Origin of the sequence: Streptosporangium vulgare (genome assembly GCF_042428775.1) — a bacterium.
Lineage (GTDB): Bacteria > Actinomycetota > Actinomycetes > Streptosporangiales > Streptosporangiaceae > Streptosporangium > Streptosporangium vulgare.
Genome location: NZ_JBHMBS010000026.1, coordinates 57,147 through 110,567, shown reverse-complemented (window position 1 = coordinate 110,567; position 53,421 = coordinate 57,147). Strand labels below are relative to the sequence as shown.

Below are 53,421 nucleotides of genomic sequence, written 5' to 3'. Positions count from 1 at the left end.
CACCGACGACGGAGCCGAAATCCTCACCCTGCCGAGGTAGGCGCGACCGTGAGGCGGAAGCCCCGCCCCCCGTGCTCCGGGCGCCTCATCGCGAATCGACGGCGTGCGCACCCTCCGGGGAATCCCGGGGCGGGAGGGGAGGGGGGTGAACGCGCGTCCGGGGTTTCCGCGCTGTCCTACACTTGCGCGAGCGGGTTCAGCGCGAAGGAGGTGGCGTGCAGCCGGAGCAACGCGGGGTCACGGGTGTCTCCATCTCCGCCGTCCTCGAACGCATCACCTACGCCAACGAGGAGACGGGCTACACCATCGCCCGGGTGGCCACCGACCGTTCCGGCGCCGACCTGCTCACCGTGGTCGGGCCGCTGCTGGGAGCCCAGCCCGGCGAGTCGCTGCGGCTGACCGGGCGCTGGGCCTCCCACCCCAAGTACGGCAAGCAGTTCGAGGTGTGGTCCTACGCCACCGTGCTGCCCGCCACCATCCAGGGCATCCGGCGCTATCTGGGCTCCGGGCTGATCAAGGGCATCGGGCCGAAGATGGCCGAGCGGATCGTCGACCACTTCGGCGTCGACACCCTGGAGGTCATCGAGAACACCCCCGAGCGGCTGGTCGAGGTCCCCGGGCTCGGCCCCAAGCGGACCAAGATGATCGGTGTCGCCTGGGAGGAGCAGAAGATCATCAAAGAGGTGATGATCTTCCTGCAGGGGGTCGGGGTGTCCACCTCGATCGCGGTCCGCATCTTCAAGCAGTACGGCGACAGGTCCATCACGGTCGTCAAAAGCGAGCCGTACCGGCTCGCCGACGACGTGTGGGGCATCGGCTTCAAGACCGCGGACACCATCGCCCAGGCCGTGGGCATCCCGCACGACAGCCCCGAGCGCGTCAAGGCGGGCCTGCGCTACACCCTGTCCCAGGCCGCCGACGACGGCCACTGCTACCTTCCGGCGCCCAACCTCGTCGGCGACGCGGTGAAGATCCTGGAGGTTCCCGCCGAGCTGACCGCGCGGTGCCTGGAGGAGCTGGTCGCCGAGGAGGGCGTGGTCCGCGAGGACGTCCCGGTCGGCGACGGCAGCGTTCCCGCCGTCTACCTGGTGCCCTTCCACCGGGCCGAGCTGTCCCTGGCGGGGGCGTTGCGCTCCCTGCTGGCCTGCGAGCACGACCGGCTGGGCGCCTTCGCCTCCGTCGACTGGGACACGGCGCTGGCATGGCTGCGCACCCGGACCGGCGCCGAGCTCGCCGAGGAGCAGGCCCACTCGGTACGGCTCGCGCTGACGGAGAAGGTCGCGGTGCTGACCGGTGGCCCCGGCTGCGGCAAGAGCTTCACCGTGCGCTCCATCGTCACGCTGGCCCGCGCCAAGAAGGCCAAGGTGATCCTGGCCGCGCCCACCGGCAGGGCGGCCAAGCGCCTGGCGGAGCTGACCGGCCACGAGGCCACCACCGTGCACCGGCTGCTGCAGCTGCGGCCCGGCGGCGACGCCACCTTCGACCGTGACAACCCGCTGGACGCCGACCTGGTCGTGGTCGACGAGGCCTCGATGCTGGACCTGCTGCTCGCCAACAAGCTGGTCAAGGCCGTCGCCCCGGGCACGCACCTGCTCTTCGTGGGAGACGTCGACCAGCTGCCCTCGGTCGGCGCGGGCGAGGTGCTGCGCGACCTGCTGGCCGCCGAGGAGGAGATCCCCCGGGTGCGGCTGACCCACATCTTCCGCCAGGCGCAGGAGTCGGGGGTGGTCGTCAACGCCCACCGGGTCAACACCGGCCTGCCCCCTGCGCTGGAGGGCATGACCGACTTCTTCCTGTTCCCCTGCGAGGAGCCCGAGGAGATCGCGGCGCTCACCGTGGACGTGGTCGCCAACCGCATCCCGCGCAAGTTCGGCCTCAACCCGCGCCGCGACGTACAGGTCCTCTCCCCGATGCACCGGGGCCCGGCCGGGGCCGGCAACCTCAACAACGCGCTGCAGGAGGCGCTGACCCCCTCCAGGGAGGGCATGCCCGAGCGCCGCTACGGCGGGCGGGTCTTCCGGGTCGGCGACAAGGTCACCCAGCTGCGCAACAACTACGAGAAGGGCGCGGCGGGGGTCTTCAACGGCACCGTGGGCATGGTGGTCGACATCAGGCCCGACGACCACAAGCTGACCGTGCTGACCGACGAGGACGAGAACGTCGAGTACGCCTTCGACGAGCTCGACGAGCTGGCCCACGCCTACGCGGTGTCGATCCACCGCTCCCAGGGCAGCGAGTACCCGGCGGTGGTCATCCCGCTGTCCACCAGCGCGTGGATGATGCTGCAGCGCAACCTGCTCTACACCGCGATCACCCGGGCCAAGAAGCTCGTCGTCATCGTCGGCTCGCGCCGCGCGCTGGCCCAGGCGGTGCGCACCCGGGGGGCCGGGCGCCGCCACACCAGTCTCACCCACCGCCTGCGTGGCCGCTGAGGGATCGCACGGACCGCGCCGCCGCCCGCTACCGCCGGCCGGCGGCGCTCACTCCTGCTCCTGGGGAAGCCGGAAGATCCGGTCGAGGGCGGTCACCCGCAGCAGGTGGCGCAGGTAGGGAGTGAGGGCGACGATCCGCATGGTGATGTCGTGCTCGCTCGCGGAGTTGTAGAGGCCGATCAGGGCCGCCACCCCCGAGGAGTCGATGAACTCCAGGCCCGACAGGTCCAGGTCGAGGTTGCGCACCTCCCCGGGCAACAGCTCCTTCGAGAAGCCGAAGAGCTCGGGGGCCGTGTCGTAGTCGAGGTCACCACTGAGGACGAGCAGGGTGGTGTCCGGAGCGGTGACGCGCGCCTCGGTACGGAACGGGGTCTTGTCGAACATCAAACGTCAGATCTCCTGGTCGGTGCCGGGACGGGTGCCGCCTCGATCCCCTGGACCAGCATGTGGCGGGCACGGGGGAAGTCTCGCAGCTCGTCGTGGAAAACGCGCAATCCCACGGTGAGGGCCTCGGCGGGGACGCCGCGTGCCGCGAGCACGGCGCCGGTCCAGCCGATGAAACCGGTGAACAGCGGCACGTCGTCGACGTACAGGGCCGCGGCCAGGAAGTCGACGAGGTGGCCCAGGTCGGCGGCGGTGGCGTCGACCTGGTGGAGGTCGTAGGCCGCCATCGGCGGGTAGGCGCGGGCCAGGGTCTCCATCGCCCGGGTGAGCAGTTCGGCGCGCCGGCGCGTCAGGTGGGTGTACTCCTCGTCGGCGAGGTGGGTCGGCGCGTCGGCCGGGCGGGGCGGGCCGGTCAGCTCGCCGCGCTCCAGCCGGTCGGCGGCGACGTCGGCGGTCGGCGCCCAGGCGTCGGCGCCCAGCAGGCGGGCGTAGCGGCCGTCGGCGCCGAAGCCGGACCCGCCGGCCATGACCGGCACGCCGACGGCCTGGCAGGCGGCGAGGGTGGCGTGCGCCCGGGGCAGGCGGGTGGGCAGCGCGCAGCCCAGCGCGACCGCGTCGGGCCCGGTCTGGTGCAGGTGGGTGATCAGGTGCGGGCCGGGCACGCTGGCGCCCAGGAAGTCGACCCGCCAGCCGCGCAGGCGCAGGACCTCGGCCAGCAGCCGGGTGGGCAGCGCGTGGTACTCGCCGTCGGCGCAGGCGACGGTGAGGCGCCCGCGGGTGGGCTCGGGCCGGACGCGGGCGGCGATCGCGGCGACGGCGCGCTCGCTGACGGCGGTGGCGCCGTGCTCGCGGGCGATGGACCACTCGTTGGCCGCCCACAGCTCGCCCACGCGCCGCTGGGCGGGGGCGATGAGTCCCAGCAGCAGCCGCTCGGCCTGCACCCCCTCCTCCAGCAGGCCGAGCACCAGGTCGATGGCGGCGAACTCGTCGGCCCGCCCGATGTGCTCCAGGTATCGCTCCACCGCCTCGCGCAGGCCCGCGTCCTGAGGCGCGGCCCTGCCTGCCGCGCCTGCCGCGCCCGCCGTGCCTTCGGCGTCTGCCGGGTCTCCCGTGCTCCCGGGGCTCAGCGAGGTGCTCAGCGTGCTCATCGGGCCGGCCTCGCCTGCACCGCCAGCAGTGCCCGGTCGTCCTGGACGTCGCCGCCCAGCCAGTCGGTGCTGATCTGCTCCAGCCGCTCGACCAGTGCCGCGACCGGCATGCCCGCGCAGTCGGCCAGGGCGGCCTTCAGCCGCTGGGCGCCGTACATCTCCCTGCCGGTGGGGCCGCCGAAGGCCTCGGTGATGCCGTCGCTGTAGAGCAGGCACACCTCGCCGGGGGCGAGGTCGACGCCGACGACGTCCAGGACGGTGTCGGCGAACGCGCCGAGCATGGAACCGTGGGCGGTGCTCTCCTGCACGGTGCCGTCCAGGCGCAGGATCAGCGGCGCCGGGTGCCCGGCGACCGCCAGGTCCACGCGTACGTGCCCGTCCGGGGCGGCGCTGAGCGTGCCGAGCACGAGGGTGGCGTAGGAGTTGGGCGCGGGCGAGCCGCGCAGGGAGCGGTTGAGCAGGGCCACCAGCCGCTCGGGGCGCTCTTCCAGCAGCAGCAGCGTGCGCAGGCAGTGGCGGATGTGCCCGGTCAGGACGGCGGCGCGGGCGCCCTTGCCGCAGACGTCGCCCAGCACCACCAGCGGCTCGCCGGGCCTGCCGGTCTCGGGCAGGTAGACGTCGTAGAAGTCGCCGCCGATGAGCCCGGTCTGGCGGGCGGCGCGCAGCGATCCGGCCAGCTCCAGGCCGGCCAGGGCGGGCAGCGGCGGGGGCAGCAGGTCGTTGCTGAGGATCGCGTTGGTGGCGCTCTGCTCCTGGTAGAGGGCGGCGGCCGAGATCGCCGCCCCGGCCCGGGCGGCGAAGATCCGCACCAGGGTCTCGGCGTCCTCGTCGAAGGGCGGGCCGTCCTCGTGGCGGGCGAGCACGAGCGCCCCGGCGGGCACCCCGTTGCCGGGCAGCGGGGTGACGAGGAGGTGGCCCGCGGCCCCGAACCTGTCGGGCAGCAGCCAGCCGGGCACCTGGCCCGGATCCAGCCAGCGGCTGGGCACGGGCGGGAAACCGGCCAGCGCCTCGGCCAGGCCGGGCACCTGCGCGGTGTCGGCGACGGCGACGTTGCCCTCCTGCAGGGAGCGGTCGGTGCTGGTCAGGCGCAGCCAGCCGGCGTGGCGGCGCCCCGAGGGCGGCAGCACGACCATGGCGGCGTCGGCCAGGAAAGGGGTGGCCAGCTCGATCGCGGTACGGGCGCAGCGGCGCATGTTGAGCGAGGCCGACAGCCTGCGGCCCGCCTCGATGAGGAAGTCGGTGCGCCGGCGCTCGGCCAGCAGCGCGTCGGTCCTGGCGGACTCGGCGGTGACGTCACGCAGGTACCAGGCCCGGTGGGTGAGGCCGAAGACCTCGCGGCGCACCCGGATCCGGCGCTGCCCGTGATCGCTCTCGCGGCTCTCGCCCTCGGGATGGTCGCCTTCGAACAGGGACGCGGCAGGGCCCGAGCACAGGGGGCGGCCGGGGACGATCTCCGGTGCCATCTCGGCCGCGGCGGCGTTCAGCATCACCACGACGCCGTCGGTGCCGCACAGCACGACCCCCTCGCCGCTGGCCTCCACGATGGCGCGCAGCAGCTCCTCACCCGGTGCCCGCGGGACGTCGCGCTCGTCACCCGCACCGCGGCCGATGTCGTGGCCGATGTCGTGGCCGATGTCGTGGCCGGCGTCCATGCCGGCGGTGAGCGTGTGGCCGGGGTCGCGCAGGGGGGGAGGTCTCGTCATCACCCAGGGCTTCCGTGTGGAGGGGGATCGATCAGATTATCTTCCGTCCGCCGCCGGGACGGACCGGGGGAATCCGGTACGCGACGCCAGGGTCTTCAACTGTCCCATGCCCCTCGGGGGGCCGTTGATGCGGCCGGGGCGCGACGGCTTGTGATCCGATGTCGCCCGAGCGGATCTCACCTCGCCGGCGCGGTCTTTTTGCGGCCGGCCCCGTGACGTGGGCACCTTGCCTTTTCCTGACTCTCGGTCGGCACTTTTTTGACTTTACGAAGAGACCGAAACGTTATCAAATCAGGCGCAACCATGCACAGTCATCATGCATCTCCTATTAGTGTTTTAAGAGCAATTTGCTGTAGTTGGGGAGAGAAATTGTGCTGATCGTGGAACGCCGACGCCTCAGGACGCCGCTGGCCGGTCTGGCCCTGGCGACCTCGGCGGTGCTGGTCACCGCCTGCTCCGGGGGGGCGGACCCGCAGGCTTCCGCCGGCCCGGGCGCCGGATCGGGCGCCGTCTCCGCCACCGCCCCGGCCGCGACGGAGATAAAGATCAGCCCGGCCAAGGGCAGCAAGACCGTGCGCCCGAACAAGAAGGTCGTCGTCGCGGCCTCCAACGGGGCGTTGGAGGAGGTCACCGTGGAGAGCGGCGGCCGGAAGCTGGAGGGTGACTTCGACGCCGAGCGCACGAAGTGGATCTCCTCCACGCCGATGATGCCGGACAGCGACTACACCGTGTCGGCCCGGGCGGTGGACGGCACGACCGCCACCGGTTCCTTCAGGACGCTCAAGCCCGAGCACGAACTCGAGGTGGCCGACGTCACCCCGGCGATCAAAGGGGAGAAGGTCGGCGTGGGGGCGCCGATCATCGTCACCTTCAACCAGCAGATCGCCAACAAGGCCGGGGTGGAGAAGGCCCTGGAGGTCAAGGCGCAAAAGCCCGTCCAGGGCGCGTGGCGGTGGATCAACGACACAACCGTGATCTACCGGACCGCGAAGTTCTGGCAGCCGCACCAGAAGGTGACCTTCACCGCCCGCCTCAAGGGCGTGCAGGGCGGCAAGGACATGTACGGCGTGAAGGACATGACCAAGGTCATCCAGATCGGCGCGGCCCAGATCTCCACGATCGACACCCGCAAGCACAAGATGATCGTCAAGCGGGACGGCAAGGTCGTGCAGACCATGCTGATCAGCGCGGGCAACGCCAGCACGCGCGAGTACACCACCACCAGCGGCGTCCACCTGGCGATGGGCAAGGCCAACCCCGAGCGCATGATCTCCCCGGGCCGCAAGAAGGGCGACCCCGGCTACTACGACCTGATGATCAACCACGCGGTCCGCTTCTCCAACAGCGGCGAGTACGTGCACGCGCTGAACAACGTGTGGGCCCAGGGACGCCAGAACGTCAGCCACGGGTGCATCAACTCCCGCCCCGACCAGGCCAGGTGGTTCTACAACCAGGTCCAGCGCGGCGACGTGATCACCATCAGGGGGACCGACCGCGAGATGGAGTGGAACAACGGCTGGGGCTTCTGGCAGATGTCGTTCAAGGAATGGCGCAAGGGCAGCGCCCTGACCAAGGCCTGACCCCAGCCCTGACCCCGCCCCCTCCCGACGCGGCGAGCCCGCCGTCGCCTTCTCCCGCGCACCGGCGCGGGCCGGTGACCCTGGTGACCCCGGGGCGGCGCGGAGGACGGCGGAAAACGGGCCGCGCCCGGCGGGGCGGGCGCGGTAGCGTGTGCGGCGAACACGACGACGGGCGCGACGGGCGCGGCCGGAGAGGACGTTCTCGGGGGAGGACCGTGTGAGGCTCCAGGAGCAGGTGCTCATCTTCGACGCCGACGACACGCTGTGGGAGAACAACGTGCTGTTCGAGCGGGTCGTCGAGGACTTCCTCGACTGGCTGGCGCATCCGACCCTGGAGCGGGCCCAGATCCGCGCCGTCCTCGACGACATCCAGGCGGCCAACGCCGTCACCCACGGCTACGGCAGCACGATGTTCCTGCGCAGCCTCGGCGAGTGCTTCGAGCGGCTGAGCGAGCGCCCCGCGACCGCGGCCGAGCGCCGCCGCATCGACGAGCTCGCCCTCGCCCTCGTCGAGCGCCGGGTGGAGCTGGTCGAGGGCGTCGCCGAGACGCTCACGGCCCTGGGCGAGCGCCACGAGCTGCTCCTGCTCACCAAGGGCGACCTGGACGAGCAGCGGCGCAAGCTGGAGGCCTCGCGACTGGCCCACCACTTCCGCGACGTGCACATCGTGGCGGAGAAGGACGTCGGCACCTACCGGTGGCTGGCCCGCGAGCACGCGCTGGCGCCCGCGACGACCTGGATGATCGGAAACTCCCCGAAGTCGGACATCCTGCCCGCCCGGCAGGCGGGAATGAACGCCGTGTTCATCCCCAACGACCACACCTGGGCGCTGGAGCAGAGCGACCTCGACCCCGGTGACGAGCGGGTGCTGCGGCTGGCCAGGTTCCCCGAGTTGCTGGAGCACTTCTGAGGGGCGGCCTCAGGTCCCGTTCCCGTCAGGTCCCGCCGTCCGGGGCGGGGAGGCCGGGGCGGGGGAGGCCACCCCGGGCCGGGTGAGGCGTTCGGGGTCGACGACCCTGTCGTAGAGGGCCTCCTCGACCCCCGACCTCAGTGCGGCGTCCCTGAGGGTGAGGTCCTCGCGCAGCGCCCGGTGGGCGATGCGCGCGGCCTCGTCGTAGCCGATGGCCGGGCTGAGCGCGGTGACCATCATGAGCGAGCGGTCGACGTTGTCGCGCAGCCTGGCGGTGTCGAGCCGGACGCCCTCGACGAGATAGGCGCGGAAGTGGTCCATCGCGTCGGCCAGCAGCCGCATCGAGCGCAGGACGTTGTCGATGACGACCGGCCGGAAGGCGTTGAGCTCGAAGTTGCCCTCCGCGCCCGCCATCGAGACCGCCGTGTCGTTGCCCGTCACCTGGACGCAGACCATCAGCACCGCCTCGGCCTGCGTCGGGTTCACCTTCCCCGGCATGATCGACGATCCCGGCTCGTTGGAGGGCAGCACCAGCTCGTGCAGGCCCGTACGGGGCCCCGAGCCGAGCCAGCGCATGTCGTTGGCGAACTTGAACAACGGCACCGCCAGGGTGCGCAGCGCCGCCGAGAAACGCACCAGCGCGTCGCAGGAGGCCTGCGCGGCGAACGCGTTGGGGGCGCCGGTGAAGGCGAGCCCGGTGAGGGCGGCGATCCGCGCGGCGGCCGCGTCCCCGAACCCCGGCGGCGCGTTCAGCCCGGTGCCCACCGCCGTGCCGCCGATCGCCAGCCGGTACAGCCCCGCCAGGGCGTGCCGGAGGTTGTCGGCGGCGTCCTGGAGCTGGGCGGCGTAGCCCGACCACTCCTGGCCGACCGTGAGCGGCGTGGCGTCCTGCAGATGGGTACGGCCGATCTTGACCACGTGCTCCCACTCGCGGCCGCGGGCCTCGGCGGCGTCGCGCAGCCGCGCCAGCGCGGGCAGCAGGCGGCCGGTGGCGGCCTGGACGGCGGCGATGTGCATGGCGGTGACGAAGGTGTCGTTGGAGGACTGCCCCATGTTGACGTGGTCGTTGGGGTGGATCGGCTCCTTGCTCCCGAGCCGGCCGCCGAGCAGCTGGATCGCCCGGTTGGAGATCACCTCGTTGACGTTCATGTTCGACTGGGTGCCCGAGCCGGTCTGCCAGACGTACAGCGGGAACTCCGCGTCCAGGTCGCCGGCGACGACCTCGTCGCAGACCCGGCAGATCAGGTCGGCCTTCCAGCCGGGCAGGCGCCCGGCCTCGCCGTTGACGAGGGCCGCGGCCTTCTTGACGACGCCGTAGGCGTGGTAGACGGCCTTGGGCATCCGGTCCTCGCCGATGTCGAAGTGGATCAGCGACCGCTGGGTCTGCGCGCCCCAGTAGTGGTCGGCCGGAACCTCGATCTCCCCCATCGAGTCGCTCTCGGTACGGGTGCCCGAGGCCCGCAGCCCGATCGGCACGTCGCCGATCTGCGGTGCGGCCTGCCTCGCGCGGCGCGGATGGCGGGCGGCCACCGTCAGGCTCCCCGGACCGGCCGGTAGCGCGGCTGCCACATCGCGTCCTGCACCTGCTGGACGGGGTCGGACAGCTCCACGCGGGCCAGGCCCTCGGCGGCGGCCTGGCGGGCGACCGCGACGGCGACGGTGGCCGAGACCTCCCGCAGGTCGCCGACCGGCGGCAGCAGCGAGGCGCCGGGGGCCGACACGTCGGCCATCGAGCCGACCGCCTCGGCCGCGGCCTGGAGCATGCCGTCGCTGACCCGCCGGGCACGCGAGACGATCACCCCCAGTCCCACCCCCGGGTACAGCAGGGCGTTGTTGGCCTGGCCGATGACGTGGGTGAGGCCGTCGTGGGTGACGGGGGCGACCGGGATGCCGGTGGCGACCAGGGCGCGGCCGCCGGTCCAGCGGATCAGGTCCTCGGGCATCGCCTCGATGCGGCTGGTGGGGTTGGAGATGGGGAAGATGACGGGCCGCTCGACGGCGGCGGCCATCGCGCGCACGATCTCCTCGGTGAAGGCGCCGTGCGCGGTGGAGGTGCCCAGCAGCATGGTCGGGTGGACGCGGTCGACGACCTCGGCCAGCCCGATCCCGTTCTCCTTGGCGTCCCTGAGCCAGCCGGCGACCTCCGAGGCCGGGCGGGCGTAGGGGGTCTGGAAGTCCCGCAGGCCCGACATGTCGTCGGTCAGCAGGCCCTGCCGGTCGACCGCCCAGATCCGGCGGGTCGCCTCCTGGGCCCGCAGTCCGTCGCGCACCATCGCGTCGCGCAGCTGGTCGGCGATCCCGATGCCCGCCGTACCGGCGCCGAAGACGACGATCCTCTGATCATGCATGGGCGTGCCCGAGACGCGGGCGGCGCCCAGCATGGCCGCCAGCACGATCGCGCCGGTGCCCTGCATGTCGTCGTTGAAGGTGGGCAGGCGCCCGGTGTAGCGCTCCAGGATGCGCCGGGCGTTGGAGGGGCCGAAGTCCTCCCAGTGCAGCATCGCGCCGGGGAAGTGGGCGGTGGCCGCCGAGACGTAGGCGTCGACGAAGTCGTCGTAGCGCCGCCCCCGCACCCGTGAGTGCCGGTTGCCGACGTAGAGGGGGTCGTTGAGCAGTTTCTCGTTGTCGGTGCCGACGTCCAGCGCCACGGCGACGACCCGGGCGGGGTCGACTCCGGCGGCGGCGGTGTAGACGGCCAGCTTGCCGACGGCGATGCCCGCGCCGCCGCCCACCCCCCAGTCGCCGATGCCGAGGATCTCCTCGGCGTCGGAGGCGACGATCAGGTCGACGTCGCCCGCTCCCAGGCCCAGGTTGACGAAGGCCCGCTCGATGCCCGCCACGTCGTCGACCGACAGATACAGGCCCTGGGGGCGGCGGTACTCGTGGCTGTAGCCCTCGATCGCCTGGGCGATCGTCGGGTCGTAGACGACCGGCAGCATCTCCGACAGGTGATCGCTCAGCAGCCGGTAGAACAACACCTCGTTGCGGTCCTGCAGCGCCGTCAGGTAGATGTTCCTGCGCAGGTCGTCCGGTTGTGCCAGATACTGCGCGTACGCGCGCAGCGCCTGCTCCTCCAGCGTCTCGACCGCCGCCGGCAAAAGGCCGTCCAGGCCCAGCTCCCGGCGTTCGGCCGCGGTGAAGGCCGTGCCCTTGTTCAGCAGCGGGTTGTCCAGGACCTCCAGGCCGCGCCCCGGGGTGGTGTAGCTCCCGTCGGGGTTCTCCGTGAAACCGCGGCGCGTCCGCGTGGCCCGCCGCCTCCTGCCCGGCGCCATCGTCTTGCCCATGGTCTTCCCCGTTCGTCAGCGTCCCCGGTATTGCCTGGACGCCCGCCCGGCGTGCGGGCCCGTACTCGCTATGCCCTCCCCAGGGCACGGCGGCGGACGCCACAATCAGAACAAAGATTCCCTTTGCCGCCTATTACCCCTTTTGGGGATGTTGCCCCTTTTGGGGCTCAGAGGAGGGTGAGCTGGGCCTGCCGGGGCAGGGCGAGCGGCAGGGGCTGCTCGGGCCGCGCCGGGCCCATCCCGTAGCGGGCGGCCAGCCGCGACACCTGCCCGGTCAGGCCGCGCACGTAGCCCGGCTCGGCGTCGGCGCCCCTGCCGTACAGCTCGGCGTAGCGAGGCGCCAGTGCCGGATGGTGCTCGCCCAGCCAGGCGAGATACGACTCACGGGCGCCGGGGGGCAGGCGCAGCACGTGCGGGACGAGGCTGACGGCCCCGGCGTCGGCGACGCGGCGCACGGTGGCCGCGAGCTGGTCGGGGGAGTCGGTCAGCAGCGGCAGGATCGGCGCCATCGCCACCCCGCACGCCACCCCCCGCTCGTTCAGCTCGGCCACCAGCTCCAGGCGTTTTTGCGCGCTGGGGGCGCCGGGCTCCACGCTGCGGCGGATCCGGTCGTCGACGAAGGCGATCGAGACCACCACCCCGGCCCCCGGGGTGGCCGCCAGCAGGTCGGCGTCACGCAGGATCAACCGGCTCTTGGTGAACACGGTGAACGGCGCCCCGGCCTCGCGCAACGCGGTGACCAGGCCCGGCATCAGCCGGTACACCTCCTCGGCGCCCTGGTAGCAGTCGCCCCCCACCCCCACGGTGACGTGCTCGCCGTCCCAGCGCGAGCCCAGCTCCGCGCGCAGCCTGCGCACGATGTTGGTGCGCACCACGATCCGGGAGTCGAAGTCGCCTTCGGCGTTCAGCCCCAGGTAGCGGTGCCCCCGGCGCACCGAGCAGTAACGGCAGGCCTGGGCGCACCCCCGGTAGGGGCTGACCGCCCACCCGTCGGGGGCGCGGTCCAGCGCGGTGCGCGCCTGCACCTCGTAGCAGGTCAGAGCCCCGTGGACTCTGGTCAGCGCGGAGCGCTCGATGCGCGGCCTGACGTCGGGCGGCGCATCGAGCAGGGCGGGCGCGTCCCATGGCATGCGGCCCAGTGGAACACGCTTTCGACACCGCTCGCAAGCCGGGCAGGTCGTGGCGCCGGACGGTCCCGGCACCGGGGACCGGGCCGCCCCGACCAAGGAAAATGGTATGTTTGTGCCCATTTTTGGGGGAGTGGGGGAATCATGGCGTGGTTGATGCTGGCCGGAGCGATCATCGCCGAGATCGTGGCGACCACCGCGCTCAAGCTGAGCGACGGATTCGCCCACAAGGGCTGGTCGGTCCTCGTCGTCGCCGGTTATGTCGCCGCGTTCGTCCTGCTGGCCCAGGCGCTCAAACTGCAGATGGAGGTCGGCACCGCCTACGCGGTCTGGGCCGGGGCGGGCACCGCCGCCATCGCCGCCATCGGCGTGCTCTTCCTCGGCGAGACGATCAACCTCGCCAAGATCGCGGGCATCGTCCTGATCATCGGTGGCGTCGTGGTGCTCAACCTGGCCGGAGGCGCCCACTGAGCCCCCGGCCGCGCCCCGCGCCCTCCTCGCCCCCTGAAAACACCTCGCCCGCCGCGCGGCGGGCGGCCTAGTCTGGCCCGGTGCTGAAGCCTTCCTATCCCATCCGGACCGAACGCCTGATCCTGCGCCCCTACACCCCGGCCGACCTCGACGCCCTGTACGCCATCCACCGCCTGCCCGAGGTCGCCCGCTACCTGTACTGGGAGCCACGCGACCGCGAGCAGACCCGCGAGGCACTGGAAAGAAAGATCAACGAGACGGCGCTGCTGGAGGAGGGGCAGTCCCTCACCCTGGCGGTGGAGCTGGCCGCCACCGGCGAGCTGCTCGGCGACGTCCTCCTCATCTGGCACAGCCGCGCACAGCGCTCCGGTGAGATCGGCTACGTCTTCCACCCCGGCCACCACGGCAGGGGATACGCCACCGAGGCCGCCGGGGCCATGCTGGAGTTGGGCTTCGACGGCCTGGACCTGCACCGCGTCGTCGGCCGCCTCGACGCCCGCAACGAGGCCTCGGCCCGGGTGCTGGAGAAACTCGGCATGCGCCGCGAGGCCCACTTCGTCGACAACGAGATCATGAAGGGCGAGTGGACCAGCGAGCTCGTCTACGCCATCCTGCTGCGCGAGTGGCGCGCCCGGCACCCGAGCACCCCCGCGCCGGCCGGATGAGAGGGGGCCTCGCCCCGCCGGCGGCGGGGTTGGGGTGAGGTGGGGATGTGCGCCAACGGGGCGGCGGCACACATCGGTGAAACCCGGCCGCTCGAGGGGGAGGACGTGCGGGCCCTCTGACGCGGGTCCGCCGTCCGTCCGGCCGGCCTCACGACACAGACGATGAACCTACCTCTTTAAGATCGTTTACGGTCAACACAAGTGACTTGAGATGATCGGCCAGCATTGAGCCGTATCAGCCATCAAATGACTCATGGCGGGGGAGTAGCCGGTGAGGACAGTGCTGCACACGAAGGAGCTGCCGGAGGGCGAGCGGTTCGACTTCTGGCTCGATCACATGTTCCGGCGGGTGGTGGCCCCCATGATGATCACCTGCGACGATCCCGCGAGCTTCCGGGGAAGCATCGAGTCGATGGACCTGGGGGCCGTCCATGTCTCCGCGGTGGAGGCCTCCCCCTGCGGGGCACACCGGACCCCTCGGATGATCCGCCGGTCCGATCCCGAACTGCTCCAGCTCGCGTTCAACCTGCGCGGAGAGACCGCGATAGCGCAGGACCGCAGACGCGCTCTGTCACGGCCTTCGAACATGGTGCTCTACCACAGTTCGCGTCCCCACCAGATACGGACCGGGTTCGGCAAGGGCGACACCTACGGGGTGATGATGGTGTTTCCCGCCAGGCTGCTGCCGCTGCCCGCGCACAAGGTGGAGCGGCTCACCGCCACCGTGCTGTCAGGCCGTGAGGGGATCGGCGCGCTGATCTCGGGATTCCTCACCCGCCTGGTCAACGGCACCGACCAGTACGGGACAGCCGATCGTTCACGCCTCGGGGCCGTGCTCACCGACCTGCTCACCGCGCTGCTCGCCCACCGCCTCGACGCCGATGCGGCCCTGCGGCCCACCACCCGCCAGCGCGTCCTGCTGCTGCGGGTTCACACCTTCATCCAGCGGCACCTGACCGACCCGCACCTGTCCCCGGCCACGATCGCCGCGGCCCACGCCGTCTCCGTCCGCACCCTGCACCGGCTCTTCCAGACCCAGGACGCCACCGTCGCCGAATGGATCCGTGACCGGCGGCTGGAGCACTGCCGTCGTGACCTCTGCGACCCCGCCCTCGGCGACCGGCCGATCCACGCCATCGCGACCCGATGGGGTTTTTCCTCCCCCGCGCACTTCACCCGCGCCTTCAGCGCCGCCTACGGAGTCACCCCCCAGGACTACCGGCGCCGGCACCGGCTCGATCACGTCCTCGCTCGGCACGCATGGTCGCCGAGCCGGCGCCCGGACGAAACGGCACCGCCCGCAGGTCGGTGATCCTCATCCGGGCCCGAAGTCGCGGTGGCGCAGGGCGAGCAGCCCGCCGCCGAGCAGGACCGCCGTAACGGCGAGCAGGACCAGGATCGGCCCGGCGTCCACGGGCGCCGCGGCGAAGGCGTTGGGGACGTAGTGGAACGGCTCCAGCGGGCTGCCGCCCCAGCGCCCGTAGAGGGGGCCGGCGACCTGCCCGAGCGCGGCGGTCAGGACCCAGACGGTCCAGGAGATCGCCGCACTCGCCCGCGGCAGCGTCGCGTACGCGAGCAGGCACACCGCGCCGACGCACCACACGGCCGGCACGGCGCCCAGCGCCCCGGCCAGGAACCGGGGCATGTCGGTGGCGAGGTCGCCCACGAGCACCGCGTACAGCGTGCCGAACACGAGACCGCAGAGGGCCATCAGCGCCGTCGCGCCGAGCCCGGTCACGACCAGGTGCCCGGCCGCCCACCGGAGCCGGGTCACCGCGGTCGCCTGGACGGCCTCGGCGCGGCCCGAGATCTCCTCCGAGCGCAGCCGCAACGTCATGAGCACCGGGTAGAGCGCGACGGCGTACGCGAGGATCAGGATCATGTACCAGGAGTAGGCGCCGAGCATCTCATCGGCGGGGACGCCGAGGGTGTTCCTGATGTTGTCGACCACAAGGCTCGGCCGCGAGAGCAGATCCCGGCCCAGCGGGCTCACCCCGGCGGCCGCCGCCGAGAAGAACGCGACCCCGGCCGCCCACTTCACCAGCAGGCCGCGGTGCAGCCGCCAGGCCAGGCTCACCGGGCCACGCAGGCGCGGGGCTCGCGCGCGCCCGAGGCGTTCGGGCAACAGCCCGGCGCCGAGGTCGCGGCGGCCGGCCAGCCGACCGGCGACGGCGCACAGGACGGCGCCGGCCAGGATCGAGACCCCGAGCATCCACCACCGCTCGTCCTGGTATGCCCGCACCAGATGGCTCCAGCCGACCGGGGACAGGTACTTCAGCCAGTACCGCCCGCTCGCGTCACCGGCGTAGCGCATCACGAAGGAGACCGCGAGCACCGACAGGCCGATCGCGGTGGCCGTACGGGCCTCGCGCGCCAGCTGGGCGGCGACGGCGGCGATGCCCGCGAACACCCAGCCCGCCACCGTGACGGCGGCCCCGTAGGCGAGCGACCCGATCGGTTCGAGCCCGATCCCGATCAGCACGGCGGCCGTCGACAGCCCGCCGAGCAGACTGGTGCCCGCCGCCACCAGCATGGCGGCGGTCAGCTGGGCGTGGCGGCCCACCACAGCCGAGCGGACCAGCTCGCCGCGGCCGGCGTCCTCCTCCCCGCGCGTGTGCCGGACGACGGACATGAGGGCCGCGAACGCGCTCGCCAGGTACAAAAACCCGCCGCTGCGCCATGTGGCGAGCACCTCCAGCCGCGGTTCGGCGAAGCCACCGCCGAGCCCCTGCAGGAAGGCGTTGCTGCGGATGATGCCGATGTAGGCGAGTTTCAGCTCGTAGGTGCCCATGTTCCTGTTGACGTAGGCGACCATCGTCAGGGCCATGGTCACGATCAGCAGGATCCACCAGGGGGCGATGGTCCTTTCCCGGCGCAGCGCCAGGCCGACCAGGTGGCCGGTGCCGGTGAAAGAGGTCATCGCGCCGCTCCCAGGTGTCGCCCCTCGCTCCCGCCGGTGCGCTCGTAGTGCCGCAGGAACAGCTCCTCCAGGGTGGGGGGCCGGCTGACGAGACCGCGTACCCCGGCGTCGGCGAGGTGGCGCAGCACCGCGTCCAGGCCGGTGGTCTCGACGTCGAACCACACCCGGCCGCCCTCGGTGCGCAGGTCGTGCACGCCGGCCAGGCCGGCCAGCCCGTCCGCCGGCGCTGACAGCTCGGCCTGGATGGAGGTGCGGGTGAGGTGGCGCAGGCCGGCCAGGGTGCCGCTTTCGACCGTGCGCCCGTCCTTGACGATGGTCACCCGGTCGCACAGCGCTTCGACCTCGGCCAGGATGTGGCTGGACAGCAGTACGGTCCGGGTTCCGCGGCGCTGCTCCTGGCGCACCGTCTCGCGGAAGACCTCCTCCATCAGGGGGTCCAGCCCGGTGGTGGGCTCGTCGAGGACGAGCAGCTCGACGTCGGAGGCGAGCGCGGCGACCAGGGCGACCTTCTGCCGGTCGCCCTTGGAGTAGGTGCGGCACCTCTTGCGGGGGTCCAGGCCGAAGCGCTCCAGCAGCTCGGCGCGGCGCCGCTCGTCGAGCCCGCCGCGCAGCCGTGCGAGCAGGTCGATCACCTCGCCGCCGGACAGCTGGGGCCACAGCGTGACGTCGCCGGGGACGTAGGCCAGCCTGCGGTGCAGCTCCGTCGCGTCGGCCCACGGATCGCCGCCGAGCAGCCGGGCGGTGCCCGCCTGCGCGCGGAGCATGCCGAGCAGGACCCGGATCGTGGTGCTCTTGCCCGCGCCGTTCGGTCCCAGGAAGCCGTGCACCTCTCCGGTGCCCACGACGAGATCGAGGCCGTCCAGCGCGCGGACGGTGCCGAACGCCTTGACCAGGCCCGTCACGGATATCGCGTCACTCATCAGGGCGCTCCCCGGCCGAACGGGGGGTGGCTGCGGCATCCGCCCGGGTCCTGTCCAGGGCATCGCGGTAGGCGGCGGCCTCCTCCGGGTCGAGCCAGGGGTGGGAGTAGAGGTCGAGCAAGGTCAGGGCGAGCAGGTGGGAGCCTTCTGGGCCGGACACGTCGACCCCCAGCCCCCGGGACACGTGCTCGTGGAGGATCCCGACGGCCAGGGCCATCGCCGTGCCCACCGTCGCCCTGGCCCTGCGGTCGGCGAAGGGGGGATCGGAGCGGTGCTCGTCGAGTCTCGCGAGCCACCGCTCGCCCATCTGGACCATCGCGTCGAACACCGGCTCGGCCCGGCCCTCGGTCAGGGCGCGCGCCAGGTACCGCTGGTAGGGCCCGAGGTCGGCCATGGAGGCCGCGACGTAGTTCACGCCGTTCACGCCGTTCACGCCGTTCGCGGCGCCGGAGGCGGTGTCGGCGCTGACCCGCTCGTTCATCCCGCTGATCAGCTTGACCAGGTGGGCGTCGCACGCCTCGCGCAGCGCCTGCTTGGACCCGAAGTGGTGGCGCAGCAGTCCCGGGGAGACGCCCGCGGTCTCGGCGATCGCCCGGGTCGTCGCCCTCTCGAAGCCATGCTCCCCGAAATGCCGCAAGGCCGCGTCCCTGATCCGCGCGCGAGCGGTCAGGTCCTCAGGGTCGGGTCGTGATGCCGTCACCGCTCATGACTCCTATCCAAGCGAACAGAAAGCTACTCATACGGAGAGGATACTATGCGTGCGTATAGTCCGTCTGCTGTGTGAGAGTGAACGCGCCCCCCGGGAAGGCCGGAGTGGAGGATCCGCGGGAACGGGGGTCCCGGCAGCAACGAAGAAATTTCCAACGAAGTAGCTTCTGACCTGCAGTCATCCTGGACTCTGCAATCAAGGCCTCGATCTGCTTACGGTACAGATCATGAGCGACGACGACCTTTGAGTTTCGGCGGGGACGTCGGCGCTGGATGGGGTCGGCTTCGGCGGTGACTCGGGCGGAGGTCTCCTCACCGAGGCGGACGTAGCGGCTGAGGCTCGCCAGGTGCTGGTGGCGGCTCTTGGCCTGCAATTCGGGCGCGGTACGGCCGGCTTGGACCAGGTGCCGCAGCGCGCTGTGGCGGAGCTGGTGCGGTGCGCAGCCCTGCCGGTGCGGGTCGAGTTGGGCCGAGGCGGTCTCGAACAGGTACTCGGCGCGCGGGTAGATGGGGTCGATGTCGGCGGCCGCGAGCGTGCGCGGGGTCGGTGAACAGCGTCTCCAGCCGGGCGGCCGGGATGGCACGGTCGCCGCGGCGGGCGGGTTCGCGGCGCTCCAGGCGTCGGGCCGGGTTGGTGGCCGGCAGGTCCTGGCGCTGGGCCCAGGTGGTGAAGGAGACCAGGGCGGACAGGTGCCGGTTCCAGGTGGCGGCGGCCGCGGCCGTCCAGTTGCTCAGACGGGAAGTTCGGTGATGCCGAGGGCGAAGTCCAAGTTCCCCACCCCGTGGTTGGCGAGGCCCACCGTGACCACGCCCGCTCCTTCCAGCCAGTGCGCCATTTTCAGGCCGCCGACGTCCAGCGGGCGCAGCCCGAGGCTCTCGATGAACGCCTCCACACTTGCCTTGGCCTGCGCATTATCGCCGGCGATGAAGACGTCGGGCCGACCCTTCTCCAGGACATGACGGAAGATGGTGTTGAACGCCTTCACCACGCCGGCGCTGGCCGGGGCCGCCTTGGCGACTTCCTGCGCGATCGAGGTCTCCTCGCGGTGGGCTAGTCCGTCGAACGTGGAATTGAAGGGATTGCTGATGTCGACGATGACCTTGCCCGCGAGAGCGTCTCCGTACTGGGCGACGACCGGCACGACACCGTCGTACAACAGGGCCACGATGACGATGTCCCCGGCCGGGGGAGTGCCCCATTCTCCCGTCGTGGCGCCGCCGCCGAGAACCTTGGCCAGGTCAGCGGCCTTGGACTGATCGCGGCCCATGACCTCGACGGTGTTGCCGCCCGCCACCGCGAGCGCGCCGATGGTGCGGGCCATGTTCCCGGTGCCGATGATGCTGATGTTGCTCATGAGATGTCCTGTCCTGGTTGTGCGTCGTTCGGTTTAGATGGCGGTGGTGCCGCCGTCGGCGACGAGTTCCAGGCCGTTGACGTAGCTGGAGTCGTCGGAGGCGAGGAACAGGGCGACGGTGGCGATTTCTTCGGGGCGGCCCATCTTTCCGCGGGGGATGAGGGACTCGAATGCGGCCTTGGTGGCCTCATCGAACAGTTCTTCCTGTTTGGCGGTGGCGACCTGGCCGGGGGTCAGGACGTTGACCCGGATCTTGCGGTCGCGCAGTTCGTTGAGCCAGACGCGGGCCCAGGCCTGCTGGACGGCCTTGCTGCCGGCGTAGAGGCTCCAGCCGGGGAAGGCGCCGAGGGAGGCGTTGGAGCCGGTCATGAGGATGGAGCCGCCGTCGTTGAAGAGCGGGAGGGCCTTCTGGACGGTGAACAGGGTGCCCCGGGCGTTGAGCCCGAACCAGGTGTCGAACTGGGCCTCGGTGATCTCACCGAGCGGGGCGGGCTCGCCGCCGCCGGCGCTGGCCCACAGTACGTCGAGGCTGCCCTTCTCCCGCTTGACGGTGTCGTACAGGCGGTCCAGGTCGTCCAGGTCGGCGGCGTCGCCTTGGACGCCGGTGACGTTGCGGCCGATCTGCTTCACGGCCTCGTCCAGGGCGTCCTGGCGGCGGCCGGTGATGAAGACGTGCGCCCCTTCGTCGACGAACAGCTTCGCGCCGGCCAGCGCCATGCCGGTGGTGCCGCCGGTGACGACCGCCACCTTGCCGTCAAGCTTTCCCATGGCCGCTCCTTTGGGTCGGTGGTGCCGTGTGCACCTGGGGCGACGATGTTATGTACACCGCCCTGTGTGCTTACGGTACGGGGCGGGCGGCCGGGACGCAAACTATGTACACCGGTCGTTACCCAGCTGGGGTACCATGGACCCATGACGGAGCTCGAGAAGGGCCCCCAGGGCCGCCGCCGCGGCCGGGGCGCCCGCGAGCGCATCCTCAGCGCGTCCCAGCAGCTGTTTCGCGAGCAGGGCATCAACCGCACCGGCATGGACCAGCTTTGCGCGGCGGCCCAGGTGTCCAAGCGCACGGCCTACCAGCACTTCACCGGCAAGGACGAACTCGTCGCCGAGTACCTGCGCCGGTTCGACCCCTCCGTTCTGCCCGGCGTGTTCGACCGCACCGACCTCACGCCCCGCGAACGGCTCCTCGCCGCCTTCGACATCCCTCCCACCACCCCCCTGTGCCCCTACATCGGCGCCGCCGTCGAACTCCACGACCCCCAGCACCCCGCATCCCGGTACGCGCGCGACTACAAGAAAGCCGTCGCCGCGCGACTCGCCGACACCGCCCGGGAAGCCGGCGCCGCCGACCCTGAACAGCTCGGCGAGCAGCTCGCACTGCTCATCGACGGCGCCGCGGCCCGCACCCGGGTTCTCAACGCCGACGCCTTCCCCACCGCCGCCGCCATCGCCGCCGTCCTCATCGACAACGCCATCGCCGCCACAGCCGGCGATGACCGGCGATGACCGGCGACGAAAGGAGGTGTCACGTTGACTTGACACTCCGCGGCCGGGCCGGACGCGCCGCCGGTCGCGCGGCTGCACCCGCTGGTACGCGACACCAGCCGCCCGGCACCTGGCCCGGACCCGCCGGCTTTTACGGAACCGGCCGCCCGCCTGCTGAAGGCCGCGGCAGAAGCCGCCGGAGAGATCGGCTACCTGCCGTACCGGACGAAACCGGAACGAACGTAGCGGCAGTGATCACCAATCCGTCAAACGCAGCCGTTACCACAGGTCAGGCGGTACTTCGAAGGAGAAGGTCCGCAAGCACCCGAAGCCCGTCCGCGATCTGCGCGACCCGGACGCCGCCGGAGACGACGAGATCTGACCGCCGACAACCCGCCCAGGCCTTCATCTGACGGCCGTTGGATGAACCTCCTTTTGGTGCGTCTATTCCGTCACCGCGCATGATGCCGACGGAATAGACGGCCGGGTTGCGGGCAACGCTCATCCGGCACGGCGGGCGCGCCGTCGCTCGCAGATCGCGCACCGATTAGGTTTCCGCGCCGCGCCCGTCTGTACGTGTGAGATCGACTCACAGGAGGCTGACACGATGCGGAAACTGATCTTCGGTATGAGCGTGGCCCTGGACGGCTACATCGCCGCGCCCGGCGACGACCTTGGCTGGAGCGTACCGAGCGACGAGCTGTTCCAGTGGTGGTCCGACCGGGTGGGGGCGACCGGCCTGGCGCTGTACGGGCGCAAACTGTGGGAGACGATGAGCTCCCACTGGCCGACCGCCGACCAGCGGCCCGGCGCCACACCGGCGGAGATCGAGTTCGCCCGCCGCTGGCGGGACATGCCGAAGGTGGTGTTCTCCTCGACGACCAGCATGGTCGACTGGAACACCCGCCTGGTCACCGGCGACGCGGTCGCCGAGATCACCCGGCTCAAGGCCGAGGACGGCGGCCCGATGGACATCTGCGGCGCCACGCTCGCCGCAGCGGCCATGCGGGCCGGGCTGATCGACGAGTACGTGCTGGTCACCCACCCGGTCCTGGTGGGCGGCGGCACGCCGTTCTTCACGGCGCTGGACAGCTGGGTGAACCTGAACCTGGTGGAGACGCGGACGTTTCCCGGCGGCGTGGTGCTGACCCGATACGAGACGAGGCGATGAGCACGGGCCAGATGCTCGCCTCGTGAGACCAGGCCCGAATCCTTCCTGGCGTGCTCACCGTGACCCTCGGCCGTGCGGGAACCTTCCCCGGCCCCCTCCTCGCGTTCTCCTCGCGTTCCGAGTGAGCTGCTGACCGGCTCGCCGGAGATGAGGACGACGGCGTCGTTGATCATGATGATGTTCTTCGGAGCATGAAGGAGCATGAAGACGCCCCGCCGGCAACGCCGGCGGGGCGGTGGTGTTCGAGTTGCCGCGTTGGTGTTCAGCTGGTCGGGGTGCTCATTTCGCGGTGACTTCGGTGCAGGCGGCCCGTGCGCTGGATTCGTCGACGACGGGGACTTGCCTGATCACAGTGTCGGGGGCAGGCCCAGCCATGGTTTGTCGGTGGCGTCGAATCCGGTGAGCTCGGCGATCTTCCCGTCGACGATGTGCAGGACCGCGATGTTCAGTAACCGGTACTCCGGGTCACCGGGGGTGCGGAGGTACAGCGCGGCGGCAGGCATGCGGTTGACCGTCGTGGTGATACAGCGCCAGTCGTCGTGACCGCGCTGGAAGAGCCCACCGGAGACCCAGCCGTCCACCGCCTCCTTGGCCGTCATGGTCAAGGTGCCCCGCTCGGGCAGCATCACGAAGCGCAGGTCCTCGCGCAGTAGGGACATCAGCCCGTCGAGGTCGTTGCGCTCGTGGGCGTCGATGTACGACTTCACCACGCCGCGCTCGTCATCCGACAGCTCGTGGGTGGCGGGACTCCGCCAGTCGAGGCGGCGGCCGGGTAGCTGCTCGCGCATCGTCACGCGCGCCCGCTGCAGTGCGCTGGTCACCGATGCGACGGTCAGCTCGAGGGCGTCGGCGGCCTTCGACGCCGGCCAGCCCAGGACGTCGCGCAGGATGAACACCGCCCGCTGCCGCGGCGGCAGGTGCTGGACGGCGACGATCAACGCCAGCTCGATCGTCTCCCGCGCCACCACCGATTCCTGCGGGTCCTCGGGGAGCATCCGGTCGGGGTACGGCTGCAGGTACAGCACCTCGGAGGCGGGGTCCGGCAGCTCGGATGGTACGGGTGTGCGGTCGTTGCGTTTCTCCAGGAAGTCGAGGCAGGCGTTCGTCGCGATCCGGTACAGCCAGGTCCGCAGCGCGGCGTGGCCCTTGAACGACTCCCGCTTGTTCCACGCCCGCAGGAACGTCTCCTGCGTCATGTCCTGGGCGTCCTCGTAGTTCGCGAGCATCCGGTAGCAGTGCACCTGCAGCTCACGGCGGTGGCGCTCCGTGAGGAGCGCGAACCTCGCCGTGTCGTCCGAGCGGACCGCCGCGATGAACGTGGCCTCGTCGGCGCCCAGCAGTCTGACGTCGGTCATGGTCATCAATCCTTCCACCGGTGCGAGGGGTCACCAGAACTGACGACGTGGCGGAGGATTTCTGATCGGTGAGGCCGCTGACACCAGGCCGTTCGTCAGGCCGGGTGGGTCGGGTCGATCCCAGGGGACGTGCTCCGGGTCGGGCACACCCTCGATGTCGGGATGGGATCCCCGTAGCACCCCACAGCTTCGCGTCGTTGTCCGATATCCACTGCCGAACCATGGCGCCAGCCATCCCGTGACCACCCGCAGAGGCGCCCACCGGGCTCCTTAACGTGACCGACCGTTCGATTGCCGCTCAAGCCCCGACTCCGAGATCAGCGTCTGATCGTCGCGAGCCCGGCGTAGGTTTCCGACCGCGACCTCAGGTAAATGCCCGATGGTGATTAACCGGGACATGAGCTGGATGCGGACGACGATCCGCCGTGAGGCGCGGTATCTACGCGACCAGGTGGCCGGGCTGGGCCGGCGAGACTCCGAGCAGCGCTTCGAGGTGCGTCAGATCGCCAAGGCGACCCTGGCCGCGGTGCTGGCCTGGTTCCTCGCCGATCGGCTGCTGCCCCACGAGACGGTGTGGATCGCCCCGGCCACCGCTGTGATCATGGTGCACGCGACGGTGTACCAGACACTGACCAACGGGGTGCGGCGGGTGTGCGCGGTGGCCGCCGGTGTCATCCTGGCCGGCAGCGTCGGCCACCTGATCGGCCTCAACGCCTTCAGCCTGGTGCTGGTCGTGCCACCGGCGCTGGTGGCCGCGCGCTGGCGGCGGATGGGCCGGCACGGCACGGACGTGGCGACCACCGCGGTGTTGATGCTGTCGTTCGGCGCCGGCTCCCAGGAGCGCTACCTGCTGGCCTATGTGGTGGCCACCGGCATCGGCGCGCTGTCGGGAGGAGTGGTCAACGCGGTGGTGTTCCCGCCGCTGTATCAGCGCCGCCCCTACGAGGCGGTGCGCCGGCTGAGCAAGGAGGCCGCCAACCTCCTGGAGGCCGTGGCGGGCGGGTTGCGCGAGCGCTGTGACCTGTCGGGCCTGTCCGGCTGGCAGCGCCACGCCGCCCGGCTGGACGCCCACCTGGCCCGGGCGAGCGCGGCCATCGCCGACGGCGCGGAAAGCCGCCGCTACAACCTGCGCCGCACCCGCGTCCCCGAGACGAACGACGACCACGAAGAGCTGCTGGAGGCGATGAGCGAGATCGGCGTGCACATCCACGCCCTGGTACGGGCGCTGGCCTATGCCGCCCAGCGCCAGCGGCGCCACTCCGACGGGCCGCCGTGGATCAGCGACGAGTTCGCCCGCGACTACGCCGCGCTGCTGGACCTGCTCGCCCAGGCGCTCCAGGCGCAGATGCGCACCGCCGACGAGCCCGCGAGGCTGAACGCGGTGATCTCCGCCGCGCTGGAGCGGGCCGGCGCGATCCAGGAACAGATGACCGAGGAGGTGCGCACCGGCCGGCTGGACCAGCCACACGGCTGGGCCGTGACCGGAAGCCTGCTCACCGACGCCGAACGGATCCTGACCATCCTGACCACCCTGCACGCCACCACCGAGATCACCGAGATCACCGGGGCCTCCGGGACCGCAGGCAGCGCCGACAACGCCGAGGCCGTGATGTGAGGCCGGCCGCCCCGGCGAACCCCCGGTGCCCGAACCGCGCCAGCCTTCGGACGGTGCCTCCGACGGGGCCTCCGGGACGCCCCGCTTGAACGACGGGCGCGCGCAGGGCACCATGTCATCCGATGACCATTCTGCATCTCGCCCTGGCCGCCGACTGGGACGCCGCCCGTCAGGCGGGGGAGTACCGCGTCTCCACGATCGGCCGCACCCTCGACGACGTCGGCTTCATCCACGCCTGCGCCGACCACGAGCAACTGCGCGGCGTCGTGGAGCGTTTCTACCGCGACGTCACCGACCCCCTCGTGCTGCTCAGCGTCGACCCCGCCGGGCTCGACGTCCGCGTGGAGGAGGTCGCCGGTGACCCGCCCGAGGCGTTCCCGCACATCTACGGGCCGCTGCCGGTCAGCGCGGTGACCGCCGTCCAGCCGTTCACCCCGCCCGGCCGGCTTCAGTAGGCTCCGCGCATGACCGACGTATCCGGACCAACGATCCGCACCCTCGAGTCCATGGTCGTCTACACCAACCCGTGGATCAGCGTGCGCGAGGACCGTATCGAGCACCCCGACGGCTCCCACGGCATCTACGGTGTCGTGGACGCACCGGACTTCGCCATCGTCATGCCCATGGAGAACGACGGGTTCCACCTCGTGGAGGAGTACCGCTACCCGGTGGGGCGCCGCACCTGGAACTTCCCCCAGGGCGGGGTGAAGGACAGCCCCTCCCCCCTGGTCACCGCTCACACCGAGCTGACCCAGGAGACCGGCCTGCGCGCCACCTCGATGACCCACCTGGGACGACTGGACAACGCGCACGGCACGATGGGCCAGAACTACGACATCTTCCTCGCCACCGGCCTGACCGCCGGCGCCCACGAGCGCGAGCACACCGAACAGGACATGCGCCAGGACTGGGTGTCACGAACCGAGTTCGAGCAGATGATCCTGAACGGCGCCATCACCGACAGCAACTCGATCGCCGCCTACGCCATGCTCCTGCTGCGCGGGATGCTCTGACAGACCCCGGGAGGCCCCGGGGGACCGGAGCCGCCTCCCTGGAGCCGAAAACCATTGAGATCACCGCATCCACGCCGAATACGGTGATCACCCCTCCTTTTGACCGGCTCGCGGCGGTACGCTCAGCCCATGTCGAACCCGATCGTCATCCTCCTCCTGACGGCGGTCGTCGTGGCGGCGGTCATCGCTCTGATCGTCTTCGCGGTACGGGCGGCACAACGCCCCAGAAACGCCCTGGTCGGCGGGGGGATCGGCCCCGAGCTCGTCGAGCGGCTTCTGGAACTCAAGGCCTCCGACCAGTTCGACCAGGCGGTCTTCCTGGTCCGCGGTGAGACCGGCATGAGCCACCGCTCCGCCGCCCGCTTCGTCAGGAAACTCAGGCCGTCGCCTCCGCCGCCCCCGCCCTGACCTCCCGCCCTCCTCCCATTCCGGGCAGGCGCCGACTGACGCGACCACCGCGCCCGTCCGGCCCGCTCCGCATCTCCTCTCCTCGATCCGCACTCCGGTGCCGGACCGCCGGCGCCGACCTTGGGTACCCTGGGGGCGACCTCGGCGGCGCTCACGACACGGGCGGAAACCTCGGCGGGCATCACCCGCCCGCCGCGAGGGGGCATCGACCGCCGCGCCGTACGATCGAACCCGCGCCCTCGCCGGAGCACCGCCCCCGCCCGCCACCACCGGGCGGCGCCGGACACGAACAGCGGCATACGAGCGGCGGGACACGAACACGAGAACGCGCCGGCGCGAGAGCGTCACCCCCCCCCACCCGAAGAAGTCAACGGACGGCCCGGACCGGCCGGACAACACGTGATCCACACCGCCAGGCACCGGGGGAGGCCACGATGCGCCCGACGAGAACCCGACGATGACGTCCGCCCGCCAGGAAGGCACCGAGGACGCCCCGCAGCCCGCGCGGACCGTGTGGGCACAGACCGCCACCACCCCGCTGCGCGACTTCCTGCGCACGGAGACCGGCAGCGCCGTCGTCCTGCTCGCCGCGACGCTGGCCGCCCTGGCCTGGGCCAACGTCGCGCCCTCGGCCTACGAGCGGTTCTGGCGCATCCCGCTGTCCATCACGGCCGGGGACTTCGGCGTCTCACAGGAGCTGCGTCAGTGGGTCAACACCGGCCTGATGACGTTCTTCTTCTTCGTCGTGGGGCTCGAAGCGCGCCGGGAGTTCGACATGGGGGAGCTGCGCGACCGCAGACGGCTCGTCCTGCCCCTCGCCGCCGGTGCCGGCGGCATGATCGTCCCGGTCGCGATCTACCTCGCCCTCAACGCCGGTACCCCGGCCGTCCACGGCTGGGGCGCCGCCATGTCCACCGACACCGCGTTCGCCCTCGGCATGCTCGCCCTGTTCGGCTCCCGCCTGCCCGCCCGGCTGCGCACCTACCTGCTCACCATCACGGTCGTCGACGACCTGCTCGCCCTCGCGGTCATCGCGATCTTCTACAGCGAGCACGTCACCTTGATGCCGCTGCTGGCCGTGGCGGCCGTCTGCGCCGTGATCCTGGCGGTCCGCGCCGCCGGCGTACGCCACGGGTTCGTCTACGCCCTGCTGGGCGCCGCGGCATGGGTCGCGCTGCTGCGCTCCGGCGTCGAACCGGTGATCATCGGCCTGGCGATGGGACTGCTCACCTACGCCTCCCCGGCCTCGCGCGGCGACCTGGAACGCGCCACCGACCTGTTCCGCCTCTTTCGCGAGCAGCCGACCCCCGAGCTGGCCCGCTCGGCCCAGGGCGGCCTCACCTCGGCGATCTCCCCCAACGAGCGGCTGCAGCAGCTCTACCACCCCTGGACGAGCTACGTCGTCGTCCCGGCGTTCGCCCTGGCGAACGCCGGGATAACCCTCAGCGGCGACTTCCTGGCTCGAGCCCTCGTCTCCCCGGTCACCCTGGGCATCCTGCTCGCCTACACGGTGGGCAAACCCCTCGGGATCATCACCTCCTCCTGGCTGGTCACCCTGCTCGGCCGTGGCCGCGTCCGGCCGCCGGTCGGCTGGGCCGCGGTGACGGCCGGTGGCGCGATCGCCGGCATCGGCTTCACCGTCTCCCTGCTGATCGCCACCCTCGCCTTCGACGGCCCGCAGCTGCAGGAGGCCAAGTTCGGCATTCTCGCCGCGGCGGTGTGCGCGCCGGTCGTCACCTGGGCCGTCTCCCGGGCGACGGCGATGCTCCCGGTGCGGCTGCGCGTCCGCGCCCTGCTGGGCAGCGCCGAGACCATCGTGGACCTGGCCGCTCCCGTCGACCCCGGCCGCGACCACCTGCGCGGCCCCGCCGACGCGCCGGTGACCGTCGTGGAGTACGGCGACTTCGAGTGCCCCTACTGCGGCCAGGCCGAGCCGGTCGTGCGCCGCATCCTGGCCGACCTCGGTGACGTCCGCTACGTCTGGAGGCACCTGCCGCTCACCGACGTTCACCCCTTCGCCCAGCTCGCCGCCCAGGCCGTCGAGGCCGCCGCCGCGCAGGGGGCGTTCTGGCAGATGCACGACCGCCTGCTCGCCCACCAGGACCGCCTGCGCCCCGCCGACCTGGTCGCTCACGCCCGCGACCTCGGCCTCGACGTCGAACGCTTCCGCGCCGACCTCCACGATCACGCCGCCGCCTCCCGGATCGCCGCCGACGTCGACTCCGCCGACGTCAGCGGCGTGTCCGGCACGCCGACGTTCTTCATCAACGGGCGGCGCCACCACGGCGCCTTCGATCTCGACGGCCTCTCCTCGGCCATCCGCTCGGCCCGCGCCCGGGCCACCCTGGACTCGCCGGACTCGCCACGGCGATAGGAACGAGCCACCCCGGGGGAGCGGCACCTCCGGGTCAGCACCGACCAGCACCGACCAGCACTGGCCTGTGCCGGTCTGCGCCGGTTGGCGCCGCCGACTCGCGCGTCGTCCATCCGGCCGCGCCGGATGACCACATGACCAGGGCCTGATGACCAGAGCCTGGGTGAGGCGGCGTTCCCGGGCCTGTTCCCGGCCCTGGCGTTCCCGGCTTCGGCGCGTACCGCGCCTCAGGTGCGTCGCGCGGCCCACACGGTGCGTTCGGTGCGTACCGTCAGGTCGTCCCTGCGCAGGATGCCGTGGGGGTCGTCGGTGTCGAGCAGCCGGTCGAGGGCGGCGAGGTCCTCGGCGTGGAGCGAGTGGGCGACGCCGGCGCGGATGCGCCGGAGGCTGGTCAGCGCGTAGCGGCCGACGGCCTCGGGGTGCGGTGGCCCCAGGTTCACGGTGATCGTGCGTTCGCCCTCGACGGTGAAGCCGGCGGCGGCCAGCCGGGGGCCCCAGTCGGCGCCCCGGTGCGGCACCCGCTCGGCGTGATGGTCTCCGAGCGCGGCGTGGCAGCGCTCCTCGAGGCCGGGCCGGTCTCGCGGGGCGTCCTCCGGCAGGAACCGCGGGAAGCCGGGCAGCTCGACGAGGGCGAACAGCCCGCCCGGCGCGAGCGCGTCACGGACCTGGCGCAGGGTGCGGTCGGGATCGGCCATGTGATGCAACGAGGCCGACGCCCAGACCAGCTCGGGCGCGCCGAGGTCGGGCCAGGCGCCGTCGAGGTCGGCCTCCACGGGGTGGACCCGCCCGGCGACCCCCTCCGAGGCCGCCTTGTCGCGCAGGCGCCGCAGATGCTGCGGTGAGGCGTCGACAGCGGTCACCTCGGCCTCGGGGAAGCGCCGCAGCAGCGCGAAGGTGCCCGCGCCGGTACCGCAGCCCAGGTCCACGATCCGCCGGGGGGCGGCCGCGACGGGCAGCCACGCGATGATGGACGCGACCTGCTCGGCGAGCACCTCCGCGTCCAGGTCGAGCAACTCGGCCATCTCGCCCTCGGCGTCGTGCTCTCGTCCGTGCGGGTGATCGTGCTGCGCGTCGTCGCCGTGGTGGTGGTGCGCCTCGTGGTGGTGCGCTGTGTGCGGAGCTGTAGGTGTCATGACGACCACGTTAGGAGCATCATGCGCCAGAGGCGTTAAGTCTTGCCGATAAGGCAAGACGATGACCCGCCGGGCCGCGTGACACGCAAGCGGATCCCCGGCCCGGGCTTCGTGACGGGGCCGGATCCGAAGGCCGGCCCTCCCGGGCGGGCCAGAGCGGTCGCGGGGGACCGGTCAGTGCGGCGGGCGGCTCGCCTCGGAGACGTCCTCGGCGTCATCGCGGGTCTGGTGACCGCGGCGGGCGTCGCGGTCGAAGATCCCCAGGACGTCGGACGGACCGCCGACGGCGCCGATGGCGTGCGGAAGCATCGTGGGAAACTCCGCGGACTGGTTGGTCTCCACGCGAAAACGGTGGTTGCCCAGGATCAGGACCACAGTGCCGGACAGGACGACGAGCCACTCGCGGCCCGGGTGGGCGCGCAGCCGCGAGGGGTCGTCCGGCGGCGGCTCCACCACACGCTGGCGGATGACGGTGACGCCGGGATCGGCGCGCACCGTCCATCGCATCTGCCGGCGGGCCGCGTCGTGCGTCGGGTTGGCGACGACGTCCTCGGTGGCCGTCTCGACCAGCTGGTCGATGGAGGTGTCCAGGGCGCGGGCGAGCGTGACGAGCTGGTCCAGGGCCAGGCGGCGCCGGCCGTTCTCGATCCGGCTGAGCGTGGAGGGACTGAGCCTGGCCCGGGCGGCCAGGTCGTCCAGGGACCAGCCCTGCGCCACCCGCAGCGCGCGGATCCGCTTGCGCACCAGGCTGTCGAACTCACCATCGTCTTGCGTCATAGGCAAGATGCTATGCGTGAAGCGCGAATACTGCCCAATGTCGTCGTGCCGTCGCCACGGGGACCCCGCCCGGGGATCCTGCCGGCCGCGAGAAAGGCCATGCCCATGTCCCTCACGCCCACCGGGCACACGCCCGGCCGGCCGCCTCGCCAGACCGTCGACAGCCGGGAGGTGCGCTACGAGCCCATCGGGATCCTGGCCGTGGACCCGGCCTCCGCCGGCACGTCCCGGCAGGACCCGGTCATCGCGACGGCCTCGACCGATCCGCCGCCCTGGGCGCACCCGGGAACGCGGGTCCACGCGCAGGGCCATCGGCCACAGGCCCGCCAGGACGGCCGCCGTGCACCGAACCACGACGAAGACCGACCCCCTAGCGCCGATCTTCCCCGGAAAGCGGAGCGCCCGGAGCGGGCGAGGAGACCGCGGCCGGCGAACCGATGCCGCCCAGCAGATTGGCGACCAGGGCTTCGGCGAACTCCTCGTCCAGTGGCCGATCCGGGATGAGCAGCCGGTGATAGCAGGCGCCCCACAGCTGGTCGACGGCCACCTCGGGATCCAGGCCCGGACGCAGCTGACCGCGCCGCCTGGCCCTCTCCAGGGCCTGCACGGCCAGAGCCCGGCGCGGACCCGAGTAGCTCTCGCGGTAGACGGCCGCCAGATCGGGATCGGTCTGGGCCTGGCCGATGAGCTGCGGCACGACGATCCCGGCCCGGGTGTCGCGCATCAGGCGCACGAACGCCTTCAGCTGCGCGGTGAGATCGGCGGCGATGTCGCCGCTGTCGGGAAAGGCCAGGAGGGGGCCGACCACGCCGAAGTAGCCCTCCAGGGCGAGCGCCCCCTTGGAGGGCCACCACTTGTGCAGCGTGACGCGGCTCGCACCCGCCAGGGCCGCGACCTTCTCGACGGTGAAACCGGCCATGCCCTCGGCCAGCAGGAGCTCACCGGCCGCCCGCAGGACCTCCTGGCGCACCTGTTCGGCCGGGCGGCGGCCACGCCCGCGCCGGGCGGGCGGGCTGGGATGGGTCACGGTCTACCTCCCGGGAACGTATATGTACATGATGTATATATACGCGGAAAAGTCGCCCGCCGACACCGTACCGACTCATCCGGCCGCCCGGCCCCCAGGACGCCGTGACCGGACGGGGGGTGGCCCTCAGCCGCTGCGCCGCAGCAGCATGGCGCCGACGTTCGCCCGGGCGTTCCTGCCGAAGTCCGCGCTGTCGTTGACCCGCGGGAACGGGCCCTCCGGCACCGCCACCCCGAGAAACCCGCACAACGGCTCCCAGCCCTGACCGACCTCGAACCGCAACAGCCTGCCGGGCGGGATCGCCGCCACGACGTCGTCGATGTGCGCCTGGAACGTCCGCAGCAACGACGCGGGATCCTCGCATCGCCCGTGGAAGACCCGCTCGTCGACGATGAGCCTGGTCATCTTCGTGAACGCCGCGAAGTCGGTGCCCAGCACCGACGACAGCCCGCGCACCGCCCTGCCGAACAGCCCGCGCCCACGCCTGCGCCGCTCGAGGACGGTGGCGTTCATGCTGGCCAGCCACCGCTCCGGATCGCGCACGGTGAGCACGACCTTCGCCTCGGGAAAATGGTCTGCCAGCTCACGCCAGTAGGCGGCCGAGGGCCAGTCCACGCAGGAGCGATACCCCTTCAGGAGCTCGTCCCAGCTCACCGGCCGCCCCTCGGCGAGGGCGAGCCACCGGCGGATCTGCTCCGGCCGCTCGATCACCTCCTTCATGTGGTGACACGGCCCGTACCCCAGCCGTTCCAGGGCCGTCTTGAGCGAGAGCGTTCCCGTACGGCCGAAACCTGCCCCGATGACCCGCATGATCCCTACCGTTCCCCCGGAAACCGCGCGGCGGCTACTTCGGCAATCTCTCATCACCCTGGCGGACCGGCGAGAAGCCTCGCCGGTCCGCCACACCGGGGCGGGGGAGAAGCGGGAGAAACCGGATACCGGTGGTCGGCCGTCGGGCGTGTTCCGCCACGACCGCGAGCAGGCAAGCAAGCGGGCGGGCCGACGGGCCGGTACCCGCCGGTCACGAGGGCAGCCCGTCGGCCGGGGGAATAATCCGTTGTGCGCCGCTGCTGAGCCGGTCATCATGGTCGCCATGTTCCGGAACGCTCGCCTCGTGACACCCGCCGCCGCGGGTGCCTTCGAGCGTGTCCGCGACGGCCTGGAGCGCTGACCTCTTCCCGTGAGTCCCGAGGTGACCCGGCGGGGGGAGGTAGCCGGCCCGTGACGGGTCACCCCGGATCCAGGCAGTGCGAAGGAAAAGACATCATGGCCAAGCAGGCCTACGTGCGCAACAAGCCGCACCTCAACATCGGCACGATGGGACACGTCGACCATGGCAAGACCACGCTGACCGCCGCGATCACCAAGGTGCTCGCCGAGCGCGGGCAGGCCACCTACACGCCGTTCGAGCGGATCGACCGTACCCCCGAGGAGCACCAGCGGGGCATCACGATCAACATCTCGCACGTCGAGTACGAGACCGCCACCCGGCACTACGCCCACGTGGACATGCCCGGCCACGCCGACTACGTCAAGAACATGATCACGGGGGCGGCGCAGCTCGACGGCGCGATCCTCGTCGTGTCCGCCCGGGACGGCATCATGCCGCAGACCAGGGAGCACGTCCTGCTCGCCAGGCGGGTGGGCGTCGAGCACCTGGTCGTCGCGGTCAACAAGGCCGACGGCGCCGACCCCGAGCTGGCCGACCTGGTCGAGCTGGAGTTGGCCGACCTGCTCGCCGAGCACGGCTACCACGACGTGCCGATGGTGCGCGTCTCCGGGCTGCGGGCGCTGGAGGGCGACCCCGGGTGGGCGGCGTCGATCCAGGCGCTGCTGCGGGCGGTCGACGAGCACATCCCCGTACCGGTCAGGTACGTCGACGCGCCGTTCCTGATGCCGGTGGAGAACGTGCTCACCGTGAGCGGCCGGGGCACGGTCGTCACCGGCGCCATCGAGCGGGGCACCGTGCGCGTGGGCGACACGGTGGAGGCCGTCGGGCTCGGCGACGGGTTCAGCGCGGTGGTCACCGGAGTGGAGACGTTCGGCAAGACGATGGAGCAGGGCGAGGCGGGCGACAACGCCGCCGTGCTGCTGCGCGGCATCAGGCGCGAGCAGGTACGGCGCGGAATGGTGCTGGCGGCCCCGCGCAGCCAGCGCGCCCGCCGGTCGTTCACCGCCAGGCTGTACCTCCTCACCGCCGAGGAGGGCGGCCGGCGCCGGCCGATCGCCTCGGGGTACCGGCCGCAGTTCTACCTGCGCACCACCGACGTGCCCGGTGAGCTGACACTGCCCTCGCCCGCCCGGCCCGGCGACACCGTGGAGGTGTCGGTGGAGCTGGGCAGGGCGGTGGCGGCCGAGCCGGGCCTCGGCTTCGCGATCCGCGAGGGCGGGCTCACGGTCGGCGCGGGCACGGTCTTGACCGTGGCCGACTGACCGCTCGCCACCGCGACCGCGTGGGACGCGACCGCCCGTCCCGCGCGGTCGCGTCCGCCGGGCGGATGGCTCAGCCGCTGCCCTCGGGCACCCAGTTGCGCACGACCGGGGCGTACTCGGCGGGCTTGTCGCCGACCCTGAGGCCGGGGTTGACCAGCCAGCCCTGATAGCCGGGCGTGAACATCCGGTAGACCGACGCGGCAGGCACCGAGCTCGCCTCGTCGAGCTGGGCGCGCAGCTCGGCCGGCAGCTCGACGTCGAGCGCGGTCAAGGTGGTGTCGAGCTGCTCGGTGCCGCTCGCCCCGACGATCGCGGAGGCGATGCCGGGCTGGGTGGCGACCCAGTTGAGCGCGACCTGGGCCATCGTCAGCCCGAGCTCGCCGGCGACGCCCTCCAGCGTCGCCAGCAGCCGCCACTCCCGCTCGGTGCGCGCCTGTGCGGGCGAGCCCGCGCCGGTGAGGCGTCCCTCCCCGGCCAGGCCCTGGTCGGAGTGGCGGTACTTGCCGGTGAGGAAGCCTCCTCCCAGCGGGCTCCACGCGGTGATGCCGAGCCCCAGGCTCTGCCCCATCGCGACGTGCTCGGTCTCGATCGCCCGGTCGATGAGGGAGTAGGGCAGCTGCAGGTTGATCACCGGTTCGAGGGAGTGGGCCTCGGCGTAGGTCTGGGCCCGGGCGGCGTACCAGCTCGGCACGTCCGACAGGCCCGCGTAGCGGATCTTCCCGGCCCGGACGAGGTCGTCGAAGGTCCGCACGACCTCCTCGACGGGAGTGATCCGGTCCCAGGTGTGCAGCATGAACAGGTCGATGTAGTCGGTGCGCAGGCGGCGCAGGGACGCCTCGACCGCCCTGATCATGTGCTTGCGGCCGTTGCCCCCGGCGTTCGGGTCCTTGGGGTCGACGCTGTTGGTGAACTTGGTGGTGAGCACCACCCTGTCGCGCACCCCGGCCTCGGCGATGAGGTCGCCGAGGATCGTCTCGCTCTCACCCGCGGTGTAGAAGTCCGCGGTGTCGACGAAGTTGCCACCCGCCTCCAGATAGCGGTGGAAGACGGCGCCGGACTCCTGCCGGGTCTTGCCGTACGCGGCGTGGAAACCACCGGTGCCGAAGTTCATCGTGCCCAGGGCCAGCCGGCTGACGCGCAGCCCGGAACGTCCGAGCAGATAGTAGTGATCCAAGGACATGGGAAGGTCACTTCCGTTCGTGAGCGGCGCCGAGGGGACCGGTACGTGCCGGTTCCCGCGAGCGGCCGGGGCCTGGGTGTCCCCCCGGCGGGAATCGGATGTCAAGGGCGGGCGCGCCAGCGCCGCCGTTCCGGCCCCCCGGGCGGGCCGGAACGGCGGCGCAGGCGCGCTCTTTCTGAACCGTGCGGTCCGTTCATCAGCTTGCGGACGAAAAAATGGACTGTCAAGTCCAAAAAGATGGGCCGCAACGCCCCCAAAGCCCGCACCCCGCACCCCGGAAACCGGGACAACCGCAGGCCGAGCCGCCCACACACCTTGCTCACCGAAACATTCACCGCACCGCGACTTTGGCCACAGACACGCGACCCCAGGCGACGCCCCCGGTACGCCCGTCACCATCCGCACAGGACAGATGACGAACGACACCGCCGACATCGCCACCAACCGGACAGCAGACGTCGAAGGCGTGCCCGCCCGGAAACCCCGCCGCACCCCGGCACCCGCCCAAAGGAGGCGCAAGCTCCCGCCCGCTACGGCGACGAAGCCCCGCCGCCCTGAAGATGGGCGATACCCATGTCCAGGGCGGCCTCCAGATGGGTCGTCCGGCCGGTGGACATCTGGATCAGCACACCCCCCTGGATACCGGCGAGCAGAGCGGCCGCCGCCCGGTCGGGGTCCAGGTCCGGATCGATCTCACCGGCCTGCTGCATGTACCGCACACCGACGGCGATCTCGGCCTGCCAGCGGCGCATCAGCTCGGTGACCACGGCCTGCGCCCCGGGCGTGCTGCCGCCCATCTGCGACATGACGGAACCGAGCGGGCACCGGCCGCCCTGCTCGCGGTAGCGCTCGACGACCTTGTCACGCCACAGCCACCAGCCGGGCCAGGAGGTGAGGTCACCGAGCTGGGGCTGCTGGTCGGACAGCACCCGGTCGGCCTCGAAGCGGGCCACGGCCAGCAGCAACTCCTCCCGCCCGCCGGGAAAGTAGTGAAACAGCTGGCTCTTGCTCGTCGCCGTCACGGCCAGCACGTCGTCGAGGGTCGTGGCGGCCACACCGTGCTCGCGGATGTAGGCGGCCGCACCCTCAAGAACGCGCTGCCGCGTCGCGGCCCCCTTACGGGTCAGCGAGCGCATGACACCCCCCGAAATGCACCTTTCCCGCCAATTTTAGGATGAGCGCTCCGCTCACGCGCCGCGGACCCGGCCCGCCCGGCCACCTCGGCCACCTTGCCCCCGACCGGCTGGCCCGCCCGCCTCGGGAATGGCAGGATCACCACCTGGACGAGGAACCGCGGGCGCGACGGCACCCGAACCCGTTCCCGCGCCACGACCGGCGAACATCCACCGACCGAACATCCACCGACATGACACCGCACAACCCCGCACGAAACCCCACGCCGTTCCGGACAGGACCGTGACCCGCACCGCGCTTCCACCACCCGACCGGACGAACCGCGAAGGCGACAGCCCCGCCACCACCGCCGAGGAAGACCAGCCGGCAGGAGAGAACGAATGAACAAACGACAGGTCTCGGTCACACAGATCATCCACGCGAGCAGCGACACGATCTTCGACCTGCTGGCCGACCCGCGCAAGCACAACCTGATCGACGGATCGGGAACCGTGCAGGCCCCCCAGACCGGCGCGCCCGACCGGCTGAGCCTGGGCGCCCGCTTCGGCATGGACATGAAGAGGGGCCTGCCCTACAAGGTCCACAACCAGGTCGTGGAATTCGAGGAGGGACGGCTGATCGCCTGGCAGCACAGCGGCGGCCACCGATGGCGCTGGCGACTCGAACCCGTCGGCGAGCACACCACCCGGGTGACCGAGACCTTCGACTGGTCGACCGCCAAGGGCGCCGCGCTCTTCCCGCTCTTCCGCTTCCCCGCCAAGAACAAGATCTCGATGGAGAAGACCCTCGAACGGCTGGCAGCCCTGATCGAACGGTGAGCGCGCCAACGACCCGAGAAACGCGCCACGACACCAGGCCCCCGCCCCCGTTCCGACACCAGGCCCACGACGAACCCCGGGAGCTCGTCGATGTCACCGGCCCTCTCATCGTCCGTCACCGAGACGATCGGCAACACCCCGCTGATACGACTCACCCACGTCGTACCCGGGGGAGCGGCACAGATCCTCCCCGGGCCGGCGGCTCATGTACGCGATGGTGATCTGCCATCGCGTACATGAGCCGCGTGACCCGGGACAAGGGCGAGGGGGCGGTTCCCGCGGCAGGCCGATCCGCCGAAGAACGGTTCAGCCACGCCCACCCCCGTCTCGGCCCAGATCTCCACAGCCGAAACCCAGGTGACCGCGAGGACGCTACCCGCCGCTGATCACCTTGTCGGAGCGCAGTGCCTGAGTACGGGTTCGCAGGAACGTACGCAGGTTCTCCGCCTCACTGTCGGCCTTGGCGGCGTCGGCCTTCTCGTTCAGCTTGTAGGACGCGGTGAGCTTGTCGAGCAGGCCGGAGGCGGTGCCGTTGCCGAGCAGCTTGGCGAACAGAGCACGATACTGCTCCTCGTAGACCTTCTTGAAGGTGGCGTTCTTGAGGAACTTCTCCTTCAAAGGGTGCCCCATGCGCATCATGGCGCCGCCTTCCGGACGCTGCTGCCCGTCCCGGGGCGGGGTGGAACCCTGAGACGGCTTGGCCTGCGGGCCCTGCTGGCCTGGCTTGGCCTGCTGGGCTTGCTGGCTCGGCTTGGCTTGTTGGCCCTGCGGGCCCTGTTGGGCTTGTTGGCCCTGCTGACCTTGCTGGGGGCGCCCCCGGCCGAAGCCCATCGTCACCGCGTCATTCACCCCGCTCTTGGCGTCACCGTTGAAGGCGAGGTTGAGATCCCACGTGATCACCTTGAACTTCTTGGTGTCCAGGTCGTACCACAGGTAGTAGTTACGTCCGGGCCCGGCCATGTCATCGAAGTTGACCATGAGGTTCTGCAGAACCAGGTAACGGGCGAACGACTCCACGTCCAAACGCTCACCCAGACCCGCGGCGAATTCGGCGTCGGAGGCCTGGTTCACCCATTTGACCAGGTCGATGACCGGCTGCAGATCCTGACCGCCGACCTTGTTGACCTGCTTGAAGTCGGTGGTGTACCCGGTCTGGTCCTCGCCCTTGTAACTGAAGGAACCGCTGGCCAGCGACTTGTACAGCACACCCTCGCCGAGACCTTCGGCATAGCCCTCGTCGAGGTACTCCACGAGCAGACGCGGTGTCGAGGCGCGGCCGTTGACGGTGAAGGCACTGTGGGCCGAACGCTGGGTGGGCTCACCAGAGGCGCCGACCAGCGCGATACCCAGCGCCTCGTTCAGCATCGTCGTCGACCCCATCGCGGCCGGCCGTACCGCCACCTGACTGTGCCCCTGGTAGCGGCGGCCCTCCACGAACTCGTCGAAGCTGATCAGCCACGGCAGGTTCTCCGGCTCCTCACCCTTCAAGGACGCGCCGAACCCGCCGAACCCGCCGCCGCCTCCGCGCTGCCCACGCTGCCCGCCATCGCCCTGCTGGGCCGGCGGCGACCCGGTGCCCGGTGACGGGGAGCCTTCGGGCGGCCCACCACCCTCCGGCGGTTGAAAACCCTCGGGCGGCTGGAAACCCTCCGGGGGCTGGAAGCCTTCCGGCGGTTGAAAACCCTCCGGGGGCTGGAAACCCTCGGGCGGCTGGAACCCCCCGGGCGCACCTCCGCGCCGCTGGCCGCCGGGCACACCCCGCTGCTTGGACTGCCCCCTCCAGGTCAGCCCGGCCAGCGTGGAATTGCCCTTGAGCCGCACCCCCACACTGGGGATGCGGACGCCGTCGACGACCAGGTCGGCTTCGAGATACCTCTTCTCACCGTCCTTGAAGTACTCGCTCAGCATGTCCCCATAGGCCGCGTCGGTGAAAGTGAGCTTCACCTCGTGCGCCACGGAGGCGTCGAACAGGTCCTTGGTACCGGTCAGGTTCGTGATGACGGTCTCGGCCTCGGCGGCCTGGGAGACGGTGACGTACGGGCGGATCATCCCGCTGCCGAGCACCCCCCAGCACACACCCAGGAACGCCGCGCACAACGCGACCAGCTTCCAGTTGTGCCGGAGTTTGACCGGGATACGATGCTTGAGCTGTGCCATGGCGCCGGCCTACAGGTCGCTCTGGTCGTACCCGGTCAAGACGGTGACCGACTGGCCGTGGTTGCGCTCACGCAGCGCGGCCATCACATCGGCCGGCTCACTACCCTTCTTGATCTTCACGGTGTACATCAGCTCCGTCAGCGCGCCCCCGCGGATCGACTCCATACTGACCAGCTCGAACTCCTCGGTGTGCCGGATCAGCACGTCCTGGATGGCCGCGGTGTAGTCCTCGTCCGCGGGAACCTGCACCTTGACCACCTGCCGCCGCACGTTGAGCTGGAACCAGTTGAACCGGTGCATGACCATGATGATCAGCGAGATCGCCACGGCGGCGACGATCGCCAGCAGGTAGAAACGGGTACCGACCGCCATCCCGATGCCCATGACGAGGAAGATGAACCCGACGTCGCGCGTCTCCTTGATGGCGTTACGGAACCGCACCACCGACAACGCGCCGACCAGGGCGAAGGCCCGGGCGATGTTCGAGCCGACGACCAGCATGATCAGCGAGATCAGCATCCCCAGGATGACCAGCGTCTGCACATAGGACTGGCTGTAGGACACGTTGCGGTGCGTGGCCCGGTACACCCAGCCGATCATCGCGCTGAGCACGAACGACAGCGACATCGCGATCGCGATGTCGGCCACGCTGAACGTGCCGGACAGGTCCTGGAAGGAGAAGTCCATGGGGGGTCATGCCTCCGAGAGAACGGTCGGCCGTGAACGGCCGAGATCGAGATCGTGGTCGGGGATGTGAAAGACCGAGCGGGGGGCCAGCCCGTGCGCCTCCACGCTCTGGCAGTACTTGGAGACCCGCACCACCTGCAGGTTCCGCCTGGCGGTCAGATCGGTCAGCCAGTACGGCACACGCTCGTTGGCCTTGACCTCCACGATGGACATGTGAGCGGGCACGATGAGCCTGTTCTCGGCCTCGGCGCCCAGATGGAAGTCACGGTCACGGCCCCGGATACGGTGGTCGAAGGTGACACGCAGGCCCACGTCGGCGTCACGGCCCACGTAGGCGTGCCGGGTGTAGCCGGTCATCGCCACAGCCCGCAGGTCCAGGCGCAGGACCAGATCGAGCACCTCCTGCAGGAAAGCACGCTGGGACGGCTCGTGCTCGACCATCTGCCGGCCCCCGCACAGACGCAACGCGTCCCGGTAGGGCAGGCTCACCCGGCGCTTCTGGGTCACCCGGTTGACCCGCTGCTTGATCTCGACGAACACCGGCGTGTCGTCCCCCACGGCGAACCGGTCACCGTAGTGGCGCACCCGCAGCTTCCTGCGGAACTTCAGACCCTCGATCTTCTCCCAGTAGAAACGCAACTGCCGGGTGTCGTAGTAGACGCTCCAGATGCCGTACCCCTCCTGGCCGCTGTGACGGTCGCGATCCAGCCGCTGCCCGATCTCCTCCCTCAGAGAGGCCGCCTGCGACGCCTCCACGAGATACTTGATCTCATACCGGTTGAAGGCGTGCAGCCTGCTCGGCGCCCGCAGCCGATGACCCTGATCATCAGCCGGTTCGGCACCGGACACACTTCGATCACCACCACGAGCCGCAGAAACGGCTGGTTTGCGGAACCTTGCCAACATGTTCCTCCTTTCGTCAGCACACATCTGACAGCACCAAGCTGGGAACAATGTGTGAACCGCACCCGACGCGAAGATGAACCGCCGATGGACGCTCAGACCTCCCCAAGCTCCTCCAGCGGGAGAAGCACACGGAAAGTGGTGCCACGGCCAGGCACACTGCTCACCTCGATCCGCCCGTCGTGCGCCCGCACGAGCGCCGCGGCTATGGCCAGACCCAGCCCCGTTCCGCCGCTGTCCCGCGAACGGCCCGGATCGGCCCGGTAGAAACGGTCGAACAGATACGGCAGATGATCAGGATCGATACCCCGCCCCTCGTCCCGCACCTCGACCAGCGCGGCCCCGCGGCCAGGGGCCGGACCGGCCCCCGCGTGCACGACCCCCGGAGCCGGAACCCCGGCCACCGCCCGCGGAGCGACGGTGAGACCGATCTCGGTACCCGAAGAGGTGTGCTGAATGGCGTTGCCGACCAGATTGGCGATGACCTGATGCAGACGGCGTTCGTCGCCACGCACGAACACCGGCCCCTCAGAGATCACCAACCGGATCGGCCGCTCGCGATCGCGAGCACGAGCGGCATGCACCACATCTCCGGCCAGCACATGCAGATCCACGACACTGGGCTCCAGCGCGGGCTCCTGATCCAGCCTGGCCAGCAACAGCATGTCCTCCACCAGGACACCCATACGCTCGGCCTCGGCCTCGATCCTGCGCAGCAACCGCTCGGCCACCGGATCCCTGGCCTCCTGACCATGATGGTAGAGCTCGGCGAAACCCCGGATGGAGGTGAGCGGAGTACGCAGCTCATGCGAGGCGTCGGCCACGAAATGCCGCAACCGCCGCTCAGAACGCCCCGACTCACGAAGCGCGGCCGACAGACGCTCCAGCATGGTGTTCAACGCCCCACCGAGACGACCCGTCTCGGTGTCGGGATCGGTGTCACTGACCCTGCGATCCACATCCCCGCCCGCGATGGCCTCGGCGGTCTGCTCCATACGGGTCAGCGGGCGCAGGCCCAGCCGTACCACGGCGAAGGCGAGCGTGCCCAGCACCAGCAGCACCAGGCTGCCCACCACCGCCTCGATGACCATGATCTGGTGCACGGTCGCCCGGTTGGGCTCCAGCGACATCGACACGGTCAACCTGCTGCCGTCAGGCAGGCCCCTGACCAGCACCCGCCACTGACCCGCCCCCATGGCGGGCACCGTGATGGGACCCCGCGGGACACTGGACAGCGCCGCGGCGGGAACAGCCGGCCCGTCGCCGTTCTCGGCGGGCAGACTCCGCAGCAAAACCCCGAAGGAGTCGTAGAAGGCGATCCTGAACTGCGTCGGGATCTGAACGGACTGCCCCCGATCCACCGGCGGCGGAGGCGGAAGCGGGCGCCGGCCGAAACTGACGGCCGTCTCGGCCAGCTGGGCGTCCACCCTGGACAACAGCGAACGCTCCAGCAGCAGCACACTCGCGGCGGCGAACGCCACCAGCCCGACCGCGCACAGACCGAGCAACGCGGCCAGCAGCCGATGCCGCAAAGGCCAGGCCCGCCTCACGAGCCCCCCTGCAACCGATAACCGACACCACGCAACGTGTGGATCAACGGCGGCCCCTCAGCGTCGATCTTCCGCCGCAGGTAACTGATGTAGGACTCCACGATCCTGCTCTCACCGTCGAAGTCGTAGTCCCACACCCGGTCAAGGATCTGCGCCTTGCTGACCACCCGCTCGGCATTGATCATCAGGTAACGCAGCAGGCTGAACTCCGTCGGCGACAAATGGATCGCCCGCCCCGCCCGCCGCACCGAATGGGCCTGCTCGTCGAGCTCCAGATCGGCGTAGCGCAGCACACCGTCGTCGACCCGCTCCTGCGCGGGCCGCATCCTGCGCATGATCGCCCGCAGACGCAAGACCACCTCCTCCAGGCTGAAAGGCTTGGTCACATAGTCGTCACCACCGGCGGTCAGCCCCGCGATCCGGTCGCACACCGCGTCCTTGGCGGTCAAGAAGAGCAGCAGGGGACTGTCACCGGCCTCGCGGAGCCTGCGCGCGACCGTGAACCCGTCCACAGCGGGCATCATCACATCCAGCACGATGATGTCGGGCCGCTCCCGGGCCACCGCCTCCAGCGCCTGACGGCCGTCGGCGGCGGTCCGCACGGCGAAGCCGTTCAACTCCAGGGCCTCCGACAGCAGCTCGCGAATGTTCGGCTCGTCGTCGACGACCAGTACCTTCACGGCGGGGTGTTCGTTCACGACATCGTTGTACTGGCTCGTGGTGAGAGAAAGATGAGAGCGACCGGCCCGGCCCAGACGGCCCCGCCCACAGGGGCCGGCGGGGGAGTGGTGGACGGCGGGAGCGGCCGCCGCGTGCTTCGTGTGCTACTTCCGGCCACTTCCGGCTACTTCCGGCCACATCGGTCACGGGGTGCCGACGGCTCACCCGGCCATGATCAGCGAGAGGAGGCGAACCCGCGGGCGGGGGAGTCACCGGCCGGTCGGCGCCGCCGGCTCGCCTCGGCGCCACCGGTGGCGACCCCGTCCGAACCGGAACCGAGGCCCTCCTGCCCGACGAGCAGGACCCGGCACTCCACACCGGCCCGCCCGCTCAAGAACCAAAAATCCGACAAAAGCGAATATTTTCTCCTGATAGCGGGGGAGGGGTGCCCCTGCGCCGACACCACCACCAGGCGTACGCCTTCCGCCCGGCCGTTTCCCGCCCCCATTCCCATCGGACCGAGAAAACTCCCGCCGGACCAGAAATCATGACGACGGAGCCGATCGCGCACGACGGACACCCGCGGCCAGGTGGATCATCCAAGACCACCATGATCACAAAAAGGCCCTCGAGAGCCGCGAGACACCGGCACCCGGCGCGCATGTCGAGCGCGGCCTTCACCCGGCGGACCGACCGAGGCGAGCACGGGAATCCGGGCCGCCGAACGGGTTGCTCGAAACGGGATGCGCGGCACGGGAAAGCCCCATAAATCGTAAGATGCTATACCAGACAGAATTGACCTTCTGTCTGGTATAGCATTAATAGCCCTAATTCGTCGTTTTGCCGTCTCGTCTCGAATGGCCCACCCGGACTCCAGACCCGGCCCGCACGGCCACCCGGTGAAAGTCACTTCGTGCGGGCGCGCGCCGAGCCCCCGCCTCGCTCGACCCGCCCCGCGCCCATGATCATCTACCCCGCTTTGCGATCATGGTCATCTCCGCGATCATGACTTTCCTGTTCGAGCTGTTCGAATCACCGCCGCGTTCACGGCGCGTTGCTCCCGATCGGCCGTGAGGGCGGTTTTCCGGTTTCCGGGGAGTTTTTCGGGAGCTCCGCCTGGTTGCCGGGGTCACAGGCGCATGACGCTGCTGTGGTGGTCGATGTGGTCGGCGCTGTCGTCGTCGAACCAGAGGCCGCCGGTGGCGAGGTAGCGGAATCGATGGGTCCCGGGTGGCAGGATCACCGAGACGGTGCGGGTGCCGTTGCGGCGGCGGCGCATCTCGTGCAGGCCGGGCTGCCAGTTGTTGAAGTCGCCGACGACGCTGACGGTGCCGGAGGGGTGGTCGGCGGGCAGGGCGAAGGTGACGCGGGTCTTGCGGCCGAACAGTTGTGTGCGCCTGAGCATGGGCGTCCTCCCTGTGCTCCCTGGGGACTGGGGAATATCGGGAAATATCGGGGAATGAGGTCAGCCTCCCGGTTGGCGTGGCGGTTCGGTAGAGGTGCGCGCAGGCCGTAACACACTGTTCACCCCGGTTTCGCGTTGTTTGCGGCTCGGGTGATGTGGAGTGATTCGTTGTCGTTCCTGGCCTGCCCGGCAGCGGGGGTCGAGCAGCGATGGAGCCGGGTGCGGAGGTCCGCCCTCCCCCGTACCCGGCTCCTGGTACGACGCCCGGGGTGGGGTGGGGGGACTTTTCGTGCGGGCCCTGCGGGGGCGGGTGTTCGTCTACCGTGGGGGGATGTACATGATCGGTGATCTGCCGGGTGTGCGGTGTGTGCCGGGTGTGCCACTCCCCCGTGGTCGCGGCCGGTGGTGTTCGTCCGGGTCGTCGCCGGTGACGGTGGTGAAGGCGGCGTGGCGGGCGGTCCCCATCCCCGGCGCCGATGTCGGTGGTGGTGTTTCGGCGGGCGGGGATGTGGCACTGGTGCGAGGTGGGCGGCCGTTGACGGCGGCCCGGATACGGGAGGGGTGTCGCCGGGATCATGCGGCCAGCTGATCTGAATCGTCTCAGCGTGGGCGAGTCGGCCGATCGTTATGTGGAGCTGGTGCGGGCCAAGACCCTGACCGGCGCGCTGTCGACGTCGACGGCGGAGGTGTACGCGCGTGATGTGGCCACTTTCGTGGATCTGGCGGGCGAGGAGGTGGTGCTGGACGACCTGACCGGTGAGGACGTGGACGCCGTCCTGCTGGCCTTCGCCCGTAAGCCCGACGGCCGGCGGCGGTCGCAGCCCGGTGAGCGGGCGGGTGCCTCGCAGTCGGCCTCCTCCCAGGCGCGGTTTCGGCGGTCGATCTCGGCGTTGTTCAAGCACGCGGTGCTGGCGGGGTGGGTGCAGGTCAATCCGATGGCGATGGCGACGGTGACGGCCAGGGAGCGCGGGGGGCTGCGGCCCGAGCGGCGGGCGCTCACCCGTGAGCAGGCGCGGGGGCTGATCGGTGCGGCGCGTGAGCTGGGTGGCGGGCCGGGCGGTGGTGCGGCGGTGGCCGAGGCGCCCGCGGCGGGTGCGGGGCGGGTACGGCGGCGTGACCAGCACACCGAGTTGCGTGACGGGCTGATCGTGCTGATGCTGTCGACGATGGGGCCGCGGGTGTCGGAGCTGGTGCGGGCCAATGTGGAGGACTTCTACACCAACGACGGGGTGCGGTACTGGCGGATCTTCGGCAAGGGCGGCAAGACGCGGGACGTGCCGTTGCCCGATGATGTCGCGCTGGTGCTGGAGGCTTATCTGCTGCACGGGCGGATGGCCTCCGCCGACAAGGCGTTGCTGCTGTCGTGGCGGGGGCGGCGCCTGGCGCGGGGGGATGTGCAGGCGGTGATCGACCGGGTGCAGCGCAGGGTCGATCCCGACAGCCGCCGTTCGGTGACGCCGCACGGGTTGCGGCACACCACGGCCACCCATCTGCTGGCCGACGCGGTGGACATGGACGCGGTGCGGCGGGTTCTGGGGCACAGTGACCTGGCGACGCTGGGGCGTTACCGTGACGAGCTGCCCGGGGAGCTGGAGGTGGCGATGCGGTCGCATCCGCTGCTGCGCGGCCCGGCGCAGGGCTGATCGGCTGCTCACCGGTTCACCGGCTGCTCCCCGGAGGGGTGCCGGGCCGGTTCAGGCGAGCAGCTCCCCCACCAGCTGGCGTAGTGAGCGGGCGAACCTGCCGGGGTCGTCCTGCGGGGTGAGGCGGCGCACCATGTCGGCGTCGAACATGCCCAGCAGGGCGTGGGCCACGAAGGTGGCGTCCAGGTCGGGGCGGGCCTGGGTGATCAGGGTTTTCAGGTGGGCGTGCCAGCGCGTGTAGGTGGGGTCGGTGTGGCGGTCGGTGGCGCAGGAGCGCTCGTGGGCGGCGAGCAGGGCGAGGTTGCCGGCGGCGAGCTGGGAGAGGGCGTCGAGGAAGGCGACGATGCGCTCGGCGGGCGGGGCGCCGGGTCCCAGCGGTGGCGGTCCCGACTCCAGTGCCTCGCGTAGTTGCACGGCCCGTTCCTGCAGCAGGGCCTGCATGAGCCCGGTGCGGCTGCCGAAGCGCCGGAAGACGGTGCCCTTGCCGACCTGGGCGTGCGCGGCGACCTGGTCCAGGGAGATGTGGGCGCCGTGGGTGGCCAGCAGTTCCTCCGTGGCGCGCAGGATGGCGTGGCGGTTGCGGGCGGCGTCGGCGCGTTCGCCCATCGCTGGCTCCCCTCCCCTTCACGTGTTCGCGTGGCCGCTCTGGTGTGACCGGCTCGGGGAGCCGGTCGCCTGTGGTCCCCTTTGCGTAACCGGACCGTGAGTCCGTATATTAGCCCACATGTAACCGGACCGTCGGTCCGCTTCGTTCGGTGTGCGGGGGTTCTCGCGCACCGCCCTCCCGGTCAGGAGCATCCGCGTGCGCGCTCTCGTCGTCGACCCCTCGGCTCCCTGCGGCCTGCGCCTGGGAACGGCCGCCGACCCCGAACCCGGCCCCGGCCAGTTGCTCGTCCAGGTGAGTCACGCCTCCCTCAATCCCGGCGAGCTGGGCATGCTCGCCGGGCTGCCCGCCGGGCACGTGGGCGGCCACGACGCCGCCGGAATCGTCGTCCGCCCCGCCGCCGACGGCACCGGACCTGCGGCCGGCACCCGCGTTCTGGCCTTCGGGCCCGGCGCGTGGGCCGAGCTGCTCGCGGTCTCCAGCACCGACGTCGCCCCCCTGCCGCGCGGAGCCGCCCTGGCCGAGGCCGCGGCGCTGCCCATGGCGGGGATGACGGTCCTGCGTACCCTGCGCGCCGCCGGCTCCGTCCTGGGCCGGCGGGTGCTGGTCACCGGGGCGAGCGGCGCCGTGGGCCGCTACGGCGTGCAGCTGGCCGCCCGGGCCGGCGCCCACGTCGTCGCCTCGGTCCGCGACGGCGCCCACGGCCCGGCCCTGGCCGCGCTCGGCGCCCACGAGGTCGTCGTCGGCCTCACCGGCCTGCGGCGGCTGGCCGAGCCGGTCGACGTGGTGCTGGAGACCGTCGGCGGCCCGTACCTGGTGGCCGCCTGGGCGCTGCTGGCCCCCGGCGCCACCCTGCAGAGCATCGGCTGGGCCGGTGGCGAGCCCGCCGTCTTCCCTCCCGGCTCGACCTTCTTTCCCGGTACGGCCCGCACCTTGAGCTCCTTCGGCGACGCCGCCGCCGTCGGCGCCGACCTGGGCCTGCTGGCCGGCCTGCTCGCCTCGGGGGCGCTGTCGGCGCAGGTCGGCTGGCGCGGCTCCTGGGAGCGGGCCGAGGAGGCGGTGGCGGCGGTCCGTGAACGGAAGGTCGTCGGCAAGGCCGTCGTCGACATCACCCCCCCACCCCCGAGTCCGGGCCCGGGGGCTTGACCCTGCCGTAACGTGAGGGTGCAGGCTGGCACGGTGAACAGGGGCACATCATGAGACACGCGACGGCTGGCGCCGTGGACCATGGGCCTGGCCGCGTGCCGGACCACGCCATCGGGCAGGTGGCGCGCATCGCCGCGGTCAGCGTGCGCACGCTGCACCACTACGACGAGATCGGGCTGGTCTCACCGGGGCGGCGCACGGCCGCGGGATACCGCCGCTACACCGAGGGCGACCTGCAGCGCCTGCAGCACGTGCTGTTCTACCGCGAGCTCGGCTTCACGCTGGAGGAGATCACCGCCATCCTCGACGACCCCGCCACCGACACCCTGGCGCACCTGCGCCGCCAGCACGAGCTCCTCACCCGGCGCATCGACCGGTTGCGGGCGATGGCGGCCGCCGTCGAGCACGCCATGGAGGCGAACGTCTCGAGCGTCCCCATGACCCCCCAGGAGCGTTTCGTGGTCTTCGGTGACTTCGTTCCCGAAGACCACGACCAGGAGGCGCGCGAGCGCTGGGGCGACACCGGCGCCTGGCACCGCTCCCGCGCCCGGATGGCCGCGATGACCAGGGACGACTGGGCGCGCTTCACCGAACAGGCCGCCCAGACGGTGCGCGACTTCACCGAGGCCTACCGTGAGGGGCTGCCGGCCGACGGCCCGCGGGCGATGGAGCTGGCCGAACGCCACCGGGCACACCTCACCCGCTGGTGCTACGACTGCTCCTACGACCTGCACCGCGGCCTGGGCGACATGTACGTCGCCGACCCGCGTTTCGCCGCCGGATACGAGGCCTCGGCCACCGGCCTGAGCGTCTACATCCGCGACGCCATTCACGCCAACGCCGACCGCGCCGAGCCGGGCAGCTGACCTGAACCACCACCCCGCTCCCCCGGCTCCCCGTTTCCGGGGGGCAGGGGGTGTTCACGGGAAGGTGTTCAGCGCAGGGCCACGACGTCGCCGGGCTCGCTCGCGCCGGGGACGGCCGAGACAGTGTCCTGCCGAGTGGCCTGCCGGTCGAACTGGGTGCGGTACAGCTGCGCGTAGCGGCCTCCGGCGGCCAGCAGCGTGTCGTGCGTGCCCCGCTCGGCGATCCGCCCCTCCTCCACCACCAAGATCAGGTCCGCGGCGCGGACCGTCGACAGCCGGTGGGCGATGACCAGTGCCGTCCGCCCGGCCAGCGCCTCCGCCAGCGCCTCCTGGACCGCGGCCTCGGAGGTGGAGTCCAGGTGCGCGGTGGCCTCGTCCAGCACCACCAGCCGGGGGCGGGCCAGCAGCAGCCGGGCGATGGTCAGCCGCTGGCGCTCCCCGCCCGAGAGGCGGTAGCCGCGCTCGCCGACCACGGTGTCCAGCCCGTCGGGCAGCGCCGCGACCAGCTCCTCCAGGCGTGCGCGCCGCAGTACCTGCCACAGTTCCTCGGTGCCGGCCTCGGGGCGGGCCAGCAGCAGGTTGGCGCGGATCGAGTCGTGAAACAGGTGCCCGTCCTGGGTCACCACGCCCAGTGTCCGGCGGATCGAGGCCGCCGACAGGTCGCGTACGTCCACCCCCGACAGCCGCACCGCGCCGCTGTCGACGTCGTACAGGCGGGCCAGCAGCTGCGCGATCGTCGACTTGCCCGCCCCCGAGGAGCCCACCAGCGCGACCATCTGTCCGGCCTCGGCGCGGAAGGACACCTCGTGCAGTACCGTCGCGCCGCCGCGCGCGTCGAGGGTGGCGACCTCCTCCAGGGAGGCCAGTGAGACCTTCTCGGCCGAGGGGTAGGCGAAGCCGACGTGGTCGAACTCCACCGTCACCGGCCCCTCGGGCACCGTCCGGGCGTCCGCCCTGTCGGTGATCAGCGGCCGCAGGTCGAGGATCTCGAAGACCCGCTCGAAGCTGACCAGGGCGCTCATCACCTCCACCCGCGCCCCGGCCAGCGCGGTCAGCGGCGCGTACAGGCGGGTCAGCAGCAACGCCAGCGCCACCAGCGCGCCCGGCTCCAGCCGGCCGTGTAACGCGTAGAAGCCGCCGACCCCGTACACCAGTGCCAGGGCCAGCGCCGAGACCAGGGTGAGGGCGGTGACGAACACCGACTGCACCATCGCGGTGCGGACCCCGATGTCACGCACCCGCCGCGCCCGTGCCAGGAACTCGGCCGACTCCTGGGCGGGGCGGCCGAACAGCTTGACGAGGGTGGCGCCGGGCGCGGAGAACCGCTCGGTCATCTGGGTGCTCATCGCCGCGTTGTGGTCGGCGGCCTCGCGTTCCATCCGGGCCAGCCGGGCGCCGACGCGCCGGGCCGGCAGCACGAACAGCGGCAGCAGGACCAGTGCCAGCGCGGTCAGCTGCCAGGAGATGCCGACCATCACCACCACGGTCAAGGTGAGCGTCACCACGTTGCCCGCCACCCCCGAGAGGGTGTCGCTGAAGGCCCGCTGGGCGCCGATGACGTCGTTGTTCAACCGGCTGACCAGCGCGCCGGTACGGGTGCGGGTGAAGAAGGCGATCGGCATGCGCTGCACGTGGTCGAAGACGGCGCCGCGCAACCGCAGGATGAGCCCCTCGCCGATGCTCGCCGACATCCACCGGGTCACCAGGCCCAGCGCCGCCTCGGCCAGTGCGATCACCGCGATCAGGGCGGCGAGCCTGACCACGACGCCCGCCGCGGCGCCGCCGACGATCGCGTCGACCACCTGCCCGGCCAGTACCGGTGTGGCCACCGCCAGCACCGCCGACACCACGCTCAGCAGCAGGAACCACGCAAGCAGGGTGCGGTGCGGGCGGGCGAAGGCGGCGATGCGCCGCAGCGTGGCCACCGAGAAGGGCCGCCGGTCCTCCTGGGCGCGCATCGTGCTGTACAGCGAGTGCCAGGCCGCCATTTCCATGCTCATCACACGTCACCATGTTTTCTGTGTTCGTCGTGCGGGGGTCTGCTCGTCGTGCGGGGGGGGGATCGCCGGTGGCCGTCCGCGGCCCGCGTCCTGCTGAGGCACGCCTCCGGCCTCCTGTGTCCCGCGGCGGACCGCGCGGCACCGGGTGGCGCCGGGCGAGGGCGCGCGGGTGGTGTCACATCCACGACCCTAGAAGCTGAAGTTAACTTCAGGTCAAGGACGCCGTCTCCGCCGATCCCCGCCCCCCGTGCTCCCCGGCCGTCTTTCTCCGGCCGGCCCCCGGAGCGCGTCCGTCTCGCGTGTGAGGCGCGGCCGGGCCCGGCCGGGCCCGGTGGGGTGGGCGGCACCCCGTCCCCCTAGGCTGGAGGCCGTTTCCCCCTCGTCCGGACGATCCGTTTTCCGGCCGTTCTTCCCTTCAGGAGAGGTGTACCTGCCGTGCCGACCGCACTGCGCCTGTTTCGTTACGTGGCGATCGCCGAAGCGTGCTCGTGGGCGGGGCTGCTCGTCGGCATGTACGTCAAGTACGTCGTCGCCGCCGGGGACCTCGGCGTGAAGATCTTCGGCCCGGTGCACGGCGCCCTGTTCGTGCTCTATCTGGCCGCGGTGCTGTACGCCGCCCGTCAGGCCCGCTGGAGCCTGGGCACCGTCGTCGTCGGCCTGGTGTGCTCGGTGCCGCCGCTGGCCACCTTGTGGTTCGAGCGGCGCATGCTCGCCCGCCACCGGGAACCGGTCACCGCCTGAGCCCCTTTCAAGGGGCCGGCCGCAGGTCCGGTTAGAGGTCCAGGACGGCGCGGGTGACGGCCCGGCAACGCCGCGGGTCGGTGAGCAGGTCGACGCAGTCGCCGAACTGGTCGATCGAGCCCACCGGCGGCAGCGCCCGCACCCGGGCGTCGGTGATGGCTCCGCCGAGGGCGTCGGCGAACCGGCCGGCGTCGATGACCTGGAAGGGTCTGCGGTGGTAGGGCCGCAGGCTCCCCTCCAGGGCGGGGGCCACCCCCATCCGGTTGTGCAGGGCCGCCACCCTCCGGTACACCACCCCCAGGTGCTCCTCGCGGCGGCGCCACCCGGTGGCCGCCACCGCCGCCGACAGCGCGTCCCCCAGCTCCGCCGTGCCCGGCAGGCGGGCAAAAGCGCTACCCAGCCACTTGGCGTACGGCGGATAGCGGCGGCGCGTCAGCACCACCAGCCGCATCAGGTCACGGGCCAGCTCCGCGGTGACCAGCGCCGAGCCCAGGTCGTCGCCGACCTCCCCGCACCGCCCGGGGAAGGCCTCCTGCTGGGCCAGGCGCCGCCACTGCCCGGCCAGTACGTAGCGCTCCAGGTCGGGCGGATACCAGCGCAGCGCGGCGCGGGCGCGCTCCAGGACCTCCAGGCCGTCGTGGAAGACCTCCCCGCTGGTGACCTCGGCCAGGCGCTGCCAGGGGGTCGACAGCCAGTCCAGCACGCTCACCTCGCCCAGCGGGTCGAAGCCGAGCCGTTCGGTGAACCACTCCCGCGGATCGCTCACCTGCACGCCGTGGCGTTCGCCGGTCACGGTGGTGCGGTATCCGCGAAAGGCCTCGGGCAGGTGTTCGCCGACGGCGCGCCGGACCCGCTCGGCCCGGTGCCCGGCGACGAACACCACTACTCTGGGTCCCCAGTCGTGGTCGGTGGAGCGTTCGGTGTCGAACGCCAGCACCTCCGACCCGGCACCGATCAGCGCGGCACTGTGCGGCACGTCGGCCACGATCGGCCGCACGACCTGGGCGTAGAAAGCACGCGAAAGCTCCAGGCCAGGTATGAAACTGGACATCATTTCGTCCACTCTGCCTGCCGAGGCCGCGCCCCGCACCAGGTTTTCCCCCTGCCCGGGACCGGGTGGGGGTCAGCCGTCCAGGGCCGCGGCGGCCAGCGGCCGCCCGCGCAGCCCCAGCCGCTCGTACAGGGCGATGGCGGCGTGGTTTCCGGTGTCGACCATCAGCGCGACCCGCTCGTGGGCGGCGGCCAGCTCACCGAGGGCGAACCGGCACACCCGCTCGCCGTACCCGCGGCCGCGCAGGGCCGGCGCGGTGGCGACCCCGGCGACGAATCCCACCGGCGGGCAGGACCAGGCGTCGGCGGCCACCGCCACCAGCCGCCCGTCGTCGCCGCGCACCCCGGCCCAGCGCCGCACCCCCGGCACGCCCGGCACCGCCCAGGAGGAGGGGGCGGCCCGCGCGAGCAGGGCGCTCACCTCCCCCTCCTGGGCGGTACGCAGCCACCCGGCCTGTCCCGGGCCGGCGTCCCGGCCC

General features: G+C 71.4%; 49 protein-coding genes (1 of these 49 cut by a window edge). 20 read left to right on the top strand and 29 right to left on the bottom strand.

Annotation, left to right across the window (positions count from 1 at the left end; genetic code table 11):
• The first annotated feature begins 215 nt into the window (after nucleotides 1–215).
• Nucleotides 216–2,432 (top strand): SF1B family DNA helicase RecD2, encoded by a 2,217-nt coding sequence (gene recD2 / locus ACFFRH_RS35570; RefSeq protein ID WP_386161899.1) that lies wholly within the window; start codon nucleotides 216–218, stop codon nucleotides 2,430–2,432.
• A 48-nt stretch (nucleotides 2,433–2,480) separates the two neighbouring features.
• Here recD2 and ACFFRH_RS35565 read toward each other — a convergent pair whose 3' ends face one another.
• From ACFFRH_RS35565 to ACFFRH_RS35555, 3 genes are read right to left on the bottom strand one after another with little or no spacing between them, the layout of a single operon-like run.
• A complete protein-coding gene (locus tag ACFFRH_RS35565) occupies nucleotides 2,481–2,816 on the bottom strand; it encodes an STAS domain-containing protein (protein ID WP_386161897.1) in 336 nt (111 codons plus the stop codon).
• Nucleotides 2,816–3,964, bottom strand: a complete 1,149-nt coding sequence (locus ACFFRH_RS35560) for a cobalamin B12-binding domain-containing protein (RefSeq protein WP_386161895.1) — start codon at nucleotides 3,962–3,964, stop codon at nucleotides 2,816–2,818. Before ACFFRH_RS35560 ends, ACFFRH_RS35565 begins: the two co-directional genes overlap by 1 nt.
• The gene (locus ACFFRH_RS35555) at nucleotides 3,961–5,667 is read right to left on the bottom strand and encodes a SpoIIE family protein phosphatase (protein ID WP_386161894.1); all 1,707 of its coding nucleotides are present in this window, start codon (nucleotides 5,665–5,667) and stop codon (nucleotides 3,961–3,963) included. Before ACFFRH_RS35555 ends, ACFFRH_RS35560 begins: the two co-directional genes overlap by 4 nt.
• A 371-nt stretch (nucleotides 5,668–6,038) precedes the next feature.
• On the opposite strand from ACFFRH_RS35555, the gene ACFFRH_RS35550 reads away from it, so the two are divergent.
• Nucleotides 6,039–7,247: a L,D-transpeptidase gene (locus ACFFRH_RS35550; RefSeq protein ID WP_386161892.1), complete on the top strand. Its 1,209-nt coding sequence runs from the start codon at nucleotides 6,039–6,041 to the stop codon at nucleotides 7,245–7,247.
• A 217-nt stretch (nucleotides 7,248–7,464) separates the two neighbouring features.
• Entirely contained in the window at nucleotides 7,465–8,157 is a 693-nt protein-coding gene (locus ACFFRH_RS35545; protein WP_386161890.1) for an HAD family hydrolase, read from the top strand.
• Nucleotides 8,158–8,166: 9 nt separating this feature from the next.
• Here ACFFRH_RS35545 and fumC read toward each other — a convergent pair whose 3' ends face one another.
• The 3 genes from fumC to ACFFRH_RS35530 form a co-directional block, all read right to left on the bottom strand.
• A complete protein-coding gene (fumC, locus tag ACFFRH_RS35540; RefSeq protein WP_386161888.1) occupies nucleotides 8,167–9,726 on the bottom strand; it encodes a class II fumarate hydratase in 1,560 nt (519 codons plus the stop codon).
• The gene (locus ACFFRH_RS35535; protein ID WP_386161886.1) at nucleotides 9,690–11,441 is read right to left on the bottom strand and encodes an NAD-dependent malic enzyme; all 1,752 of its coding nucleotides are present in this window, start codon (nucleotides 11,439–11,441) and stop codon (nucleotides 9,690–9,692) included. The genes fumC and ACFFRH_RS35535 overlap by 37 nt, the downstream gene beginning before the upstream one ends.
• Nucleotides 11,442–11,608: 167 nt before the next feature.
• Entirely contained in the window at nucleotides 11,609–12,571 is a 963-nt protein-coding gene (locus ACFFRH_RS35530; RefSeq protein ID WP_386161883.1) for a radical SAM protein, read from the bottom strand.
• 141 nt (nucleotides 12,572–12,712) lie between these two features.
• Between ACFFRH_RS35530 and ACFFRH_RS35525 the strand changes: the two genes are divergently transcribed.
• The 3 genes from ACFFRH_RS35525 to ACFFRH_RS35515 all read left to right on the top strand — a co-directional run bounded on the left by ACFFRH_RS35525 (nucleotide 12,713) and on the right by ACFFRH_RS35515 (nucleotide 15,016).
• Entirely contained in the window at nucleotides 12,713–13,039 is a 327-nt protein-coding gene (locus ACFFRH_RS35525; protein WP_386161881.1) for a DMT family transporter, read from the top strand.
• Between the two features lie 80 nt (nucleotides 13,040–13,119).
• The gene (locus ACFFRH_RS35520) at nucleotides 13,120–13,704 is read left to right on the top strand and encodes a GNAT family N-acetyltransferase (RefSeq protein ID WP_386161880.1); all 585 of its coding nucleotides are present in this window, start codon (nucleotides 13,120–13,122) and stop codon (nucleotides 13,702–13,704) included.
• A 271-nt stretch (nucleotides 13,705–13,975) separates the two neighbouring features.
• Nucleotides 13,976–15,016, top strand: coding sequence for a helix-turn-helix domain-containing protein (locus tag ACFFRH_RS35515; protein WP_386161879.1), 1,041 nt, complete (start codon nucleotides 13,976–13,978; stop codon nucleotides 15,014–15,016).
• 3 nt (nucleotides 15,017–15,019) lie between these two features.
• On the opposite strand, the gene ACFFRH_RS35510 is transcribed toward ACFFRH_RS35515, so the two are convergent.
• From ACFFRH_RS35510 to ACFFRH_RS35490, 5 genes are all read right to left on the bottom strand, one after another.
• Nucleotides 15,020–16,624 (bottom strand): ABC transporter permease, encoded by a 1,605-nt coding sequence (locus ACFFRH_RS35510; RefSeq protein ID WP_386161877.1) that lies wholly within the window; start codon nucleotides 16,622–16,624, stop codon nucleotides 15,020–15,022.
• Entirely contained in the window at nucleotides 16,621–17,544 is a 924-nt protein-coding gene (locus ACFFRH_RS35505) for an ABC transporter ATP-binding protein (protein ID WP_386161875.1), read from the bottom strand. The genes ACFFRH_RS35510 and ACFFRH_RS35505 overlap by 4 nt, the downstream gene beginning before the upstream one ends.
• A complete protein-coding gene (locus tag ACFFRH_RS35500; protein ID WP_386161874.1) occupies nucleotides 17,537–18,244 on the bottom strand; it encodes a TetR/AcrR family transcriptional regulator in 708 nt (235 codons plus the stop codon). Before ACFFRH_RS35500 ends, ACFFRH_RS35505 begins: the two co-directional genes overlap by 8 nt.
• 739 nt (nucleotides 18,245–18,983) lie before the next feature.
• Nucleotides 18,984–19,607, bottom strand: a complete 624-nt coding sequence (locus tag ACFFRH_RS35495; RefSeq protein WP_386161872.1) for an NADPH-dependent F420 reductase — start codon at nucleotides 19,605–19,607, stop codon at nucleotides 18,984–18,986.
• 33 nt (nucleotides 19,608–19,640) lie between these two features.
• Entirely contained in the window at nucleotides 19,641–20,375 is a 735-nt protein-coding gene (locus tag ACFFRH_RS35490) for an SDR family NAD(P)-dependent oxidoreductase (protein ID WP_386161870.1), read from the bottom strand.
• 144 nt (nucleotides 20,376–20,519) lie between these two features.
• On the opposite strand from ACFFRH_RS35490, the gene ACFFRH_RS35485 reads away from it, so the two are divergent.
• Both ACFFRH_RS35485 and ACFFRH_RS35480 read left to right on the top strand, forming a co-directional pair.
• Nucleotides 20,520–21,113 (top strand): TetR/AcrR family transcriptional regulator, encoded by a 594-nt coding sequence (locus tag ACFFRH_RS35485; RefSeq protein WP_386161868.1) that lies wholly within the window; start codon nucleotides 20,520–20,522, stop codon nucleotides 21,111–21,113.
• Between the two features lie 586 nt (nucleotides 21,114–21,699).
• Nucleotides 21,700–22,263, top strand: coding sequence for a dihydrofolate reductase family protein (locus ACFFRH_RS35480; protein ID WP_386161866.1), 564 nt, complete (start codon nucleotides 21,700–21,702; stop codon nucleotides 22,261–22,263).
• A gap of 347 nt (nucleotides 22,264–22,610) precedes the next feature.
• Here ACFFRH_RS35480 and ACFFRH_RS35475 read toward each other — a convergent pair whose 3' ends face one another.
• The gene (locus ACFFRH_RS35475; protein WP_386161864.1) at nucleotides 22,611–23,618 is read right to left on the bottom strand and encodes an RNA polymerase subunit sigma-70; all 1,008 of its coding nucleotides are present in this window, start codon (nucleotides 23,616–23,618) and stop codon (nucleotides 22,611–22,613) included.
• A 397-nt stretch (nucleotides 23,619–24,015) separates the two neighbouring features.
• Here ACFFRH_RS35475 and ACFFRH_RS35470 point away from each other — a divergent pair, with 397 nt between their 5' ends.
• From ACFFRH_RS35470 to nhaA, 5 genes are all read left to right on the top strand, one after another.
• Nucleotides 24,016–25,233 (top strand): FUSC family protein, encoded by a 1,218-nt coding sequence (locus ACFFRH_RS35470; protein WP_386161862.1) that lies wholly within the window; start codon nucleotides 24,016–24,018, stop codon nucleotides 25,231–25,233.
• 122 nt (nucleotides 25,234–25,355) lie between these two features.
• Nucleotides 25,356–25,688 carry a DUF952 domain-containing protein gene (locus ACFFRH_RS35465; protein WP_386161861.1) on the top strand — a complete coding sequence of 111 codons (333 nt, stop codon included), beginning with the start codon at nucleotides 25,356–25,358 and terminating at the stop codon, nucleotides 25,686–25,688.
• A 9-nt stretch (nucleotides 25,689–25,697) separates the two neighbouring features.
• A complete protein-coding gene (locus tag ACFFRH_RS35460; RefSeq protein ID WP_386161860.1) occupies nucleotides 25,698–26,246 on the top strand; it encodes an NUDIX domain-containing protein in 549 nt (182 codons plus the stop codon).
• Between the two features lie 129 nt (nucleotides 26,247–26,375).
• Nucleotides 26,376–26,654 (top strand): hypothetical protein, encoded by a 279-nt coding sequence (locus tag ACFFRH_RS35455; protein WP_386161858.1) that lies wholly within the window; start codon nucleotides 26,376–26,378, stop codon nucleotides 26,652–26,654.
• A 457-nt stretch (nucleotides 26,655–27,111) separates the two neighbouring features.
• Nucleotides 27,112–29,028 carry a Na+/H+ antiporter NhaA gene (nhaA, locus tag ACFFRH_RS35450; protein ID WP_386161856.1) on the top strand — a complete coding sequence of 639 codons (1,917 nt, stop codon included), beginning with the start codon at nucleotides 27,112–27,114 and terminating at the stop codon, nucleotides 29,026–29,028.
• Nucleotides 29,029–29,255: 227 nt separating this feature from the next.
• Here the strand turns inward: nhaA and ACFFRH_RS35445 are convergent, their stop codons facing one another.
• From ACFFRH_RS35445 to ACFFRH_RS35430, 4 genes are all read right to left on the bottom strand, one after another.
• A complete protein-coding gene (locus ACFFRH_RS35445) occupies nucleotides 29,256–30,161 on the bottom strand; it encodes a class I SAM-dependent methyltransferase (RefSeq protein WP_386161854.1) in 906 nt (301 codons plus the stop codon).
• A 174-nt stretch (nucleotides 30,162–30,335) separates the two neighbouring features.
• The gene (locus tag ACFFRH_RS35440) at nucleotides 30,336–30,938 is read right to left on the bottom strand and encodes a helix-turn-helix domain-containing protein (RefSeq protein ID WP_386161852.1); all 603 of its coding nucleotides are present in this window, start codon (nucleotides 30,936–30,938) and stop codon (nucleotides 30,336–30,338) included.
• Between the two features lie 370 nt (nucleotides 30,939–31,308).
• Nucleotides 31,309–31,965, bottom strand: coding sequence for a TetR/AcrR family transcriptional regulator (locus ACFFRH_RS35435; protein WP_386161850.1), 657 nt, complete (start codon nucleotides 31,963–31,965; stop codon nucleotides 31,309–31,311).
• A gap of 126 nt (nucleotides 31,966–32,091) precedes the next feature.
• Nucleotides 32,092–32,775 carry a sulfotransferase family protein gene (locus tag ACFFRH_RS35430; protein WP_386161848.1) on the bottom strand — a complete coding sequence of 228 codons (684 nt, stop codon included), beginning with the start codon at nucleotides 32,773–32,775 and terminating at the stop codon, nucleotides 32,092–32,094.
• Here ACFFRH_RS35430 and ACFFRH_RS35425 point away from each other — a divergent pair.
• Together ACFFRH_RS35425 and tuf are read left to right on the top strand one after the other, a co-directional pair.
• Nucleotides 32,765–33,136: a hypothetical protein gene (locus tag ACFFRH_RS35425; RefSeq protein WP_386161846.1), complete on the top strand. Its 372-nt coding sequence runs from the start codon at nucleotides 32,765–32,767 to the stop codon at nucleotides 33,134–33,136. The genes ACFFRH_RS35430 and ACFFRH_RS35425 overlap by 11 nt on opposite strands.
• A gap of 95 nt (nucleotides 33,137–33,231) precedes the next feature.
• A complete protein-coding gene (gene tuf / locus ACFFRH_RS35420; protein WP_386161844.1) occupies nucleotides 33,232–34,398 on the top strand; it encodes an elongation factor Tu in 1,167 nt (388 codons plus the stop codon).
• A 70-nt stretch (nucleotides 34,399–34,468) separates the two neighbouring features.
• On the opposite strand, the gene ACFFRH_RS35415 is transcribed toward tuf, so the two are convergent.
• Together ACFFRH_RS35415 and ACFFRH_RS35410 are read right to left on the bottom strand one after the other, a co-directional pair.
• Nucleotides 34,469–35,578 (bottom strand): aldo/keto reductase, encoded by a 1,110-nt coding sequence (locus ACFFRH_RS35415; protein WP_386161842.1) that lies wholly within the window; start codon nucleotides 35,576–35,578, stop codon nucleotides 34,469–34,471.
• Between the two features lie 530 nt (nucleotides 35,579–36,108).
• Nucleotides 36,109–36,714, bottom strand: coding sequence for a TetR/AcrR family transcriptional regulator (locus ACFFRH_RS35410; RefSeq protein WP_386161840.1), 606 nt, complete (start codon nucleotides 36,712–36,714; stop codon nucleotides 36,109–36,111).
• A 378-nt stretch (nucleotides 36,715–37,092) separates the two neighbouring features.
• Between ACFFRH_RS35410 and ACFFRH_RS35405 the strand changes: the two genes are divergently transcribed.
• Nucleotides 37,093–37,530, top strand: a complete 438-nt coding sequence (locus tag ACFFRH_RS35405) for an SRPBCC family protein (RefSeq protein WP_386161838.1) — start codon at nucleotides 37,093–37,095, stop codon at nucleotides 37,528–37,530.
• 372 nt (nucleotides 37,531–37,902) lie between these two features.
• Here the strand turns inward: ACFFRH_RS35405 and ACFFRH_RS35400 are convergent, their stop codons facing one another.
• The 7 genes from ACFFRH_RS35400 to ACFFRH_RS35370 all read right to left on the bottom strand — a co-directional run bounded on the left by ACFFRH_RS35400 (nucleotide 37,903) and on the right by ACFFRH_RS35370 (nucleotide 44,892).
• Nucleotides 37,903–39,687: a CotH kinase family protein gene (locus ACFFRH_RS35400; protein WP_386161836.1), complete on the bottom strand. Its 1,785-nt coding sequence runs from the start codon at nucleotides 39,685–39,687 to the stop codon at nucleotides 37,903–37,905.
• Between the two features lie 9 nt (nucleotides 39,688–39,696).
• Complete coding sequence (locus ACFFRH_RS35395; protein WP_386161834.1) at nucleotides 39,697–40,374, bottom strand: DUF4956 domain-containing protein; 678 nt, start codon at nucleotides 40,372–40,374, stop codon at nucleotides 39,697–39,699.
• 6 nt (nucleotides 40,375–40,380) lie between these two features.
• Entirely contained in the window at nucleotides 40,381–41,223 is an 843-nt protein-coding gene (locus ACFFRH_RS35390) for a polyphosphate polymerase domain-containing protein (RefSeq protein ID WP_386161833.1), read from the bottom strand.
• Nucleotides 41,224–41,372: 149 nt separating this feature from the next.
• Nucleotides 41,373–42,809, bottom strand: coding sequence for a sensor histidine kinase (locus ACFFRH_RS35385; RefSeq protein ID WP_386161832.1), 1,437 nt, complete (start codon nucleotides 42,807–42,809; stop codon nucleotides 41,373–41,375).
• Between the two features lie 14 nt (nucleotides 42,810–42,823).
• Nucleotides 42,824–43,525 carry a response regulator transcription factor gene (locus ACFFRH_RS35380; RefSeq protein WP_386161830.1) on the bottom strand — a complete coding sequence of 234 codons (702 nt, stop codon included), beginning with the start codon at nucleotides 43,523–43,525 and terminating at the stop codon, nucleotides 42,824–42,826.
• Nucleotides 43,526–43,722: 197 nt separating this feature from the next.
• Nucleotides 43,723–43,881, bottom strand: a complete 159-nt coding sequence (locus ACFFRH_RS35375) for a hypothetical protein (protein ID WP_386161828.1) — start codon at nucleotides 43,879–43,881, stop codon at nucleotides 43,723–43,725.
• A gap of 735 nt (nucleotides 43,882–44,616) precedes the next feature.
• Complete coding sequence (locus ACFFRH_RS35370; protein ID WP_386161826.1) at nucleotides 44,617–44,892, bottom strand: isoamylase early set domain-containing protein; 276 nt, start codon at nucleotides 44,890–44,892, stop codon at nucleotides 44,617–44,619.
• Nucleotides 44,893–45,467: 575 nt separating this feature from the next.
• On the opposite strand from ACFFRH_RS35370, the gene ACFFRH_RS35365 reads away from it, so the two are divergent.
• The gene (locus tag ACFFRH_RS35365; RefSeq protein WP_386161824.1) at nucleotides 45,468–46,535 is read left to right on the top strand and encodes a tyrosine-type recombinase/integrase; all 1,068 of its coding nucleotides are present in this window, start codon (nucleotides 45,468–45,470) and stop codon (nucleotides 46,533–46,535) included.
• Nucleotides 46,536–46,586: 51 nt separating this feature from the next.
• On the opposite strand, the gene ACFFRH_RS35360 is transcribed toward ACFFRH_RS35365, so the two are convergent.
• On the bottom strand, nucleotides 46,587–47,141 hold the full coding sequence (locus ACFFRH_RS35360) for a TetR/AcrR family transcriptional regulator (protein WP_386161822.1): 555 nt from the start codon (nucleotides 47,139–47,141) through the stop codon (nucleotides 46,587–46,589).
• A gap of 196 nt (nucleotides 47,142–47,337) precedes the next feature.
• Between ACFFRH_RS35360 and ACFFRH_RS35355 the strand changes: the two genes are divergently transcribed.
• Both ACFFRH_RS35355 and ACFFRH_RS35350 read left to right on the top strand, forming a co-directional pair.
• A complete protein-coding gene (locus ACFFRH_RS35355; protein WP_386161820.1) occupies nucleotides 47,338–48,285 on the top strand; it encodes a zinc-binding dehydrogenase in 948 nt (315 codons plus the stop codon).
• A gap of 95 nt (nucleotides 48,286–48,380) precedes the next feature.
• Entirely contained in the window at nucleotides 48,381–49,151 is a 771-nt protein-coding gene (locus ACFFRH_RS35350) for a MerR family transcriptional regulator (RefSeq protein WP_386161818.1), read from the top strand.
• Between the two features lie 68 nt (nucleotides 49,152–49,219).
• Here ACFFRH_RS35350 and ACFFRH_RS35345 read toward each other — a convergent pair whose 3' ends face one another.
• A complete protein-coding gene (locus ACFFRH_RS35345; RefSeq protein WP_386161816.1) occupies nucleotides 49,220–51,151 on the bottom strand; it encodes an ABC transporter ATP-binding protein in 1,932 nt (643 codons plus the stop codon).
• A gap of 435 nt (nucleotides 51,152–51,586) precedes the next feature.
• Between ACFFRH_RS35345 and ACFFRH_RS35340 the strand changes: the two genes are divergently transcribed.
• A complete protein-coding gene (locus tag ACFFRH_RS35340; RefSeq protein WP_386161814.1) occupies nucleotides 51,587–51,892 on the top strand; it encodes a DUF3817 domain-containing protein in 306 nt (101 codons plus the stop codon).
• 31 nt (nucleotides 51,893–51,923) lie between these two features.
• On the opposite strand, the gene ACFFRH_RS35335 is transcribed toward ACFFRH_RS35340, so the two are convergent.
• Both ACFFRH_RS35335 and ACFFRH_RS35330 read right to left on the bottom strand, forming a co-directional pair.
• On the bottom strand, nucleotides 51,924–52,943 hold the full coding sequence (locus ACFFRH_RS35335) for a DUF4037 domain-containing protein (RefSeq protein WP_386161813.1): 1,020 nt from the start codon (nucleotides 52,941–52,943) through the stop codon (nucleotides 51,924–51,926).
• Nucleotides 52,944–53,015: 72 nt separating this feature from the next.
• Nucleotides 53,016–53,421, bottom strand: the 3' portion of a protein-coding gene (locus ACFFRH_RS35330; protein ID WP_386161812.1) for a GNAT family N-acetyltransferase. It continues 392 nt past the right edge of the window; 406 of the gene's 798 nt are visible here — the last part of the coding sequence; its start codon lies beyond the right edge, outside the window; it ends in the stop codon at nucleotides 53,016–53,018.

Coding starts and splice junctions, on each gene's coding strand:
- ACFFRH_RS35565 (WP_386161897.1), bottom strand. CDS start 2,816: ATGTTCGACAAGACCCCGTTCCGTACCGAGGCGCGCGTCACCGCTCCG.
- ACFFRH_RS35560 (WP_386161895.1), bottom strand. CDS start 3,964: ATGAGCACGCTGAGCACCTCGCTGAGCCCCGGGAGCACGGGAGACCCG.
- ACFFRH_RS35555 (WP_386161894.1), bottom strand. CDS start 5,667: ATGACGAGACCTCCCCCCCTGCGCGACCCCGGCCACACGCTCACCGCC.
- ACFFRH_RS35535 (WP_386161886.1), bottom strand. CDS start 11,441: ATGGGCAAGACGATGGCGCCGGGCAGGAGGCGGCGGGCCACGCGGACG.
- ACFFRH_RS35530 (WP_386161883.1), bottom strand. CDS start 12,571: ATGCCATGGGACGCGCCCGCCCTGCTCGATGCGCCGCCCGACGTCAGG.
- ACFFRH_RS35525 (WP_386161881.1), top strand. CDS start 12,713: ATGGCGTGGTTGATGCTGGCCGGAGCGATCATCGCCGAGATCGTGGCG.
- ACFFRH_RS35510 (WP_386161877.1), bottom strand. CDS start 16,624: ATGACCTCTTTCACCGGCACCGGCCACCTGGTCGGCCTGGCGCTGCGC.
- ACFFRH_RS35505 (WP_386161875.1), bottom strand. CDS start 17,544: ATGAGTGACGCGATATCCGTGACGGGCCTGGTCAAGGCGTTCGGCACC.
- ACFFRH_RS35495 (WP_386161872.1), bottom strand. CDS start 19,607: ATGAGCAACATCAGCATCATCGGCACCGGGAACATGGCCCGCACCATC.
- ACFFRH_RS35490 (WP_386161870.1), bottom strand. CDS start 20,375: ATGGGAAAGCTTGACGGCAAGGTGGCGGTCGTCACCGGCGGCACCACC.
- ACFFRH_RS35485 (WP_386161868.1), top strand. CDS start 20,520: ATGACGGAGCTCGAGAAGGGCCCCCAGGGCCGCCGCCGCGGCCGGGGC.
- ACFFRH_RS35480 (WP_386161866.1), top strand. CDS start 21,700: ATGCGGAAACTGATCTTCGGTATGAGCGTGGCCCTGGACGGCTACATC.
- ACFFRH_RS35475 (WP_386161864.1), bottom strand. CDS start 23,618: ATGACCGACGTCAGACTGCTGGGCGCCGACGAGGCCACGTTCATCGCG.
- ACFFRH_RS35470 (WP_386161862.1), top strand. CDS start 24,016: ATGAGCTGGATGCGGACGACGATCCGCCGTGAGGCGCGGTATCTACGC.
- ACFFRH_RS35465 (WP_386161861.1), top strand. CDS start 25,356: ATGACCATTCTGCATCTCGCCCTGGCCGCCGACTGGGACGCCGCCCGT.
- ACFFRH_RS35460 (WP_386161860.1), top strand. CDS start 25,698: ATGACCGACGTATCCGGACCAACGATCCGCACCCTCGAGTCCATGGTC.
- ACFFRH_RS35455 (WP_386161858.1), top strand. CDS start 26,376: ATGTCGAACCCGATCGTCATCCTCCTCCTGACGGCGGTCGTCGTGGCG.
- nhaA (WP_386161856.1), top strand. CDS start 27,112: ATGACGTCCGCCCGCCAGGAAGGCACCGAGGACGCCCCGCAGCCCGCG.
- ACFFRH_RS35445 (WP_386161854.1), bottom strand. CDS start 30,161: ATGACACCTACAGCTCCGCACACAGCGCACCACCACGAGGCGCACCAC.
- ACFFRH_RS35440 (WP_386161852.1), bottom strand. CDS start 30,938: ATGACGCAAGACGATGGTGAGTTCGACAGCCTGGTGCGCAAGCGGATC.
- ACFFRH_RS35425 (WP_386161846.1), top strand. CDS start 32,765: ATGACCCGCATGATCCCTACCGTTCCCCCGGAAACCGCGCGGCGGCTA.
- ACFFRH_RS35430 (WP_386161848.1), bottom strand. CDS start 32,775: ATGCGGGTCATCGGGGCAGGTTTCGGCCGTACGGGAACGCTCTCGCTC.
- tuf (WP_386161844.1), top strand. CDS start 33,232: ATGGCCAAGCAGGCCTACGTGCGCAACAAGCCGCACCTCAACATCGGC.
- ACFFRH_RS35415 (WP_386161842.1), bottom strand. CDS start 35,578: ATGTCCTTGGATCACTACTATCTGCTCGGACGTTCCGGGCTGCGCGTC.
- ACFFRH_RS35410 (WP_386161840.1), bottom strand. CDS start 36,714: ATGCGCTCGCTGACCCGTAAGGGGGCCGCGACGCGGCAGCGCGTTCTT.
- ACFFRH_RS35405 (WP_386161838.1), top strand. CDS start 37,093: ATGAACAAACGACAGGTCTCGGTCACACAGATCATCCACGCGAGCAGC.
- ACFFRH_RS35400 (WP_386161836.1), bottom strand. CDS start 39,687: ATGGCACAGCTCAAGCATCGTATCCCGGTCAAACTCCGGCACAACTGG.
- ACFFRH_RS35395 (WP_386161834.1), bottom strand. CDS start 40,374: ATGGACTTCTCCTTCCAGGACCTGTCCGGCACGTTCAGCGTGGCCGAC.
- ACFFRH_RS35370 (WP_386161826.1), bottom strand. CDS start 44,892: ATGCTCAGGCGCACACAACTGTTCGGCCGCAAGACCCGCGTCACCTTC.
- ACFFRH_RS35365 (WP_386161824.1), top strand. CDS start 45,468: ATGCGGCCAGCTGATCTGAATCGTCTCAGCGTGGGCGAGTCGGCCGAT.
- ACFFRH_RS35360 (WP_386161822.1), bottom strand. CDS start 47,141: ATGGGCGAACGCGCCGACGCCGCCCGCAACCGCCACGCCATCCTGCGC.
- ACFFRH_RS35345 (WP_386161816.1), bottom strand. CDS start 51,151: ATGAGCATGGAAATGGCGGCCTGGCACTCGCTGTACAGCACGATGCGC.
- ACFFRH_RS35335 (WP_386161813.1), bottom strand. CDS start 52,943: ATGTCCAGTTTCATACCTGGCCTGGAGCTTTCGCGTGCTTTCTACGCC.